This window comes from Roseateles amylovorans, assembly GCF_025398155.2.
Classification (GTDB): Bacteria; Pseudomonadota; Gammaproteobacteria; order Burkholderiales; family Burkholderiaceae_C; genus Roseateles; species Roseateles amylovorans.
In genome coordinates this window covers 57,672-112,500 of the sequence record NZ_CP104562.2, presented here as the reverse complement: position 1 = coordinate 112,500, position 54,829 = coordinate 57,672, and the positions used below count along the sequence as shown (strand labels likewise).

Genomic DNA, 54,829 nt, shown 5'->3' with positions numbered 1-54,829 from the left:
CTGAAGATCAGCGTCGCCCACTGCGGATCCCCCCCGGCGAAGATCCCATAGCCCTGGTCCAGTTCGCCTTCCAACTGCTTGAGCGGCAGGCTCAGCGCCTCGGAATCCTCCAGCACGGTCGCGTCTTCCATTGCATCCAGCGCAAAGCGACGCAGCCCGTTGCTCGCATGGCACCACGCGTCCAGGTACCAGGTGTTGCGATAGTGCACCAAGCGCTGGGGCGACACCACCCGCTCACTGACCGAGCCGCCGCCCTGCCCCCGTTTGCGATAGCGCAGCTGCAATCGCTGCCGTTTCACCACCGCACTGCCCACGGTCTCGAAATGCTCGGACGCCACTCGCCGCCGCGCGGTGGAGATCAGCTTGATGCGGCGCGTCATCTCCTGGGCCTGTGTCTCATCCCCACCGAGCAGGCCGATCAGCTTGTCCAACATCGGCTGTAGATGCCGATTGAGCAGGCCGTTCTCGTCCAGGCTCGCCATCAGCTGATGCATCGTCAACAGCGCATGCAGCTCCTTTTCGCTGAACCAGACACCCGGCAATTCATGCGTCTGTCCTCGCCACTGCTGGCCGAAGCGATAGCCGTTCTCCGCCGCGTCGTATTCGATCGGCGCATCCATCCGCTCCCGCAGGTACTGGAGATCCCGCTTGAGCGTGGCAGGCGACACCTCGAGCGCTTCTCGCAGGGCAGCAAAGCTGACGCACACACGGCTGCGAATCAGCATCTCGATCTTGTAGAAGCGTTCGGTACGGTCCATGGGGAAAGACTTTCCTGACGTTGAGCATCGGCGAACTGCTCACACCCTCGAGCCCTCGCACCCACTGCTGACAAATTCTGACGATTGACCTGAAGCGATCTTTTAATGGCTCATTCTATGAGCCACCTGGCGCAGAGACTGGGCTCCAACCTGAACCACCGCCCGAATCACCTGTCTTCAAGGAGAGTCTCATGGTTGCCGTGATCCATCGCACTGCCGACGACATCAATGTCCAGCAACTCGCCCTGCCCATGGCGACGGACACCACGGCCGACCTCGAGGCCCTCAGCCCGGCCCGGGACCCATTGAGCGCCCTGATCTCGGACGAAGCGTCCACCGCCACCTCCAGCCATGAGCACGTCGGCTTCGAACTCGGCTGGGACTATGCCCATCACGGCCAGACCCCACCCGTGGAGCAGCTCTTCCGTCAATCGCCGCTGCAGCAAGGCTGGCAGTTGGGACGCGCCACCTTCAGCAGCCGCACGCTCAAGTCGCATCGACATACCCAGCTGTGGCTGTCCCTGCGCCTGCATGCCTGGCTGCGCGGCCGGCATTTCGAGACCCTGCTCGTCACCCCCAACTACCTGCAGCAGTTGGACACCACCCACTGCCCGATCAGCCGACTCCCGCTGACCGAAGAAGCCCAGCATCCCCAACAAGCTTCGATCGACCGGCTGCGTGACGATGCTGGCTACGCCGCCGGCAACCTCGCCTTGATGAGCCGCGCCGCCAACCAGGCCAAGGCAGACCGCACCTGGCAACAGGCCTGGGCGATGGCGCAGAGCCTGCGTCAAGGTCCGATGGTGCAGGCCGGCGGACTTGGGGCGGAGGCCTGGGAGCGCATGGCCCTGCTGATGAGCTATGTCACCGAACTGCCCCATGAACTCGCCGCGCAGTTGCCGATGCTGGTGCTGCCCTCCAACCGGCTGCGCTTGTTCAATCCGATCCAGGCGTTGCAGGCGCTGGTCACCCGTCAGTTGGCAACCCCCGGCTGGAGCCAGCGCCTGACGCGGCTCGAGGCCTTGCTGGATACGCAGCAACGCACTGATTTCTCGCGCTTTGTGCTGGCCCTGGTGCCGCGCGTGCTGCGCAGCCAGTCGCTGACCGATCCAATGGCCATCCGCTGGGCGCTGGAAGATGCCTGGCGTGATCCGCTGCTGCAAAAGCGCTGGACCCGCTTCGCCCTGCAGCTCACGCCACAACAAGCCGAACAACTGGTTCAACGCGCCGCAAGCAAGCGACTGAGCAATGTGCGCGTGCAACAGCACGGCGCAGCAGCCACCGACGGTTGGGCGCTGGATCGACAAGGCTTCCGCGCCGCTGCTTGACGCTGAGCCCATCAGCGGCTGCCTGATGCAACCCGCGCTTCTGAGGTAGACAGCCTGCGGAACGGTCGACGTATCGACCGATCGACCGATCGACCGATCGACCTATCAACAATTGGCGGCTGAGCAGCCGCACCCACAGCTCAGCCGTCTGGATGACCGCGCCGGGGGCGCTGCAGCGTCAGGTCTTGCCCCATCGCGGATTGCGCCACCGATGCGCTCAGATCAGCTCGGCAATCCGGGGGTGCTTTTCTCCAGCTGACCGCCTTGGTCCTGCAAGGCCACGTGATAGCCCCGCTCGGTGAACCATCGAGCCCAGTGTTGGGCCAAGGTCTTCTCCGGCAACCAGGGGCCGGTGCGGTCGACGTGGACGCGATTGCCGCGGCGTTCATAGAACACCACGCGCCACATGTTGGTTGGAATGCGATCTTGAAAGCTGGCCATAGCGAGCCGTCAATCTAGCAAAGCACGACCTCTCGCTGGGAGGGGGACAACGCTTGGATCCATGCGGAAAGATCGCTGATCGCGCAGAGTTGCCGAGCCGCAGGATGGCGGCGCCGTGCGGCCCACGCACGCAAGGCCTCGCGATCGCTGAGCAAGCGCTGCGCCCCACCTTGAAGCGCCAGGTCGACCAGCGCAGCGAGCGCCTCCGGCAAGCCGCCAAAGCGCCCACCAGACGTTTTCGCAGGCGCTACGGGCTTGAGCTTCACCACGTCCGCATACGGCAGGAAGTCGGCCAGCAGCTCTTGCTGATCCGCGGGCGTCAAACCCAAGTCGGGGTAGGCCATCGCGCGCATCAAGAGCGTCACGCTCTCGGCGCTCACCAGCGGGCGGATGATTCCCGCCTGCCACGCTCGTCGCAAGCGCTGCGCCTGCAAGTCCGACGCTAGCAATCCGCGCAACAACCACGCAGGGTCCACGACCACACGTTCCGCGCTGTCAAGCCGCTGTTTCATTCGATCAGCGCGCTCGTCGCTTGGTGGCGGCACTTGCCTTGGGCTGCTGCATCGACGTCGACATCGCGACGTCCGACGCCCCCGCCGACACCACCGAATCATCGATGGATGCCGCTGCCGTCTTCGACACCTTGCGATCCTTGGTCCTGGCGGCCTTCGGCGCCGGCGGAACGGCCGGTTTCGCGGCCAGTTTCGCGGCCTTCGACCCGCGCTTCGTCCCCGCCGCCTTGACGCCCCCTCTGCCCGCCTTCACAGGCGCGGTTGCCATCTCGCTGGCTGCGGCGACCTTCGACGTCCTCTTGACCGCGGCAGTCGATGCAGCCGCTGACGCCACGGTGCTTCCCAGCGCCCCGCTCGCCACCGTCGCTTTGCCAGACCGCTTGGCCGCCGTGGCACGGACGCGCCGATCGCCGGCCTGCTGGGCCCAGTTCAAGGCGTCGTCCAACAGACCCTCATCGAGCTCAAGTTCAGCGAGCTTGGCCCGAACCGCATCACCGCGCTGGATGCGCACCGGGGTCAGCACCACCTGGCCGGCTTGCAGTTTCACTTCGAAGTACTGCACCGGGCCGAGTTGATCGGTCACGCTCTTCGGAAGCGTCAATTGATTCTTGGAGGTGAGCTTGGCCAGCACGATGAGTGAGTCAGGGGCCACAGCGCCTCATCCGATCGACCGTGCCGCCACACCAAAGCGTTGCGACAGCTGCCGGCTCGTTGAGCACCCGGGCACCTGGATCCGTGAAACAAGGAATCCTTGTCAGCGCGACAAGGCGAAAAGAAGGCCGCCCGAAAGCGGCCGTCGCGGCAGATTCTTGGTGCGGTCGTGGTGAATTCGATCGGTTCACCGCATCCGCATACGAAGCAACCTCTGGCCCATCACGCGACCGCGCAATGAGCCGTCACCCGCGATCAAACCAGCGAACGCTGCAGGCGCAGTTGCTCAAGCGCCTTGCCTTCGACATCCACCGCCTTGACGGTGTCGTTTTCGGCGCGGAAGCCTGCGATCTCGAAGAAGCGCAGGGCGCGCTTGTTGTTCTTGTAGGTCCACAGCGTGACCCGGGTGCAACCCTCTTCATGAAGGCCTTCCTGAGCCGCCTCGACCAGCGCCTGGCCGACGCCCTTGTCCCAGTGGGACGGCGACGCGTACATGGCCCAGATCTCGCCCGTGGTCGACGGTGTGCCGCGATCACGGGAACGGTCGAAACCGACGAAGCCCATCACTTCGTTGTCCAGATGGGCCACAAGCACTTGCGGCTCGCACATGTTGATGGCTTCGCGCCAGTACGCTTGCCGCTGAGCAATCGACAGCCCGTTGAGGGCGGTGTCGGGCCAGAATTCCTTGTAAGCGTCTTGCGCCGCGGCAACCTGGATCTGGGCAATGGCCTTGGCATCACGCAACGTGGCCGGGCGAACCTGAATACTCGACATACCTGAGAACAAACGCAAAACGGGAAAGGGCAAGATTGTCCCAGCCAATGCGGCCGATCGGACATCTTGACAGCAATTGATTTGCTGACCTGATTTCGCGGCAACGCCGGAGATCAGGTCAGCCGATCAGACGAGTGATTCCTGCAGATGACGACGCATATCTCGGGCGTAGCCCGTCGCCGCCTTCTGCCACAAGGGTTTGGCCACCGCCTGCAGACGCAGCAGCAGTTCATGTTCGACGCTCAGTTCCGCCAACGGATCGGCCAGTTCAAGGCCGATGTCGCGTTGCATGCGCTGGACCAGTTGAGCGGTTGTCAGCGCATCGGCGAGCGCACGGTGGGCCCGACCATTGTCGGGCAGTTGGTGATATCGCGCCAGTGTGCCGAGTTTGCAATTGGGGGATTCAGGGTAAAGACGACGGGCCAACTTGACCGTACATGCGAATTCCGGCGCGAAACGGCTGTGACGCGTCATCGTCCCGTCGCCCTCCTCCACCCGTGCCAGCTCGGCGATCCAGAAGCCGCGATCGAAGGCCGCGTTGTGCGCCACAAAGCCGCAGCCGGCGGTGAACTCGGCCACTTCGCGCATGACGCGCGCCGCATCTGGTGCGTCCTCCAGCATCTCGTTGCTGATGCCGGTCAGCCGCTCGATCATCGGCGGCACCCAGGCGCCGCTGCGCATCAGGCTCTGATACTGCCCGACGATCTGACCGTCACGCAGCAGCACAGCAGCGATTTCCGTCGCCCGGCCGCCGCCCTGTGGCGAGTGCCCGGTGGTTTCGAAGTCGATGACGGCGATGGTGCGTTTCATGCGGAGCGAGGCGGCTTGAGGCGACTGGAAGCGACTGGAGACTGAGCGAAAGAGAGCCGGGTCATCCGCCATCCGGTCAGCCCTCACCCAGGAACGGAGGTTCAGCTTGTCCGACAGGCGTCGATGGCAATCGACGATGACGTGAATCTGTCCGATTCAGCTGGCGGCGCGGGTCTCCGGGTACTTCTGGGCGTTCATCAGCAACTTGCGTTCCACAGCCGCCGCCACATCCACACCGCTTCGGTCGGCGATCTGCATCAGGTACATCAGCACGTCTGCGATCTCTTCGCCCAGGTGTTGCTGCGTCGGTGCGTCCAGCGCCTGGGATTGTTCGGGGGTCTGCCACTGGAAGATTTCGACCAGCTCGGCGGCCTCCACGACCAGCGCCATGGCCAGATTCTTCGGCGTGAGGAAGGGCTCCCAGTCGCGGGCTTGAGCGAAATCCCGCAGGCGGCGTTGCAGATCGGCGATGTCCATGGGTCCGCAGTGTGCAGTTGCGAGCGGCTCGGCTCAAGCGCCGTGTGCACACCGGCCGTGTGGCAACAACGTCTTCAGGAAATTTCCCCGCTCTCTTTTCAACATAGGTTTTAAAGATATCTCTTTAGTTGTCTTAGTAGAGGGAGCCACTTTCTGTGGACAACCTCAAAAAACCGTTGAAAAACAGCGCTTTAGATCACCTCAAACACTGTGCGCGAAGGCCTTGTTTGCACTTGCATGACATGACAACAAGCTGGCGGAAACCCAATCCGCTGTGGACAACCACCCGGTTGTGAAAAACTTGTCCACAGCCTTGTTGGCTTTACAGCGGGATCGCTTTCAGTCTATGCCGACCACCTTGTGCATCTGGATCGACAAGCGCCACTGCGGATGGGCCATGCAATAGGCGACGGCGGCCTTGGTGTTCTGCTTCTGCAGGACCGAATCCATCGGCTGCAGGAAGAAGTTGTCGAAGGCCAGACCTGCGAATCGTTCGGGTGGAGCCAAGGGCTGCGGATAGACCAGCTTGAGCTCATGCCCACGGGTCAGCACCAGTTCTGCATCCGCCTTGGGGCTGACGCAGATCCAGTCCAGTCCTTCCGGCGCGGGCTGGGTGCCGTTGGTCTCCACCGCCACCTCGAAACCACGCGCATGCAGGGCCTCGATCAACGGCGCATCCAGTTGCAGCAGCGGCTCACCGCCGGTGCAGACCACGTAAGGCCTGCCCGGCTGCCCTGACGGCCATTTCGCGGCGATGGCGTCGGCCAGCGCCAGGGCGGTCGGGAACTTGCCGCCGCCCTGGCCATCGGTGCCGACGAAATCGGTATCGCAGAAATTGCAGACGGCCGCGCCGCGGTCCTGCTCCCGACCGCTCCAGAGGTTGCAGCCGGCGAATCGACAGAACACGGCCGCGCGGCCGGCCTGAGCGCCTTCGCCTTGCAGCGTGTAGAACATTTCCTTGACGGCGTAGCTCATACCGGGATCAGCTCCTCGAAGGGCCCTTGGCTGACGATCACCCCGCTGCCGCGGGTCTCGTACAGGTCCACCCGCTCCAGCGGCTTGAGCTGCGTCTGCGCTTCGCGAAGCACCCAGGCGGCCAGGCTGGCCGTGTCGGCGTCTTCCAGGCCGGGCAGTTCGTGCAGCGGGTGGTGGTCGAGCGACTTGAAGATCGGATCGAACAGCCGCTTCACATCGCCGAAGTCCATCGCCCAGCCGTAGACCTCGTCCAGCAGCGCGCTCAGATGCAGCCGAAGGGTGAAGGTATGGCCATGGATGCCGGCCAGCGGGTGCCCGTTCGGTGCCCGTTTGAGCTTCACCGCACTGTCGAGGGTGAACTCCTTCCAGATCCGATAGCGCTCGCCGTCGAAATTGGCGCCGCTGGATCCGGTCTCGTAGACCGTCACCCAGCTCAGCTCCGGCAGCTGCGGTTTGATCCGTTCCCATAACCAGGACGAGATCACCTCGCTGGTGGGATTGGACAGTCCCTCGATCTCATTGAGGCATTGGTAGTTCAGCTGCGCGTGATAAGGCGCCCAGATCGCGTCCAGATGGTCGTAGTCGATGCTCAGGTCACGCTCGCCCAGGTCCTGGTTGGCATGCAGGATGAGTTCAAACCCATGTCCATGCATCCGGCCGCACTTGTGCCCCATGGGCACGTTGGGCAGCTGATGGGCGGCCTGGAAGCGGTATCGGCGCCAGACGTGGGCTTGACCGTTCGCATCCAGGTCGACCCCGGCGTTGGCGGTGCTGTGGATGCCGACCTGGGTGATCCCCGGCACACCAAACTCGTTCTCCAGCCGCTGCCGGATCCAGCGCGCGATGTTTTCATCGGTCGGCTGAGCAATGTGCGCGTTCAGCAGGGCGTGGTCCAACGGGGCAATACAGCGCTCCAGACACTCCCGAAGGGCATGCACCTCGGAGCCGGGGAACGGCGACCACCCGTCCGGCAGCTGTGCGCGAACCGTGGCCAGATAACTGTGGCCATGCAGGCCGCGACTTCGGTGCCCGACCGGCAGCGCATCGATCTGGCAAGCCGATTCGAACGCCGCCGAGGCGGTGAACAAATGAGAGGGGGAAGAAGACATCCCGAGAGTGTGACATGTCCGCTTTTTCTTATTCCTTGTCTTAAATATCTCCTTGGTCGTATTAATAGGTGTTTGGCCACTTCTGTGGAAAAGCCCCGAAACGCCTTTGCTTTCAATCACTTGCGTGCCGTCAAACCATGTGGGTGGACAGGCTTGGATCGCGGGACTCGCAGACAACAACTTTCAGAACACGCGCCGTGCTGTGGACAAGCAGGCGGTTGTCCCGGATCCGTCCACAGGGTTGTGAAACCAACTTCTGGTTACCGCGCTGCCCTCCACTGATGGCACTCGGGACCGGGAGGATCGACTCAGTCAGAGGCCGTAGCGACAGCCCAAGCGCTGTGGTGCGTCATGAACCCTATAGCACTGGGTGCTATAGTTCTGAGATCGATGGACGATGAAGCGCGTACTCAAGACACGAACTTTCGCCCGCTGGGCGAAAGACCTGCTCGACGACTGTTAGCTTTGCGTTGCTGCAAGAGAGATTGAAGAGGGCCGCTTTGAGGCCGATCTAGGGGCCGGTCTCTGCAAGAAGCGGATTGCCGTTGCAGGGCGCGGCAAACGCGGCGGGACTCGGGCGTTGGTGGCCAAGAGGCATGCTGAAGCCATCATCTTTCTGGTCGGGCGCACCAAGAATGAGCCAGGCACCGATTTCACCAAGCCGGTCGTGGATGCCGCGAAGGCACTCGCACTGTGGTTCGAAGGTCAGACTCTGGTGCGCCTGGAAGGGCCGATGCGAATGGGCGAACTGATGGAGATCTGCCATGAGCAGCAACGATCCTGAAGAAGCACGCATGCTGAAGGAGCTGCTGGAGACGGCCAGCAGCCTCAACGGCTACGGTGTGCTGTGCAAGACCACGCTGTCCCAGGTCAAGGCCCTGTGTGAGCCTCCGCCGCCCTATTCACCGCAACAGGTCGTGGCCATCCGAACGCGAATTGCCCGGATGAGCCAATCGGTGTTTGCGGCGATGCTGAATGTCAGCGTGTCGACGGTGCAGAAGTGGGAGTCTCCCACTGCGGGGAAGCCGCCTCATGGGGCCGCTGTCCGGCTGCTGCAGATTCTCGAGTCCCGCGGGATCGAAGCCCTGATCGTCTAGGAAACCCCTTGGCGATGGGATCGCTCACGCCTTGGGCGCGATGTTCTGGCACACCGGCAATGAAAAAGCCCCGCGATTGCGGGGCTTTCCGGTCTTGATCGGCGCCATCATCCCATCGGCTGCCTTCAGCGCTTGTCCGGCCAGATGCTCTCCAGCAATTGCGCCAACCGTGCGCCGCCCTTGACCAACTGAAGACGGATCTGTTCGGTGCTGCGGGCGTCATAGCCGGCCGGCGGTGTCGCGAGCCAGCGCGGTCCGCGCAGGCTTTGCTGACGCGGACCGAACGTCATCCCGTCGAAGGATTCACGGGCTTGCAGCAGCGATTCGCTGGCCCAGTCCATCACCCAGCTGTCCGGGTTGCCGCCAGATGGGGGCAGCTTGCGCGCCAGGTCAGGCAGGGCCGCCAGTTGCTCGGCGCTCAACCGGTTGGGCAGACCGTCCCAGTAGCTGTGCAGATTGCCCCCGGGCGTGCCGTCCGGTCGTGGCAGGGTGATGGCATTGCCGCCGACCGTGTGGGTCTGGGCATCCGGCCCCTTTTCATCGGGATCGTAGGGCTTGCCATCCGCGTCCAGATAGAGCGAACCCACGTGCAGCGGTTGATGCATGTCACCCAGCGCATGAACGATCAGGGCGAGGGCTTCTCGTTCATTGAAGTCCATCGGTGCGGGGGCCTTCTGCCCCTTCAGCACCTGGATGGCGGCCAGCAGCGCCGGCACCAGGTCATGGTCGCTGGTCCCGATCGCACCAGCCACATACCGACCCCGCTGGATCGCCACATTGGCGTAGTGATACTGCTTGTGGCAGTTCTCATCACCGGGCTTCGGATGGCATTGCTCGTTGTTGCGCCTGACGTAGTCCCGCATCCGGGCTTCCTCGTCCGCGTTGTTCTCGAACACCGCGCATTCCGGAAAGCGGCCGGTGACGGCGTACTTGAAGTCATTGTTGACGTCGATGCCCTTCACGCAGTCGTCCCAGACCGCTATGTCGCGCAGCGACACCGTGCCCAGAATCCGTCGGACCTCCGTTTCGGCCCGATGACCTTTGATGAGCTGGGCCGCGATCTCGCCGACCGTGTTGTGACCCACTGCGCCGAAGCCGAAGGCCTGACCGCAGCAAGCAGCAAGAAGCGTGAGTGCGGCCGCGCCGCGGGCAAGAGAACTGAACATGGACCGGGTGCCCGAGCGGGCGGCTTGTCTGTCGATGGGCCTGACAGCACCAGGCCGCAGGGATGCCGGGAATTGTGCATGCGCGCACATGACAGCCATTGAGGGGCATTCCCGGGATCCTTGCGCTTTACGGCGGCTTTACCAACCGCTCAACGCGCAGCTCGCACAGGGCGGCCGCCAGAGCCATTCGCCCAACGATGGATCTCAGGACCACCTCCATGCCGCGGTGCGCCGCCTTATGCAGTCCTCGCATGAAGATGGTCACAAGGCTTCGTTCGGCGACGAAGCCGAGCTGCCTAAGCTGGGGGCCATCTACCAGGGAGGACTCCCATGAGCATCAGCGCGATCAATGTCCGCAACCAGTTCCGCGGCACCATCAAAGAGATCATCGAAGGCCCCGTGGTCTCCGAGGTCGACGTCCAGACCGCGGCCGGTCTGGTGGTGACCTCGGTGATCACCACCCGCTCGGTCAAGGAATTGAACCTGACGGTGGGCAAGGAAGTGGTCGCCCTGGTCAAGTCGACCGAGGTGTCCATCGCCACGCTCTGAGCCTGAGGAGAACGTCATGGCCCAAGCCCTGCATGCCGCACCGACCGCATCGACGGTTTCTCGCACCGCCCGTCCCGGCGGCGATGCACCCCGGCTGCTGATCATCCCGGGGCTGCATGACAGCGGGCCGGCCCACTGGCAGACCTGGCTCGAACAGCAGTACCGCGACGCTCACCGGGTGCGGCAACGCGATTTCAGCCATCCCGACCTCGACCGTTGGGCCGACCGCATCCAGGCGCGCCTGGACCATGCGGGCGAGGGCGAATGGATCGCCGTGGCCCACAGCTTCGGCTGCCTGGCATTGACCCACCATCTGCAACAGCATCCGGATTCCCCGGTGCGCGAGGTGTTGCTGGTGGCCCCCGCGGAACCGGAGAAGTTCGGCTTGTCCGAGCGCCTGCCGCATCAGCGACTGGGCCGACCCAGCAGCCTCATCGCCAGCCAGAACGACCCCTGGATGAGCGCCGCCAGCGCCCTGCGCTGGGCCACCCGCTGGGGCAGCAGCTACAGCAACCTGGGGCTGGTGGGCCACATCAACTCGGAATCCGGTTTCGGCCCCTTTCCGCTGGCCAAGCGATGGGTGGAGGCCGCCCGTGCCCGCGCGGCCCGGGCTCGCCGCCCGGAGCGCGCGAGCATCCTGGAATGGTCCTTTTCCATCTGAGCGACCCCGCTTGAGCTCGACCGACGCCACCGGCGTCACACCACCCTTCCCCCTTTCTCTCGATTGGAGATCTCATGGCCACGTTGCGTCTGGGCGACCTCGCGCCCGACTTTGAACAGGATTCCACCGAAGGTCGGATCCACTTCCACCAATGGCTGGGCGACAGCTGGGGCGTGCTCTTCTCGCACCCTGCGGACTTCACCCCGGTGTGCACCACGGAACTGGGCACCACGGCCAAGCTCAAGCAGGAGTTTGAGCGCCGCAATGTGAAGGTGATCGCACTGTCGGTGGATTCCCTGGCGTCGCATCACCGCTGGATCGCGGACATCAACGACACCCAAGGCACTGAAGTCAACTTTCCGATCCTGGCGGATGCCGATCGCAAGGTGGCCGAGCTCTACGACCTCATCCATCCCAATGCGAGCGCCACCGCCACGGTGAGGTCGGTCTTCGTCATCGATCCGGCCAAGAAGATCCGTCTGACGATCACCTATCCCGCCTCCACCGGCCGCAACTTCGACGAACTGCTGCGCGTCATCGATTCCCTGCAACTGACCGAATACCAGAGCGTGGCCACGCCGGCGAACTGGAAGGAAGGCGACGATGTGGTCATCGTGCCCTCCCTGCAAGACCCGGAGCTCCTGCGCAAGAAGTTCCCCAAGGGATGGGAAGCAGTGCGCCCCTACCTTCGCTACACCTCGCTGCCCAAGCGAGCGGAGTGATGGACTGATCCACGCAGGGCCTGGCTGAACAACCGCTCGGCCGGCCATCAGGCTGGAAGGCGACCACACTGCTGGGGCCTGAAGCCCGGCCGTGTTGTTGTCTGCGGAAGGATTTCATCGGCAAACCTGAGCGTGAGCATCTTCAAATTTCCTTTGAAAGATGTTCCGCCCCCAACGGCTTCATTGAAAACCAGACGCGCACCAGACTGCAGTTCATCTGTTCTCACTGCAAAGCGTGCCCATCATGTCGACTCGTTCCGCGGCCTCATCCCGCCACCCCGAAACCCCCGCCTTCGGCGCCTGCGCCCACACCGGAAGTCCCCAAGCGCATCCACGTGTCGCTTCCCGACTGACATCGCTTTCCGCGCTGCGTCGATTCGCACTCGCGACGGTGATCGCGATGGGCGGCGCCTCGTCCGCATTCGCCATCGAACCCGGTGCGCTGGAAGTCGTGGCCGAGTTGCCGATCCGCCCCGGCAACGTTGCCCCAGCGCCGAAGGGCCGTCTCTTCGCGACGGTGCATCCGCTGGGCGCGCCAACGGATGTGCAACTGATCGAGATCTCCGGTCGCGACAGCTACAAGCCCTGGCCCAGCGCGGCCCTGCAACGCGGTACCGGCACGGCCAACGACGATCAGATCGACACCCCGTTGGGCATCACCATCGACAGCCGCCAGCGCCTCTGGATCACCGACATGGGCCTGAACCTCGGCAAGACCCGCCTGTGGGCCTTCGACATCGCCAGCGGACGCACGGTGCATCGCATCGAACTGCCGGCGGAGGTGGCGCCCAAGGGGAGCTTCGTCCAGGATCTCGCCGTCGATGCCAATGAGGGTTGGGTTTACCTGGCCGATATTGCCAATCCCGGCCTGATCGCGGTCGAGATCGCCACCGGACAGGCCCGCCGCTTCGGCGGTCACCCGTCACTGCAGGCAGAGCCGGATGCCACCATGGTCATTGGTGGCAAGGCGATCCAGTTCCAGGGCGCGCCGGCCAAGGTGGCGGTGAATCCGATCACATTGTCGGCCGACCGCCGCACGGTTTTCTTCGGCGCGATGAATGGCAAGACTTGGTACTCGGTCCCGGCGCGTCTGCTGCGCACCGGCGTGAGCGACGAACAGACGGCAGCGGCCGTGCGACGCGTGGGCCCGAAGCCGGTGTCCGATGGCGCCACCACCAGCCGCACGGGCAGTCACTTCTTCACCAACCTCAACGAAAGCGGTATCGACCGCCTGGGAGCCGATGGCAAGCTCACGCCGGTTGTTCGCGACGCGCGTCTGGACTGGCCGGACAGCGTGCACTTCGGCGGCGACGCCTGGCTCTACATCTCGGTGAACCAGCTCTACAAGACGCCCGCCTTCACCGGCGGCGCTGACGAGGGACGGCCGCCCTACCGCGTGATGCGGGTCTGGACCGGACCCGCCACGAAGTGAGGGCGCGCGCGAGGGGCCGCTCAGGTCGGTGCCGGCCCCCGCACTTCCGGAAACCGCAAGGTCGTCAGGGTGTCTCCTGACGGACATGCCATGGGGATATGGTGGACCATGCCGCGTGCCGACCCATAGCGCCGGCATGGCCCGGCAGGACCGTTCGGTCCTGGGCCCCACCTCGGGAGTCACCATGACCCATACCGTTCGATTTCACCGGGTGCTCAAGGCACCGCCGGAGCGCGTCTATCGCGCGTTCACCACCGCGCAGGCGATGTGCAAATGGCTGCCGCCGCATGGGTTCACCGGTGAGATGCATCAGATGGAGGTGCGCGTGGGCGGCGAATGGCGGATGTCGTTCACCAACTTGTCGACGCAGGCGGTGCACTCGTTCGGTGGCCAGTACCTGGAGCTCGAATTCGGACGTTTCCTGCGCTACAGCAGCCGCTTCGACGATCCCAATCTCCGCGGAGAAATGATCACCACCGTCCAGCTGCGATCCGTTTTCTGCGGCACCGAGATGGAAGTCACCCAGGAAGGCATTCCCGAGTTGATCCCGCCCGAGGCCTGCCATCTGGGCTGGCAAGAGTCGCTGCTGCTGCTGACCCAACTGGTCGAGCCCGATATTCCGAACGGTTGATCCTGTTCGCGACCGATCGCACGTCGTCAGGAACTGTCAGGGTCTGCCCATTTTTTGACGAGCGGCGGCGCCCTCTCGACCCCTTGTCCCGTCGCGATGAAACGCATCTGACGCACGTTGCGGAGTTTCTGGGAGCGGTGCTCGTACTTGGTGGGTCGACGCGGTTCCCGGCGATAACCCCGTCAGGAGTTGTCAGCTTCCGCGCATTTTTCCGAAGCACCTGGCGTCGTTGAATGACGCTGGGTGCCGCCCGATCGTGGCCTCAAACCCCGTTTTCGCCACTGTCTTTGAGAGCTTCCGGATCCCCTCATTTCTGCGTCGATTCATTCGTCAGGAGCTGTCAGTGTCCGGGCATTTTTCCGGGCCGATTTCTCCGGAACCTGCGAGCCCGTCAGTGGCTCGGAGATGGCCTGCTGAAGCTCCGCGTGCCTTGCGTGTCCGAAGCCCATCGACGGCGTCAGTAGCTGTCAGGCTCTGCCCATTTTTTGACGGCGATTTTGGGCTCGAAAACCCGAATTTTGGGGACCATGCGGCGGTCTGGCCGGGCGCGCATCGACGTTGGAACCAGACGCCGCCCAATGGCAACAAGGAGAGGTCGATTTCCGCAGTCCAGTGAACCTGGATTCAAGGTTCTCCGAAAGTAAGGAAACAAGGAATGATGGCCCATCAAACCAACGCAGCCCTCACACGAATCGACGGTGCGATTCGCCTGAGGCATGCGATCCCGCGGACCGCGGCAGAACGCTTCATTGGGACCGCGGTCCGTACCCTTGCATGCGAGTCGCGGGCGGAAAGGGCGCAGCGGGCGACGAGGGGGAAGCAGACGAAGCGGACAAAGGGGGCGGCGAGCCAGCGCACCACACAGAAGCCGCCGGCTTGTGAGGGACATCCGCAGCCTCTAGCATCGCGGCCATGCGTTCTCTGATTCTTTTCAGCTCTCTGGCCTTGCAGGCCGCCCTGGCCTGGGCTCAGGTTCCCGCTGCCGCATCGCCGGCCGCGCCGGTCTCCGATCGTTCCAGGACCGACGAGGTCGAGGTCCGGCTGATCAGCGCGTCGTCGCGCGTGCAGCCCGGTCAGACCGTGCTGCTGGCGCTGGAGCAGCGCATCGCGCCGCATTGGCATACCTACTGGCGCAACCCGGGCGATTCCGGTCAGCCCACCAGCATCGAATGGACGCTGCCCGCTGGCGCGCAAGCCGGGCAGATCCTCTGGCCCGCACCGCGCCGTTTCGATGTCGGTCCCATCACCAACTACGGCTACGAAGACCAGGCGCTTCTACTGACGGAACTGAAACTCCCGCAAGACCTGCCCCTGGATCGACCGGTGACCTTGAAGGCCGACGCGACCTGGCTGGTCTGCCGCGAAGAGTGCATTCCCCAGCAGGCCACGCTGATGCTTCAATTGCCGGTGGCCGCTCAGTCGGCTGCGGGTGACCAGTCGGCGCGACTGAACGAGGCACGGGCCCGGTTGCCGAAGCCGGCACCGTTCCAGGTGCAAAGCCGCCTGGATGGCACCGAGCTGCAACTGACCTGGCCTGCTCAGACTTCCGAGCGCGGCAAGGCGACCACCGAAGCCCTCTTCATGCCCCAGGACTGGGGCCGCATCCAGCATGCCGCCAAGGCGGTGCTGGATCGACAGGGCGATGAATGGCGCCTCCGCATGCCGGTGGGCGAGCAACCGGCCAAGGTGGGGGACACGCTGGAGGGCCTGTTGCTGGTGGACGGACAAGCCTGGCAGGTGAGCAGTCCGCTGGGCGGCAGTGCCGCACCCAAGGCCGACGGGGCGACCGGTGCGAATGCGGGCGTCGTCGCCGATCCGGCGCTCGGCGGTGCGGACAACCTGAGCCTGTGGACCGCCCTTCTGCTTGCGCTCGCCGGCGGTCTGGTGCTCAACCTGATGCCCTGTGTGTTCCCGGTGCTGGCCATCAAGGCCTTGGGTTTCCTGCATGGCCATGCCGGTGAACATCGCCGTCAAGGTCTGGCGTACACCGCGGGGGTGCTGGTGGCGTTCGCGGCCCTGGCGGGTGTGCTGATCGCGGTGCGCAGTGCGGGCGGCAGCGTCGGTTGGGGCTTCCAGTTCCATTCCCCGCTGTTTGTGATGCTGCTGGCCTGGCTCATGTTCCTGATGGGGCTGTCGCTGGCGGGTGCGCTTCAGATCGGCGCCGGATTGGCCGGGGTCGGGCAAGGGCTGGCCAGCCGACCGGGTCTGACGGGCAGTTTCTTCACCGGCGTGCTGGCCACGGTCGTCGCCACGCCGTGCACCGCGCCGTTCATGGGCGCGGCCATGGCCTACGCACTGGCCCAGCCCCCGCTGCCCTTGCTGGCGGTGTTCCTGGCCCTGGGTCTGGGCCTGGCGCTGCCTTATCTGGCCTTGGCGTGGTGGCCCTCGCTGCAGCGCATGATGCCGCGGCCTGGCGCCTGGATGGACGTACTGAAGCAGGGCCTGGCCTTCCCCATGTTCGGCGCGGCAATCTGGCTGGTCTGGGTGCTGGCGCAGCAAGCGGGCCCGCAAGGCGTGTTGCTGGCGCTGGTGGGCATGGGTCTGATGGCGCTGGCCGCGTGGCTGCGCACCATCAGCCGCTTTGCCGGTCCGCGTGGGCGCTGGACAGGCGCACTCACCGCCGCAGCCTCGGTCGCCGCCGCGCTTGCCTTGTTGCCGCTGCTCAGCTCGGAGTCGACCGATTCCGTCGGTGCCCAGGCCAAGGCCGGCGCGGACTACGAACCGTATTCCCCGGAACGCCTCACCGAGTTGCGGGCGCAGGGCAAGCCGGTGTTCGTCAACCTCACTGCGTCCTGGTGCATCACCTGCCTGGTCAATGAAAAGGTCGCGTTGTCGACGCCCGAGGTGCGACAGGCCTTTCAGAACACCGGCGTGACCTATCTGAAGGGCGACTGGACGCGCCAGGATCCGCGCATCACCGAGCTGCTTTCACGCCATGGACGCAGCGGCGTGCCGCTGTATCTGTACTACCCGGCGGGAACTGGCGACAACGCGCAAGTCCTGCCGCAGATCCTCACGCCCGGCATCGTCACCTCGGCGCTGCAGGGCAACGCCACCTGAGCCAGGGACCCACGTGGTCGCTTGATGCTCGGGTCCACTCATCGTCAGGTCCTCTGATCATTTGAAGGAGAGTTCCCATGAACCCCACCTCGCTGTTCTCCGTTGTGTCCCGCCGCACCGTGCTGATGGGCGCGCTGCTGGCTGCTGCCGTGGGCCAGGCACATGCTCAGGCTCAGATCGATCAACCCGCGCCGGCCTTCAACGCCACGACGGCAGACGGCCGCACGCTCTCCCTGGAGAGCCTGCGCGGCAAGACGGTGGTGCTGGAATGGACCAATCACGACTGCCCCTACGTCAAGAAGCATTACGGCAGCGGCAACATTCCGGCGCAGCAGAAGGAGGCGGTCGCCAAGGGCGTGGTGTGGCTGCAGGTGATCTCGTCGGCGCCGGGCCAGCAGGGTTTCGTCGACGGCCCGACGGCGATCAAGCTCAATGAGCAGCGCGGCTCGGCGCCCAGCGGCACCCTGCTGGATCCCAGCGGCCAGATCGGCAAGCTCTATGGCGCGCAGACCTCGCCCCATCTCTACATCATCAATCCGCAAGGGGTGCTGGTCTACAAGGGCGGCATCGACAGCATCGCCACGGCCAAGCCTGAGGACATCGCCAAGGCCGAGCCCTATGTGAAGGTCGCGCTCGGTGAACTGGCCGCAGGCAAGAAGGTGTCGCAAGCCAACACCCGTCCCTACGGCTGCTCCATCAAGTACGCGAGCTGAGCCTGAGCAGGTGCGGCGCTGGATCCTGTCCGGCGCCCCGACCGTTCGACGCCTTGATGCCTTGATGCGATCTACCTCGGGTGGACCACAGTGTCCTGCCCGTGGCGGGGCTCATGGCTCGATTTTTGAAGGCTTGGCCCGTTCGCGGTAGAAGGCGTCGAACTGGGCGGCGTAGTGAGCCTGGGTCTCCGGCGTGACCCAGCGCATCAGTCCACGACGCAAGGAAGCCGCCGCCTCGGGTCGCCCCAGCGCCCGATCGAGCCCCCGGATGGCTTCCAGCCCCCAGGCGGTCCGGGGGCAGGCAATCCCGGCCATCACCAAGTCGCTGGCGCCGTGAATCGGCGCGCTCACCAGGCCCTTGGGGTCGCCTGCCATCACCAGGGCCATGTCGTAGTCGATCGAGTAGTCCGCACGATCGAGGCTGAGCATCTGCAGCACGCGTCCGCCGAAATCGCGCGGCGCATAGAAGGTCACCGCCGCATTCGCAGGCCGGTGCGCCAGCAGCTCGTCCAGGGCGGTGCCGTAGCTGCGGCCATCGATCAGCGCGCCGCGCAACTGCGGATTCGCGAGCAGCTGCGGCAACTGGACCTCGCCGGATGCCAGCCTCGGCAGGCGAGCGACTTGATCCCGACGCACGATCAACTGCGGCGGCGGCGTCAGCTGGGTGTTGATGAAATAGGCCACCTTCTCCCGGTCGGGCGTGCGGACCACATTGGCGCGGCAGACCTGCTGACCGTTCTCGATCATCTGCCAGCTGCGCTTGGTGTTGGCGATCAGGATGTCGTGCTTGACCTGGGGCCAGTGCTTGCTGATGAGCCGGATCATGGCGCCGGTGACGCCGGTCGGGTCGGAGACCCCCGGCATGCCGGTGTTGTCCGAGGTGAGCCAAGTGATGCGCTCCACTGCCGGTCCGGCCGCCAGTGCCGCCGTGGGTGACACCACCGTCGCGGCCAGGATGACCGCCAAGGCCTGCACGGCGGCGCGCATGGACACCGCAATCGCCGCGCCCGGGGGGCGTCCGGCCAGAGACGGTGGAGGCGCCAGGAATTGGTGCGGGCGGGCAAGACTCATCACGTCCGCAGCATAACGGTGTCGGATGGCCGACCGCACTGCGCGGCGCGCGCCCTCTGGGGGGTGTCGCAATCCATCCACGCACGGTCGTTCGATTCCGCAGGACAGATGGATGCCCGTCAAACCCAAAAAAAAGAACCCCGCCGGCGTGGGCGCCAGGGCGGGGCTGCTCGCACAGAGCAAACGGTCGTGGTGTCCTTAACCTTGCGGGTGCGCGGATCGACCGACCGAGGAGACAAACGGGTCAGGTGGGGAGAGCGGATCGCTGATCAGCGGGCGGCGCTGATCTGATCGAATACGCCGCCATCGTCGAAATGGGTCTTTTGGGCATTGCGCCAGCCGCCGAAGAGCTCGTCGATGGTGAACAGCTTCACCGGCGCGAACTGCTTGGCAAACTGCGCCGCCACCTTGGTATCGCGCGGCCGGTAGTAGTTCTTCGCTGCAATGGTCTGGCCTTCGGGCGAATAGAGATATTCCAGGTAGGCCTGGGCCACCTTGCGGGTGCCCTTCTTGTCGACGTTCTTGTCGACCACCGACACCGGCGGCTCGGCCAGGATGGACAGGCTGGGGGTGACGATCTCGAACTTGTTCGGACCGAGTTCCTTGACCGCCAGGTAGGCCTCGTTCTCCCAGGCGATCAGCACATCGCCGATGCCGCGTTCCACGAAGGTGGTGGTTGAACCGCGGGCGCCGGAGTCCAGTACCTTGGTGTTGGCATAGATGCGCTTGACGAAGGCCTTGGCCGACTCGGCATTGCCGCCCGGCTGCTTCAGGGCATAGCCCCAGGCCGCCAGGTAGTTCCAACGGGCGCCGCCGGACGTCTTGGGGTTGGGCGTGATCACGTCCACGCCGCTGCGGGCCAGATCCGGCCAGTCGTTGATGTGCTTGGGATTGCCCTTGCGGACCAGGAACACGATGGTCGAGGTGTAGGGCGAGGCATTGCTGGGCAGGCGCTTTTGCCAGTCTGCGGGCACCAGCTTGCCGTGGTCGTACAGCGCGTCGATGTCGTAGGCCAATGCCAGGGTGACGATGTCGGCATCCAGGCCGTCGATCACCGAGCGGGCCTGCTTGCCCGAACCGCCGTGGGAGTTCTTGATGGTGACGGTCTCCCCCGTCTTGGCCTTCCACGATTTGGCGAAGGCGGCATTGAAGTCCTGGTACAGCTCGCGCGTCGGGTCGTAGGAGACGTTCAGCAGCGTGGTCTGGGCCTGGGCCCACGTGGCCCCGCCCAGGAGGGTGGCGGCAGCAAGCAGCGAGAGGGTGCGGCGGAGAGCGTTCACTGGGTCTTCTCTGGGCAGTGTTGGGGGTGCCCCCAATGTAGGCAATCCCTACCGGAAAGTGAACCAACAAGATCTGCTTTGCTTTGCATGAAAAAGGGACCGCTCCCTGAGGAGTCTGTCCCTTCCCTTGGATGTCGGGCGTCGGCGCTGCCGCTGCCGCCGCCGGCTGGCGGCGCCCTGGCAGCCCGATCAGCCGCCGAATCGATGCGTCACTTCGATCCAGGCCTGCCGGCCGTACGGCAGGTAGTAGCCCACCGGATAGAACGGCCAGGTCGCGCTCGGGTCGCGCCGCACCTTGTCGAACAGGTTGTTGACCGTCAGGCCGACGCTTGTGCGGCGGTCCACCTGCCACGCGGTGCTGGCATTGACGTTCCAGTACGGTCCCAGCCAGCCTTCGCGGTCTTCCCGGGCGATCTTGCCGTTGCGCTGCGCGGCCAGCGCGTGCGTCCAGGCGCCGACCTGCCAGGTCAGACCGGCATTGAACTTGTTCGGCCAGTCGCCGAAGTCCGGCGTGCCCACCATGTTGTTGTTGCTGTCGCCGGCGAACTGCTGATAGCGATAGCTCCGCACCTCGGTGTATTTGGCGTTCAGCACGAAGCGGCCCCAATCCTGCGTCGCCCAGCTGTAACGCGCGCCGATGTCGAAGCCCCAGGTGGATTCCTTGGAGGCATTGATCGGATTGACCAGGATTTCCGCCACCTCGCCCGGACGCACCAGCGCATCGGCCGGATTGCGGCGCACGCGGCCGATTGCATCCTGGCAGCTCGGCGAGTTGATGTCCTTGATGCCGGTCCGGCAGTCGGCCTCGTCACGCAGCACGCGGTCCGCACTCAGATCGGTGACCAGGTCGCGGATGGCAATCTTCCACAGGTCCAGCGAGGCATCGAAGGACTGCGACGGTTGCCACACCGCGCCCAGGCCCCAGGAACGACCGCGCTCCGCCTTCAGATCCTTCGAGCCGTTGCGCGAGAAGTTGAAGCCTGGTGAGAGGTCGGTGAACTCGCAGGTGTCGATCGGCTGGCCGGCCTGCGCGCAGCGGTAATAGTCGGTCGAGGACGAGTAATAGCCCCGCGTCTGCTGCGAGAAGATGTAGTTCATGTCCGGCGCCCGGAAGCTGGTGGCATGCTGCGCACGCAGCAGCAGCGACGACAGCGGACGGAACTCCAGCCCCGCGTTGTAGGTGGTGCTGGCATCGTTGCGGCCGGCAAAGTGATAGCGGTCATGCCGCGCCGCCAGGGTTGCGGTGAGCTGGCGGGTGATCGGTGCATTCAGCTCGCCGCCGAGTGCCAGACGATCGCGGGTGCCGCGGATCGAGGCCGATTCGGTGGTGTTGTAGAACACGCCCTGGCCCAGTCGCGGATCGGTCAGGTTGGCAAAGCCCTGCTTGCCCGCCTCCGCGACCAATGCCGCACGCAGCGGACCGCCGGGCAGCGTCAGCCAGTTCCCGCTGGCACTGGCGCTGAGCTGTTGGTTCCAGCTGCTGTTGCGACCCTTGCTCGCGCCGATGATGCTGTCGTACTCGGCGGTGGTCAGCGGACGGAACAGACGCTGCGGATCAGCCGCATAGACGGCCACGCCGTCGGCGTCCACACCTTGCTTCGGCCCGAGCAGCAGGGTGTCCACACCCGCGAGCAGGCGCGGCGTGGTGGTGCGGTTGAGGTAGTAGGCGCTGGTGGCGGCGACCTCGTAGGTCCAGGTCGGCGACAGCTCGCCCCGTGCGCCGACGGCGACGTTGTGGGTGGCATCTTGCCAGCGACGGTTGAAGCGGTCGGCCCCGCCGATCTCCTCCGGCGACAGGCGACGCGTCCAGGTCTCCAGCAGGCCGGTGGTGCTGTTGCGGAAATAGCCCTTGCCGGCCGCTTCCGAGGTCCAGCTCGGACCCCGGGTGTTGTTCTCGGTACGGGCCCAGCCGAACTGGCCTTCCACGAACAACTCCAGCCCGCTGTGAACCGTGTAGGTCAGCGAGCCGGCGGCCTGGGCGCTGCGGTTGCCGGTCTGGGTGGTCCAGAAGCTCGGCGACGCGCGGCCGCTGCCGCAGTACACCCCGGTGCGGGAGCTGACGGCCTTCACCGATCCGTCGAACAGCGGCTGGACCGCCTCGCAGGCGGCGCCCGGATCGAGGTAGCGCCCGGTGGCGGCATTGCGTCGGCCGAACACCACCGAGGGTGCCGCGCCGTTGACCGAGCTGTCGGACATGAAGTCGCGCTGACGGCTCCAGATCGGCTCGCGCCCGCTGAACTCCACGCCCAGCACGCCCTGCCACGCTCCGGACTCGAAGCCGCCGGTGATCTGCGCGCGGGCGTTCTCGCCGCCACCGCGCTCGGTGCCACCGGCGCGCAGATTGACGGTCACGCCCTCCACTTTGCGCTTGAGCACGATGTTGACCACGCCGGCGATTGCATCGGAGCCATAGACCGAGGAGGCGCCCCCGCTGAGCACCTCGATCCGATCGATCAAGGCCGACGGGATGTTGGCAATGTTCACGAAGTTGGTCGAGCCGTTGTAGGGACTCGGGTAGTCCGCCACCCGGCGTCCGTTCACCAGCACCAGCGTGTGGTTGGGACCGAGGCCACGCAGGCTGATTGCATTGGCGGCCGGGGTGAAGGTGTTGCCGAAGTCCTCTCCCTGGGTGAAGCCGGTGTTCTCCGTCAGGCCGTTGAGCGCATCGGAGACATTCCGATAGCCCAGGCGATCGAGGTCTTCCGACCGGATGATGGTGACCGGACTGGGACCTTCATTCTGGATGCGGGAAATCCGCGAACCGGTCACGACCACCGCAGGCAGTGCGGTGTCGCTGGTCGACGGCGCAGCGGGCGCTGGAGTGGGTGAGGAGGTGGGCGCGGAGGCGGAGGGGGCCGGGGCGGCGAGTTCAGCGGCGCGGGCCGCGGACAGGGGCCAGCCGGTGGCCAGGGCCGCGGCCAATGCGGCGGCCCAACCGGTCGCTTGAGCGACCTCGACGTGCAGCTTCAAGAGCGTTTCCTTGGTGAGGTGACGAACCGGGACCGACCGTCGTGGTGGGGACGTCGGATCCGGAATCACCGGTCGCCGGATGAGCGCTCAGCGACGCGGTGAGGCCGCACTCTAGGAATCCGTGTCGTCGCGGTGAACCAATCGTTTCTGCTTTGCATTGCACCGGCGACGCAATGCGTCGGAAGGCCGATGCCATCGGCGTTCCGGGCGATCGATCCACGCGTTGTGGTGTGGATACCGCAGTCAGGAGAGGGTCGGCCGCGGGGTCGAGATGTGCCTGATGGGCGCCGCCGCGCGCCCTCCTTGCACCCGCCGTGCTCGGTCGGCGTGGCAATTGAAGGCGAAGGCGATGAGTCCCGGCGCGCCGTCAGTCCGAAAGACCTGACCCCAGCCGCGCCTGCTCGACGATGGCGCGATGAAGCGGTGGCGCGAAGGTCTCGACGAAGTCATAGACATAGTCGCGCAGGTACGCGTCACGGCGCATCGCCAGGCGGGTCAGGTTGTCGGCGAACAGATGACGGGCATCGATCGCACGCAGCAGTCGGTCGCGCTCTTCGTCATAGGCGATCGCCGCGACGATGCCCACGCCCAGGCCCAGCTCGACATAGGTCTTGATCACGTCCGCATCCATGGCCACCAGCACCACGTTCAGGTCGATGCCGGCGCGCGAGAACGCCTCATCGATGTGGGAGCGGCCGGTGTAGCCGGTCTCGTAGGTGATGATGGGGAACTCCGCCAGCCGCTCCAGCGTCAGTGGCCGGCCCTCGGCGGCTTCGGCCGCAAGCGGGTGATCCGGCGGCACCAGCACGGTGTGGGTCCAGCGGTAGCAGGGCAGCGTCAGCAACTCGGGATGCAGCGCCAGCGCTTCGGTGGCGATGCCGATGTCCGCTTCGCCGTCGATCAGCAGCCGGGCCACCTGCTGCGGCGTGCCCTGCTGGAACTGCAGGCTGACATCGGGATGGGTGTTGCGGAAATCGCGCACCGCGGGCGGCAAGGCGTAGCGCGCCTGGCTGTGGGTGGCGGCAATGCGCAGGTGGCCGCGGTCGGCGCGGGCGAAGTCCTCGCCGGCGCGGCGCAGGTTCTCCGCTTCGCGCAGCAGCCGCTCGACGATGGGCATCACATTGCGACCCGGCTCGGTCAGCCCGGTGAGCCGCTTGCCGGCGCGGATGAAGATGTCGATGCCGAGTTCGTCTTCCAGTTCGCGGATCTGACGGCTGACGCCGGGCTGCGAGGTGTGCAGCGCCTGCGCCACCTCGGTGAGATTGAAGCCGCGGCGCTGAGCTTCGCGGACGGAACGCAATTGCTGGAAGTTCATCGGTCGCTATCGTGGTGGACGGTCATGGGGCTGATGCGAATTCATTATTCGAATCCGGCCCGGACCTGTCCTCCAACAAATATCGATAAGCATTTCTGCGTTTCTCGCATGTGCTGATGCGCCATGCGGCTGAAGGCAGATGGCGCCGACGCGCCTGCCCGGCGATTCAGCCGTCGAGTTCCATCGCGTCGCGAACGACGTCCTCGGTCAGCGTGTCGACGCATTCCTGCAGGAAGCGATAGGCGAAGCCCCGCAGATAGTGGCCGCGCTTGAGCGCGATGCGGGTGGTGTTGGCCGGGAAGAGGTGGCTCGCATCCAACAGGGAGAGTCCGGGATCACGTGCCGGCTCGAAGGCCATCGCCGCGATGATCCCCACGCCCAGACCCACCTGCACGTAGGTCTTGATGACGTCGGCATCGAGTGCGGACATCACGATGTCGGGCGCCAGGCCCGCCGCGGCGAAGCTCGCATCGATGCGCGCGCGGCCGGTGTAGCCCTCGTGATAGGTGATCAGCGGCTGTTCGGCCAGGGTTTCCAGCGTGAGCGGACGGCCTTCCAGTGCATGGCCTTTCGGCACCACCACCGAGTGGTGCCAGGCATAGAAGGGGAAGGTGACGAACGCATCGTCCTTGCCCAGCGCTTCGGTGGCGATGCCGATGTCCGCCTCGCCCGATTGCAGCAGTGAGACGATCTCCGCCGGGCTGCCCTGATGCAGCACCAGATGGACCCGCGGATAGGCCGCCTTGAAGCGCGCCACGATCTGCGGCAGCGCATAACGCGCCTGGGTGTGCGTTGTGGCGATGGTGAGCTGGCCGCGGTCGGCGCCGGAGAACTGCTCGGCCAGGCGTTTGATGTTGCGCACGTCCTGAAGCATGCGGTCGACGACGACCGCCAGCTCCTTGCCTGGCTCGGTGAGTCCCAGCAGACGTTTGCCACGGCGCTGGAAGAGCTCGACGCCGAGCTCGTCTTCCAGGTCCTTGATGTGCTTGCTGACACCGGACTGCGAGGTGAACAGCGCCGCTGCCACGTCGGTCAGGTTGAAGTTCTGTTGCACCGCCTCGCGGACGATGCGCAATTGCTGAAGATTCATTGGCCCCCCTACCGGCTGCGCCGGCCCCCCGAGGGGGCGAGCCGGGGACTGGCGGAGCCAGATCGCCCGTGCTCCGCTGGACGGGTCGCCTGGCCAGGCCAGGGCTCCTCGGTGCACGGGAAGAGCGCGCGCGGTCGACGCTGTATCTGGCGCTGTATCAGGTGATTGAGCTGTGAGGCCGCAGACACGGTTCGGCTCATGCCGCCTGGGTGGCGAAGAGGCTCAGGCGCGAGGCCTGGAGTCGCACTTGCTGGCCACTGGCCAGCTGCAGCGCTTCGGCCTGTTCGCGGCTCACTTCGGCTTCCAGGTGCTCGCCCTGAGGGCCGCGGAGTTCGATGCGGGCCGCCGCGCCGAAGCTCAGCACCCGCTCGACGGTCGCCGGCAAACCGGGCGCGTCCTGACTGAGCACGATGCGCAGCTCATGCGGACGCGCATAGGCCTGCACCAGTCCCTGCGGTTGCGCGGCACCGGCCAGGTCTTGCGCCAGCGTCTGTTCGCCGACGCGCACCACGCCGCCTTCGGAGCGTCCCTCGAAGCGGTTGACCGCGCCCAGGAAGCCATAGACGAAGGGCGTTGCCGGGCGTTCGTAGACCTCGGTGGGCGAACCCACCTGCTCGACGCGACCGTGGTCCATCAGCACCACCCGGTCGGCCACTTCCAGCGCTTCTTCCTGGTCGTGGGTCACAAAGACGCTGGTGATGTGCAGCTCGTCATGCAGCCGTCGCAGCCAGCGGCGCAATTCCTTGCGGACCTTGGCATCCAGCGCACCGAACGGTTCGTCCAGCAGCAGCACCCGCGGCTCCACCGCCAGCGCACGGGCCAGCGCAATGCGCTGACGCTGGCCGCCGGAGAGCTGCGGCGGATAGCGGTCGGCCAGCCAGTCCAGTTGCACCAGCTGCAGCAGCTCATGCACCTTGCGCTTGATCTCGGCTTCGGGCGGGCGGTGCTTGCGCGGCTTGACCCGCAGGCCGAAGGCCACGTTGTCGAACACCGTCATGTGGCGGAACAGCGCGTAATGCTGGAAGACGAAGCCGACCTCCCGCTCACGCACATGGGTGTCGGAGGCATCGGTGCCGTCCAGCAGCACCTGGCCGCGATCCGCCGTTTCCAGGCCGGCGATGATGCGCAGCAGGGTGGTCTTGCCGCAGCCCGAGGGGCCCAGCAGCGCGGTCAGTTCGCCGGTGGGAAAGTCCAGGCTGACATCCCCCAGCGCGGTGAAGGCGCCGAAGGACTTGTGGATGTTGCGGACTTGGATGCTCATGCTTGTTCCTTCATCACCGGGCGGACGAGGGGTCCACCGCGACGTCTTCAGTTCGTGGGTGCCGCGCGCTGGGCCTGCCATTCGACCAACTGCTTCAATCCCAGCGTGACCAGGGCCAGCAGGGCCAGCAGCGACGCGACCGCAAAGGCCGCCGCGAACTGGTACTCGTTGTAGAGGATCTCGACCTGCAGCGGCAGCGTGTTGGTCTGTCCGCGGATGTGGCCCGACACCACCGACACCGCGCCGAACTCGCCGAAGGCGCGGGCATTGCACAGGATCACCCCGTACAGCAGGCCCCACTTGATGTTGGGCAACGTCACATGCCAGAAGGTGCGCCAGCCGCTGGCGCCCAGCACGGTGGCAGCCTCTTCCTCATCACGGCCCTGGGCCTGCATCAGCGGGATCAGCTCGCGGGCCACGAATGGGAAGGTCACGAACACGGTGGCCAGCACAATGCCGGGCACGGCGAAGATGATCTTGACATCGTGCTCCTGCAGCCAGGGACCGAACCAGCCCTGCGCCCCGAAGATCAGCACATAGATCAGACCGGCCACCACGGGCGACACCGAGAACGGCAGGTCGATCAGGGTGATCAGCAACTGCTTGCCGCGGAAGTCATGCTTGGTGATGGCCCAGGCCGCCGACACGCCGAACACCACATTCAACGGCACCGAGATCACGGCGGCGGTCAAGGTCAGCTGGATGGCGGAGATGGCATCGGGTTCGACCAGCGCGGCCAGGTAGGTGTCCCAGCCTTTGCGCAACGCTTCACTGAAGACCGCCACCAGTGGCAGCACCAGGAACAGCGCGAAGAAGCCGAGTCCCAGCGTGAGCAGGGTCCAGCGCACCCAGCGACGCTCCGCGGTGGCCGGGTTGCCTTGGTAATGGCCGGCGCTTCGCGCGCGGCCCAGGGTTGCAGCAGATCCAGCCATGTCAGTCACTCGCTCCGGAAAGCGCAGGGGCGGCGTCGAAAGTCGACGTCGAAAGGAAATCCGTCGGACCTGGCGATGCGGTGAGCGGCCCCGATGGGTGGAGAGCGGCGTGAGCGGCCCTGACAGCGGTCGCGATGCGGGGGCTGGGTGCGGCGCAGTTCATTTCCGACCATCCATGCCGTTGCGGCGAGCGCTCCAGGCTTGCAGGCCGTTGACGCCGAGCAGCAGCAGGAACGAGAACACCAGCATCACCACGGCGATCGCGGTGGCGCCGACATAGTCGTACTGCTCCAGCTTGGTGATGATCATCAGCGGGGTGATCTCGCTGACCATCGGCATGTTGCCGGCGATGAAGATCACCGAACCGTACTCGCCCACGGCACGGGCAAAGGCCAGCGCGAAGCCGGTCAGCAGCGCCGGGGTCAGCATCGGCAGCACCACCAGGCGGAAGGCCTGCCAGCGGTGCGCGCCGAGCGAGGCCGCCGCCTCTTCGAGTTCGGTGTCCAGGTCCTCCAGCACCGGCTGCACCGTGCGCACCACAAACGGCAGGCCGATGAAGATCAGCGCCACCAGCACGCCCAGTGGCTTGAAGGCCACCTTGATGCCCAGCGGCTCCAGCCAACTGCCCATCCATCCGTTGGGCGCGTACAGCGCCGTCAGCGCGATGCCGGCGACGGCGGTGGGCAGGGCGAAGGGCAGGTCGATCAGCGCATCCACCAGCTTCTTGCCGAAGAAGTCATAGCGCACCAGGGACCAGGCCAGGATGAAACCGAACACGACGTTGATCGCCGCGGCCAGCAGCGCCGCGCCGAAGCTCAGGCGGTACGAGGCCAGCACCCGGGGCGAGGTGGCGGCCGCCCAGAAAGCGTCGAACCCGTGGCTCGCGGATTTCAGGAACACCGCGCACAGTGGGATCAGCACCAGCAGCGACAGATAGAACAGGGTGAAGCCCAGCGTCGGGGCGAAGCCAGGCAGCACTCGGCGGCGTTTGCGGGCGGGCGTCGGCGTGGCCGAGGCCGGGAGCACGGCGGTGTTCATGCGTGATTCGATCCGATGCGGGGGATCAGCGCTTCAGGCCGGCCATGATCTGGTCGTATTGGCCACCATCGGCGAAGTGGGTCTTGCTGACCTTGCTCCAGCCGCCGAGCGTCTGGTCAACGCTGAACAGCTTAATCGGCGCGAAGCGCTGCACATGTCGCTTGAACACGGCCGGATCACGCGGCCTGAAGTTGTTCTTGGCGATGATTTCCTGGGCCTCGGGCGTCCACAGGAAGTCCAGATAGCCCTTGGCCAGGGCGGCGCTGCCCTTCTTGGCAACCACCTTGTCCACCACGGCGACCGGCGCATCCGCCTCGATCGAGATGCTGGGATAGACCACCTCGAACTGGCCCTTGCCGAACTCGTTCTCGATCAGCTCGGCCTCGGATTCGAAGGTCAGCAGCACATCGCCGATGCCGCGCTGGGTGAAGGTGGTGGTGGCACCGCGGCCGCCGCCGTCCAGCACCGGCACATTGCCAAGGATCTTGGTCAGCAGGTCCTTGGCCTGAGCGTCGGAGCCGCCCTTGGCAATCACGCTGCCCCAGGCGGCCAGGTAGCCGTAACGGCCGTTGCCGGTCACCTTGGGATTGGGAATGATCACCTGCACACCGGCGCGCGCCAGGTCATTCCAGTCCTTGATCTGCTTGGGATTGCCCTTGCGCACCAGGAACAGCATGGTCGAGCTGTAGGGCGCGGCGCCATTGGGGAACTTGCTGCGCCAGTCGGCGCCGGTGAGGCCCTTCTCGGCCAGGGCGTCGACGTCGGTGGCCTGGTTCATCGTCACCACGTCCGCCTCCAGGCCGCCGATGACGGAACCGATCTGCTTGGACGATCCGCCGTGAGACTGGTTGACCGTCACCGTCTGGCCGGTCTTGGCCTTCCAGTGGGTCACGAAGGCCGGATTCACCTGCTTGTACAGCTCGCGGGCGACGTCATAGGAGACATTCAGCAGCGTGGTCGGTTCTTGCGCCTGCGCAGTCTGCAGGGATTGCGAGGCCAGCAGCGGCACGGCGGCCGCCCACATCAGCGCATGCCGACGGGTGAGTCCCTCGAGGCGTGGGAAGCGGGTCTTGCGTGGGTGATCGGTCATGGCGAACAGGCGAGAACAGGCGACAGTCTTGTCGGGCTGTGTAGCTTGCCAACAAGTCCTTATTCGCGGAACGATTGTTTAAGTATTTGCTTATCCCGAATAAGGAATATGCAGGCGTGGAAAGACGCCAGGACCGTGACTGTTTCCGCCTGAAGCGCCTCCCCCAAGACCCCGAGGGCGGCACCAGTCACGACCTGGGCTTTCACCATGCCTTCCCGGCGGCAGAGTCGGCTGCCGTCGGCGGGGGCGACATGGGCGCGCCCCGTGAACGGAAGTCTGATCGGCGCCCTGCGCGAGCGCCAATGCGATATCGGCGCATGGATGTAGCGGAACTAAATAAACGGCGGCGCTGCGGCGGTGCGGCTCGGTGGACCCGCCGACCCGCCGACCCGCATGCCTGTGGGCCTGTGGGCCTGTGGGCCCGCGGGTCTGTCAAACCGGTGCGGGAATGTGTTTTGCCAATTTGTCCCGCCGCCGATGTGTGCAGCTCGGCGTGCCGGTTCTGTGGTCAATTCCTTCTGAGCTAGGCTGAGCGCCATGCCCGCCATTACCCTGAGGCAATGGCTGTTGCTAAGCGGTCCCGCGGCCGCCGGACTTCTGGAGAAAGCCTGTCCATGCTCCGTCCTCCCCTCCCCGCCAACGAAGCCGAGCGCCTGCAGACCTTGCGGGAGATGCTCATCCTGGATACACCGCCGGAGGCGCGCTTCGATCGCATCGTCCAATTCGCCGCCGAGGAGTTCGGCGTGCCGATTGCGCTGTTGAGTCTGATCGATGAGAACCGCCAGTGGTTCAAGGCGCGTTTCGGCCTGGCGGTGTGTGAGACCAGCCGGGATGTCTCGTTCTGCGGGCATGCGATCCATGCGCCGCAGGTGATGGTGGTGCCTGACGCCACCGAGGATCCGCGCTTTGCCGACAATCCGATGGTCGTCGGCCCGCCGCACATCCGCTTTTATGCCGGCGCGCCGCTGGAGCCCCGTCCCGGGGTGCGCATCGGCACCTTGTGCCTGATCGATCGGCGCCGTCGCACGCTGGACGACACCGACCTGGCCATCCTGATGAGCCTGCGGGACTTGGCACTGGCCGAGTTCCTGGGCCAGTCGACGGAGGCGGGCTGATGCCGCATCGACAGTTCCTGGTCGTCGATGGGCATTCGCTGTTTCGGCGCACCGTCGCCATGGTGGCGCGGGAGCTGCAGCTCGCCGACGTGCACGAATGCAGCAGCCATGAGGCCGCCCAGCGTCTGCTGGAACACCGACCCATGGATGGCTTGCTGCTCGACATCGGCGAAGGACTGGAGGCGCTCGCGCTGGTGCAGAGCGTGCGCGCCGGCGCCCTGCGCTGCAGCGCCCGCATGCCGATCGCCTTGACTGCCGAGGCCTGCGACCTGGCGACCGCGCAGCTCTACAAGGAGCTGGAGATCCGCCGCATCATGCTCAAGCCCTTCAAGGTGAAGACGGCGCTGGAGGTGATCCGGGACCTGGCCCAGGCCGCCCCGCCGTCAGCGCCGGGGAGCGCGACCGGGCCCTCGCCTTCGGCGTCCCCTGTGGCGGCGAAAGGAACAGGGCCGAATCCGCCGCCATGAATTCGCCCCCCACGAGGGCGGTCAGGCTCACTCCACCCAGTGCTGGGTCAGCCACGGGGTGGGCCGCACATAACGGGTCATGTGCTTCCACCGGTTGCGCATGCCGGAGGAGAAGGTGGCGCGGAAGTGCGCCCACGGGGTTTCGAACGCCGGCTCCTTCTGCGTCCACCGCCCCACCAGCACATCGCTGGGGTTCGGACCGCCGGGGAAGGTCACGATGCGCGAACCCTTGGGCAGCTTCGCCGGCCTGAAGTAGCGCAGCGGGAACGGCGGCAGACAGTGCAGGCGGAAATGCCGCGTCCACAGGTGCGGCCAGAACTTGATGCCGCCCGGCACCGACGCGGTCACGAAATGCTGCTCGAAGCCGTGCTTGTCCGCCACACCCTGCGGATCGGCGCGGAAGTTGCGGATGATGTGCGGGTAACGGCCCACCGGGAAGCGGAAGACCGAGGTCTGTCCCAGCTTCTGCATCGGCTTGGCCCAGTTGCGCGCCAGCACCACATCGTCCGGCTCTCCGTAGGAGAAATAGCCGTCGATGTTGTCGACGATCACCGAATCCAGATCGATGAACAACACCGGGCCGGACAGGCCGGTGGTGGCGCCCAGGTCCTCGCTCCACAGCACCAGCTTGCGCCACTTGCCCATGGATTTGCGGGGCCATTCGCAGCCCAGCTCCGGCAGGTCATAGGCATCCACCTCGGGCCGCAGACCGACCTTGTCGTCGGTCAGGCACACCAGGCGGAAGTCGCCGGTGACATGCCGGCGGACCATGCCGTACAGGCGATTCACGTATTCGGGGCCGTATGCCGTCCCCCATTTCACGCAGATGATTTGTTTCATCGTGCGACTACTCCCTTTGACAGCAAGAGGCTGTCGTACTACTGCTCACTGTAGGGATCCTCGCTTTCTTGTGTGGGTCTAGGGGTAAAGATAGGTTGCTGTGTCTCTGTATTCGCACTATGCACCGGGGCTCTCCGCCAGATTTGCCTTGAAACAGGGACAGGACCGGCCTGGAGACGTCCTCGTTCCGTGCGATCCGCGGATGCGTCGCGCCGCATTCGTTATGCGCGAACCGAGCGACGACATGCGGCCTTATTCGTTCTCGCTGGGGTCGGTGGTCCCTAGAGTGCGACCGCATGACTGCCCTCGCCCCCCGCCTGCCCTTGTCCAGCGCCGATTCCAACGCCGATTCCAACGCCGATGTGCGGCGCGCTGCTCCGGTCGCTCCAGCCCAGTTCGCCGGCTTTGAGATCCGCCCGCTGGATGCGCCACTGGGCGCCGAGGTGCTGGGCCTGGATCTGAACCGCCCGCTGTCCGACGTGGATTTCGCCCGTCTCCATCGGGCTCACCTGGACCACCATCTGCTGGTGTTCAGGGACCAGCGCATCACGCCCGAACAGCATGTCGCCTTCAGCCGCCGATGGGGGCCGCTGGAAATCCATGTGCTGCGCAACTTCCAGCTGCCAGGTCATCCGGAGATCCTGCAGGTGTCCAACCTGCGCGATGCCGACGGCCAGCCGCTCGGCCTGGGCGACGCGGGCCTGTTCTGGCATTCCGACCTCTCCTACAAGGAAGCGCCCAGTCTGGGCTCTCTGCTGCACGCCCAGGAGCTGCCGTCCGAAGGCGGCGACACGCTGTTTGCCAACCAGCACTTGTCCTATGACCAGTTGCCGCTGGCCTTGCGCCGGGCGGTGGAAGGCCGTTCGGCCGAGCACAGTTACCTGGCTCGTTATGAGGAGCTTCGTGCCCGCAACCCTTGGCGGCCGAAGCTCACGCCCGAGCAGATCGCCGAGGTCAAGCCGGCTGTCCATCCGGTGGTGCAGGTGCATGCGGAGAACGGCCGGCCTGCGCTGTTCGTCAGCGAGCACTTCACCACCCGGATCGTGGGCCTGCCCGAGTCCGAAAGCCGGGACCTGCTGACCCAGCTCTTCGACCACAGCACCCGGCCGCGGCTGGTCTATCGCCATCGCTGGCAGCCGCATGACCTGATCTTCTGGGACAACCGGTCGCTGATGCACCTGGCCACCGGCTGTCCGGACCACCTGCGCCGACATCTGCATCGCACCACGGTGAAGGGCTCGGTGCCAGTTTCCCAAGGACTGACATGACACCTCTTTTGCGCGCCGCATCAGCGGGCCTGCTGGCCGCCGTGATGGCCACCACGGCCTTGCCAGCCCGGGCCGAAGGCCAATTGCGCATCGCCGAGCAGTTCGGCATCGTCTATCTGCTGCTCAATGTGGCGCAGGACCAGAAGCTGATCGAGAAGCACGGCAAGGCCGAGGGCGTCGACATCAAGGTGCAGAGCGTGCAGCTCTCCGGCGGGCCGGCGATCAACGAGGCGCTGCTGTCGGGCAGCATCGACATCGCCGGCGCGGGTGTCGGTCCGCTGCTGACGCTCTGGGATCGCACCAAGGGCCGGCAGAACGTGCGGGGCATTGCCTCGCTGGGCAACTTCCCGTACTACCTGACGAGCAGCAATCCCGCCGTCAAGACGATCGCGGATTTCACTGACCAGGACCGGATCGCGCTGCCGGCGGTGGGCGTGTCGGTGCAGGCCCGCATCCTGCAACTGGCCTCTGCCAAGCGATGGGGTGATGCCCAGTTCAACCGGCTGGACAAGCTCCAGGTGGCGCTGCCGCATCCGGAGGCCACCGCCGCGCTGATCAAGGGCGGCACCGAGATCAATGCGCACTTCGGCAATCCGCCCTTCCAGGAGCAAGGCCTGGCGGGCAATCCCCATGTGCATGTGGTGCTGAACAGTTACGAGGTGCTGGGCGGGCCGGCGTCGGCCACGGTGCTCTATACGACCGAGAAATTCCGCAACGAGAATCCGAAGACCTACAAGGCCTTCATCGCGGCGCTGGTCGAAGCGGCCGACTTCATCACCCGGAATCCGGAGCGCGCCGCCGACATCTATTTGCGCAATGAGGGCTCGAAGGCCTCGCGCGAGCTGCTGCTCAAGGTCATCAAGAATCCGGAGGTCCAGTTCAAGGTGGCGCCCCAGAACACCTTGGCACTGGCCGAATTCATGCACCGGGTCGGCGCGATCAAGAACAAGCCGACCTCGGTGAAGGATTACTTCTTCGACGATCCGCACAACGCGAGCGGGAGCTGAGCATGAGCGCTCGCCTGGATCGCGTCGACCTGCCCGGCCCATCGGATGACCGTGAGGTGGACACAGGGGCAGCGTGCCCTGCAACCTCACCCCTGCCTGTGCGCGCAGTGTCTGCCGTTTCTCCTACCCCGGCGGGGCGGACCGATGACGATCCGACGGTCCCGCCGCGCCCCGGTGCCGAGGAGGCCCTGCTTCGGGTCCAGGGACTGAGCCTGGACTACCGCAGTGAGCGCGGCGTGGTGCGGGCGACCCATCGGGTGGACTTCGATGTCTTTCCCTCCGAGCGCTTTGTGCTGTTGGGTGCCTCGGGCTGTGGCAAGTCCTCGCTGCTCAAGGCGGTTGGCGGATTTGTGGCGCCGAGTGAGGGACGGATCTTGATCGATGGCCGTCCGGTGCAAGGTCCCGGACCCGATCGCATCGCGGTGTTCCAGGAGTTCGACCAGTTGCCGCCCTGGAAGACGGTGCTGGAGAACGTGGCCTTCCCCCTGATCGCGTCCCGCACCGCCAGCAAGGCGCAGGCGCGTGAGCGCGCACGCGATTGGCTTTCCCGCGTCGGGCTGTCGGACTTTGCCTCCGCCTATCCGCACCAGCTCTCGGGCGGCATGAAGCAGCGGGTGGCGATTGCGCGGGCGCTGGCGATGCAGCCGCGCATTCTGCTGATGGACGAGCCATTCGCCGCGCTGGACGCCCTGACCCGCCGGCGCATGCAGGACGAACTGCTGGCGTTGTGGGAGCAGGAGCGCTTCACGCTGCTGTTCGTGACCCATGCCATCGACGAGGCGCTGACCGTCGGGCACCGCATCCTGCTGCTGTCTCCGCATCCTGGGCGGGTGCGGGCGGAACTGAATGCGCAAGGCCTGACGCCGTCGCAGCGCCTGGCGCAATCCGAACGCATCGAGCGATTGCTGTTCGAGGCTGAACCGCCGTCCGGCAGGTCGACCGAGGGCGATGTCGGTGCCGGTGCCGATGGCGGTGTGGCCGCGTGTCTCGACTGCGGTCTCTCGACGTCCGCCCCGGCTCACGCCACCCCGCGCGGAGCCCACGCATGAGCATCACCCGACTGCCGACCGCATCGCCGGGCTGGGCGGCCACCGCTGACCGTCCGTCTGACGTGGTCACCCGGCCTGCGCCAGGGTGGCCCTCGGAGCGCGCACCCGCCCCACCGCCGCCACGACCTGAGCGTGAATATTCGCCAGCGCCTTATCGTGCCGAACGGCTGCCAGCGGCGTCACGCTGGCGCCGGCTGGTGGACGCCAGCGCCTGGCGACAGGCCGCGCTGTTGGTGATCCTGGCCGCGCTGTGGGAGGCCGCCGCCCGAGCCGCGGACAACGACCTGTTGCTGCCTACCTTCACGGCGGCAGCGAAGGCGCTGGCCTCCGGCCTGGCCGGCGGTGAGCTGCTGGTGCGTGCGGGCCTGTCATTGAAGCTGCTGCTTCAGGGCTACCTGTTGGGCGTGGTGCTGGCGCTGGGGCTGACGGGCCTGGCCACCTCCTCGCGATGGGGCCGGGACCTGCTGGCCAGCCTGACCGCGATGTTCAACCCCTTGCCGGCGATCGCGCTGTTGCCGCTGGCGCTGCTGTGGTTCGGCCTGGGCGCGAAGAGCCTGATCTTCGTGCTGATCCATGCGGTGCTGTGGCCCTTGGCGCTGGCGGCCTCGGCGGGATTCGCGTCAGTCCCCGAGACGCTGCGCATGGCGGGCCGCAACTATGGGCTGAATGGGCCGCGGTTTGTGTGGCAGATCCTGCTGCCGGCGGCATTGCCTTCCATCCTCTCCGGTCTGCGGGTGGGCTGGGCCTTTGCGTGGCGCACCCTGATCGCGGCGGAGCTGTTCTTCGGCGCGTCCTCCGGACAGGGCGGGCTGGGCTGGTACATCTTCCAGAACCGCAATGAGCTGATGACCGATCATGTCTTCGCCGGTCTTGCGATGGTCATCCTGATCGGATGGTTGGCCGAGCGGCTGGTGTTCAGCACGGTGGAGCGGCTCACTGTCCGGCGCTGGGGGATGCAGCGCTGAGGGGTGCCAGGGCCGTGGCTCAATGCACGCTTGGCATGGCGATCTGGAACTGCTCTGCAAGCAGGGTCAACCGCTTGTCCAGCGACCACAGCACCGCGCCTGGCGTCTTGAGGGTGGAGGCCAGGACCACCATGTCCACCAGTCCGCAGCCCTTGCCGTAGAGCTTCTCCTGCTCGACCAGTCTGAGGACCTCCTCCATCGCCACCGCACGGCTGAGCCCGAGACGACGGAGCATACTCAGCGACGCCGTCCTGGGGGACCGTGGCGTGCCGCAGGCCAGCTCCCCAATAATCATCGGGTGCGCAAGCACGACGTCGGCGTCCAGCAGATGCAGCAAGCGGTCATTGCCGGCGCGGAAAAAGTCGATCCATACCGAGGTGTCCACCACGATGTTCATGATTCGTCTGGCGCCTCTCTTCGGCGAGGAATGTCTGGCATGTCCGGCGCGGTGCCGCCCAGTGCGGCCAGACGCCGGCCGGCCTCGACCCGGATGAAGGTTCTCAGTGCCGTGGTTACGAGTTCGTCGACCGGCATGGGCCGGCCGACCACTTCGAGGGCCTCCCGGTACAGCGCTTCGTCAATCATGATGGTCATCTCCATGGCGCGGGCTCCTCAGATCCAGACGATTCTGTCTGAGTGGCTACCGAGCGCGCCGAGTTGTCAGGCCCATAGATTGACCTCGATGGCTGCGGTCGTCATTGACCTGTATCCGCAGTGATTCAGGTGTTCACCACTGACATCTGCGAACCGATGACGGCGAACCGTCACACGCGCGAACGGCGCTCCATGCCCTGGGCCCACTGCGACAGCCCGAAGCACATCACGAAGTAGCACAAGGCCAGCGTGCCATACACCGCGACCGGTTGCACCAGCACCTGCGCATTGACCTGACCGGCAATGAACGAGAGCTCCGACAGGCCGATGATGGTGCCCAAGGACGTGGCCTTGATCGTGGAGGCAAACTGGTTGACCAGCGAGGGCAGCATGTGGCGCAGGGCCTGCGGCAGCAGCACCAGCCGCAAGGCCTGACCCCGGCTCATCCCCAGCGCACGCGCCGCCTGCCATTGCCCATCGGGCAGGGATTGCAATCCGGCCCGCACGATCTCCGCCAGGTAGGCGGCGTCGAAGATCACCAAGGCCGCCAGCATGGTGTTGAACTGGTCGGTCTTGTGACCGGTGACCGCAGGCAGGAAGAAATAGGCCCAGAACACCACCATCAGCAACGGCGTGCCCCGCACCCCGTATACCAGCGCGGTCACCGGCCGACGCACCAGCGCCCTGGGGCTGACCCGCGCCACGCCGAGCAGCACGCCCAGCGGCAGCGCCAGCAGCAGGCCGGAGCCGGCCAGCAGCACCGTCAGCGCCAAGCCGCCCAGAGGTCCGTTGGGATACTGGCCGATCAGCACGTAGAGCCAGTAGGTGTCGATCATTTCAAGCACGCTCATGACGGTCACCTCATCGCGCTGCTGGTCGGGCCGGATAGCGCCGCTGGTACAGCACCCCGGCGGCGGTGATCAGCAGCGACACGCCCAGGTAGGTCGCCGTGGCCAATGCAAAGGTCTCGAAACCGCGAAAGCTCGCCGTCTCGACCCGCTGCGCCTGATACATCAGCTCGGCCGCACCGACCACGGTGGCAATGCTGGTGTTCTTCCAGAGGTTGAGGGTCTGTGAGATCAAGGGCGGTACGGTGGCCCGTAGCGCCTGCGGCAGCACGATCCACCGCATCGCATCGCGGTGGCGAAGCCCGAGCGCCCGGGCGGCCAGCCATTGACCCTGCGGCACCGAACGCAGGCCGGAGCGCACGTCTTCGGCCATGTAGGCCGCGGTGTAGGTCACCAGCGCGGCCAGGGCTGCGACGGCTTCGATGTGGCCCGCATAGAGCCAGGCCTTCAGCCCATCCGGCAGCAGTTCCGGCACGGCGAAATACCAGAACAGCATGTGTGCCAGCAACGGCACATTGCGCACGGCCTCCACATAGCCCCAAGCCACGGCACGCAGCGGCGCGAAGGGGGCGAGTCGCGCCAGCGCGATCAGGGTGCCCAGCGGCAAGGCCAGGCACAGCGCGAACAGGGTCAGTAGCAGCGACAGCCGCACCCCCGCGAGCAGCCAATCCAGAAACTGTCCGTGCAGCAGCGGCGAGAAATCGAGAAGGGGCATGGGGTTGGCCATGGGGTGGCGTTGGGGACGGTGATGGCGATGGCGATGGCGATAGCGATAGCGATAGGGTCGGCAGATCGCTGCCCACAAAGGAACGCCCCGGCCGAAGCCGGGGCGTGCTTGCATCGGATGTCAAAGTGATCGGTTCATCGCTGGGTCGTGTTCAGCCCTCCACCTGGTCGCTGTCGATCTTGAAGCTGCGCGTCTGGAACTTCAGGCGCGTCTGCGGTCCGTACCATTTCTGGAACAGCTGTTCCGCCGCGCCGCTCTTCTCCAGCTCACGCAGCGTGCCGTCAACCTGCGCCTTGAGCTTGGTTTCGCCTTTTCGCAGGCCCAGTGCCAAGGGTTCGACGCTCAGGTTGGTCGGCAGGATTTCATACTGTGCGGCAGCGGGGCCCAGCTTGGCGAACTGGTCCAGCAGCGACACCTCGTCGTTCACGAAGGCCACGCCCTTGCCTTGCTGCAACGCCTGGAAGGCCAGCGGGCCGGTGTCGAAGGTGACGACGTCGACGGTCGACACCGCTTTGCGGATGTTGGGTTCCTGGGTGCCGCCCTTCACGGTCACCACCTTCTTGCCGCCAAGCTGGCTCAGCGACTTGATCCCGCTCTCCTTCTTGACCAGCACCTTCTGTCCGGTGACGAAGGTGGTGAGCGAAAAATCGATCACCGCCTCACGTTCCTTGTTGTGGGTCAGGCTGGCGGCCAGCAGGTCCACATGCCCCTGCTGCAGTTCGGGAATGCGGGCGGCGACGGCCAATTGCTTGAGCCGCAGCTTGACTCCCAGCTTGTCCGCGATCGCCTTGGCCAAGTCGACCTCATAACCGACGATCTCCCGGGTTTTCGGATCGATGAAGCTGTTGGGCTCGTCGGTGCCAAGCACGCCCACCACCAGCTCCCCCTTCTTGCGGATGTCGTCCAGTTGGTCGGCATGGGCAATGCCCATCAGCGAAGCGGACGTGGCGATGATGAGCAGGGCGCGACGGGTCAGGGTCATGGCGGCAGGTCCTTGTAGGAGAGAAACGAGTCAGGATGGGCGCCAGCTTAGGCAGCGCGGCGGCGGACACGAACGAAGCGATGGGCATATGCATGCGCGGGATCCGCACATCCCCGCCGCGGCGTCGGACATCGGGCATGCGGCCTGCTCGCCCCTTCGCCGAAGCCGACACTGGTCACCGTGCACCCGGTTGTGGTGCTGCGCTGTGGCCCGGCTTATGAGATCCGCAGATAAGCTGTTGCGTGAACCGCGCTTGCCCTCGCCGCCCGCCACGGATAGCCTGCGCGGTTTGCCCGCGCCCGACCTACCCGGACGAGCGCGGCGCCGATCCCCATCCCATCAGGATAAAAAGGAGCGCCCATGCGTGCCACGGAGACCTCTTCCACCGCCACGGCGGCTGTCCACTCGACACCGCCTCGACCCGATCGCCCCGCCGTGCTGGACCTGATCGGCAACACGCCGCTGGTGCCCGTCCACCGGCTCGACACCGGCCCCTGCCAACTCTTCCTGAAGCTGGAATCGCAGAACCCCGGCGGATCGATCAAGGATCGCATCGGGCTGTCCATGATCGAGGCCGCCGAGCGTGACGGCCTGCTGCAACCCGGCGGCACCGTGGTCGAGGCCACCGCCGGCAACACCGGCCTGGGTCTGGCGCTCGTGGCGCGAGCCAAGGGCTACCGGGTGGCGTTGGTGGTGCCGGACAAGATGTCCGCGGAAAAGGTGCTGCAGCTCAAGGCGCTCGGCGCCGAGGTGCACATCACCCGGTCCGATGTGGGCAAGGGCCATCCCGACTACTACCAGGACCGCGCGGCGAAATTGGTGCTCGACATCCCCGGTGCCTGGTATGCCGACCAGTTCAACAATCCCAACAATCCGCTGGCCCACGAGACCACCACCGGTCCCGAGATCTGGCAGCAGGTCGGCCACCGGATCGATGCGATGGTGTGCGGCGTGGGCTCTGGCGGCACCCTGACCGGTCTGTCGCGGTTCTTCTCGAAGGTGAGGCCGGGCATGGACATGGTGCTGGCCGATCCGGCCGGATCCATCCTCAAGGACTATGTCGAGACCGGTACTTACGGCGAGGCCGGCTCCTGGGCGGTCGAAGGCATCGGCGAGGACTTCGTCCCGCCCATCGCCGACCTGAGCGGGGTGCGCCACGCCTACACCATCACCGATGAAGAAAGCTTCGCCACCGCGCGGGCGCTCTACAAGGCCGAGGGCATCCTCGCCGGCTCGTCCACCGGCACGCTGCTGGCGGCCGCGCTGAAGTACTGCCGGGCGCAGACCACGCCCAAGCGGGTCGTCACCTTTGTCTGCGACACCGGCACCCGTTATCTGTCCAAGGTCTACAACGATCCCTGGATGTTCGACCAGGGCCTGCTCAAGCGCGCGAGCCAGGGTGACCTGCGCGACCTGATCGCGCGGCGGACCGAGGACGGTGCGGTGGTCAGCGTGAGCCCGGAAGACACGCTCGCGACCGCCTTCTCCCGCATGCGCCAGGCCGAGGTCTCGCAACTGCCGGTGCTGCGCGAGGGCCGCCTGGTGGGCCTGCTGGACGAGTCGGATCTGCTGGCCCAGATGCACATGGATGCGCGTCACTTCAAGGACCGCGTCGACAGCGCCATGAGCCATGATGTGCAGACGTTGCCGCCGAATGCGCCGCTGTCCGACCTGATCGCGCAACTGCGCAAGGGCCTGGTGGCCGTGATTGCCGACGATCGCGGCTTCTACGGCCTCGTCACTCGATTCGACCTGTTGAACCACCTGCGAAAGGGCTTGTCATGAGCCAGTCTCCCAAGAACGATACCGCCGGCGCTGCGCACGGCCACGACGACGCCTCGCTGCGTTTCGATACCCGCGCCATCCATGGCGGCCAGCATCCCGATCCGCTGACTGGTGCGGTCATGCCGCCGATCTATGCGACCAGCACCTACCGGCAGCAGAGCCCCGGCGTGCACCAGGGCTATGAATACGGCCGCACCCACAACCCGACCCGCCAGGCCTACGAGCGGGCCATCGCCAGCCTGGAGAGCGGCGTGCAGGGCTATGCGTTCTCCTCCGGCCTGGCAGCGATGGCCACCGTGCTGGACACGCTGGATGCCGGATCGCACATCGTCGCCGGCGACGACCTGTATGGCGGCAGCTATCGCCTGTTCGAGCGGGTGCGCAAGCGCAGCGCCGGGCTGCAGGTCACCTATGTGGACAGCAGTGATCCGGAGAATGTGCGAGCTGCCCTGCGTCCCGAGACCAAGATGATCTGGATCGAGACGCCCAGCAATCCCTTGCTCAAGCTCACCGACCTGGCGGCCGTCGCCCGGATCGCGCGGGCGCATGGGGCGCTCGCCATTGCCGATAACACCTTCGCCAGCCCCTGGGCGCAACGTCCGCTGGAGCTGGGCTTTGATGCGGTGATGCACTCCGCCACCAAGTACCTCAACGGTCACAGTGATGTGATTTCGGGCGTGGTGGTGGTGGGCGGCGAGGCGCGCCAGGCGGCGCTGCGTGAGCAGCTTGAGTTCCTGCACAACGCCATTGGCTCGATCGCGGGACCCTTCGACAGCTTCCTCGCGCTGCGCGGACTGAAGACGCTGGCCTTGCGCATGGCCCGCCATAACGAGAGCGCGCTGACATTGGCGCGCTGGCTGGAGGGCCAACCCAAGGTCCGGCGGGTTCACTATCCCGGGCTGGAAAGCCATCCCCAGCAGGCCCTCGCCAAGCAGCAGATGCGCGGCGGTGGCGGCATGATCAGCGTCCAGCTGGACACCGACCTGGCTGGCGCGCGACGGTTCCTCGAACGGGTGCAGATCTTCTCGCTGGCGGAGAGCCTGGGCGGCGTGGAGAGCCTGATCTCGCTGCCCGCGCTGATGACGCATGCGTCCATCCCGCTCGAAACCCGTGAGCGGCTCGGCATCACCGATTCGTTGGTGCGCATCTCTGCCGGCATCGAGGATGTCGAGGACCTGCGCGCCGACCTGCAGGCGGGCCTGGACGCGGTCTGAGGTTGTTGTGAACCGATGACGGGCACGGCGCTCCGGGAGGACCGCCGTGCCCCGACGCTGCCCGCCTCCGCCCTCCGCCCTCCGCCCTCCGATGGCGGAGAGCCGTCCGCCTCGTTTTGCGACATGGACGGGCGCGGCTGAGGCATCCTCTGCAGCGTTCCGTGCCGCCGGTGTCAGCGCGCCTCGCGCCAGCCCAGCAGTCGGGCGGGCAGGAACAGCACCGCTTTCAGCAGCGCGAAGACAGCCTCCACGCTGAGCCCGATCAGCCGGAACGGCAGCGTGATCAGCCACACCAGCGGCCATAGCACCAGTGCGAGCAGCGCCAGCGGCCAGCACAGCACGAACAGCAGCAGCCAGAACATCAGGCCGACGAATCCCATGGTGTTGCTTCCTTCCTTCTGAGCGTTGTGACGCGCACCGTTCCCGGGCCGTGAAGCCCCGCTACCTGCAGGGTGGACGCCCCCCCCGCTACCGGTGTGGCGGGCGGGGGAACGCCTTGTCCGAGCGCAACGCCCTGCCGGCGGGGCCCGGTAGGCCCCCGGGATGAGCCCGGCCCGGCGTTGCAGAAACAGACTCTACGGAACAGCGCGCCTTCCCCACCCCGCTGAGCGACGAACTGAAGCAGGCGGTCCCCAGACTGCGCCATCGAGCGACTGCCTGAATCGGGGAGTGCGCCCACAAGTGCTCAGCAATCCCATCCGTTTTTCGGGTGATTGGGCTGTCAATACTTCTAATAAAACGAAGTTGAGTATCATCCAGGTTCGTTTTTTCGTGAGGCTCTCATGACTGCGCTGAACTACCGCCACCTGCACTATTTCTGGGTCGTCGCCAAAGAAGGCGGCTTTGCCCGCGCGGCTGATCGGCTGGGCATGGCGGTCCAGACCATCAGCGCCCAGGTGCGCGAGCTCGAGCGTTCGCTGGGCCATCAACTGCTCAAGCCGGAAGGTCGGGGGCTGGTGCTGACCGAGGCCGGCCAGGCCGCCTTTGCCCGCGCCGAGGAGATCTTCCAGATCGGCCAACTGGTCCCGCACGAGGTGCATGAAGCCGCCACCCAACGGGTGGTGCGGCTCTCGGTCGGCCTGTCTGACGGGCTGTCCAAACTGGCGGCCCATGCCTTGCTGGCACCGGTGCTGGAAACCCCGCATCTGCGCCTCGTCTGCCATGAAGGCGAGGTGGATCAGCTGCTGGGCGAGTTGGCGCTGCATCATCTGGATTTAGTACTCACTGACCAGCCAGCCCCCGTCAATCCGACACTCCGCATCACCAGCCAGCTGCTGGCCAGCACGTCGGTGGACTGGTGGGGACCGGTGGAACTGATCGAGCGGGCCCGCCGCGCGCCGGGCAAGTCCTTCCCCTACAACCTGGAGACGCTGCCGGTCCTGCTGCCCACTCGGCATGCCTCGCTGCGCGCCGGCCTGGAGCGCTGGTTCGAACAGCATCACATCCGCCCGCATGTGGTGGGCGAGTTCGAGGACAGCGCCCTGATGAGCGTGTTTGCGGCCCGTGGCCTGGGCGTGTTTCCGGTCAGCCGACTGGGCGCGGATGACCTCTCCATGATGAGTGGCCTGCATCTGCTGGGCCAGACGGAGGTGGTGGAAGACGTCCACGGCATCTATTCGCGACGGGGACAGAACCATCCCTTGGTGGCGACGCTGCTGGCGCACCGACGGGGGCTGACGGGCGCGGCCCTCACGCCGGCATCCGTGGTCGACGATCCCGCCGAGGTTGAAATCGATTCGTAAAAACAAGCGGTTAATTGAGTTAATAGCTGGTTTTTTAGAAGTCGTATTGCCGGTAAGTTCGGCTTCCATGCGCGCGATGATGTGATGGCACTGAGGTCATCGTCTCCGCGCCCTGTTCCACCGTCTCAAGGAGTTCAGTCATGAGCGACTACCAACGACCCTCGGCGTCCCCCACGACCTGGACGCCTGTGACCGCCTCGGGCGGCGCGTCCGTCTTCTCCCAGCGTGCCGACGTGGCACGGGTGCTGCGCAACACCTATGCGCTGCTGGCCATGACGCTGCTGTTCAGCGGCGCGGTGGCGGCGGCAGCGGTGGCCTACCGCCTGCCCGCGCCGGGCATGATCCTGACGCTGATCGGCTACTTCGGCCTGCTGTTTGCGATCCACAAGACCCAGAACAGCGGGGCGGCGGTGCCGCTGGTGTTCGCCCTGACCGGCTTCATGGGCTACACGCTCGGCCCCTTGCTGAGTGCCATCCTGAACCTGCCGGGCGGCGCCAACACCATCGCGCTGGCGCTGGGCACCACCGGCGGCACCTTCCTCGTCCTGTCGGCCTATGTGCTGGCCACGAAGAAGGACTTCAGCTTCATGGGCGGATTCCTGTTCGCCGGCATGATCATCGCGATCCTGGCGTCGCTGGCCAACCTGTTCTTCCAGCTGCCGTTGCTGTCGATGGTGGTCTCGGGTGTGGTGGCGCTGCTGTCGGTGGGCATGATCCTGTTCCACACCAGCTCGATCGTGAACGGTGGTGAGCGCAACTATGTGATGGCGACGGTCAGCCTGTTCGTGTCGCTGTTCAACCTGTTCACCAGCCTGCTGAGCATCTTCGGCTTCGCTGGCAGCAGCGACGACTGATGACCACCTTCCTGTGGGCGGTGACCGGCGTGCTGGCCCTGCTGTGGAGCGGCCTGGCCTGGGCCACGGCTGCGGTGGTGCGATGGACGGTGGAGGCACTCTCCACCGGTCGCGTCACCGAGCTGGGCCAAACGGCGGTCAGCTTCAAGTTGCCGGTCTGGTTGGAGCCCTTCGTTGATACCGGGCTGGTGACGATGGTGCAGGGCCTGACCCAATGGCTGCTGGAGATGGCCGGCTCCGGCGCGCCGCTGGCGGGCTCGCTGATCGGCTGGCTGGTGCCGCTGGTCTGGGGCACCTGGGGCATCGGCCTGCTGGTGCTGCTGGTGATCGCAGGCGTACTGCATGTGTTGATCAAGCGACTGCCCAAGACCGGCATGGTCGCCGCCTGAGAGGTCCCAGAGCCCTCCCGCCGACTGGGCCCCGGGTCGCGTCAGGTCCGACGCATCGACTTGGGTGTCTGTCCGAAGGACAGCGCCCCGGGGACCTACTCGGTCCCTGCCACGCCGCGGCTTCGTCCGCGGCGTTGTTCTTTCAGCCGTCGACCGGCGCCACCTCGCCGTCCCCATGCGGGGCCGCCCGGAACTCCGGCAACTGCTCGACCGCCTGCGCATAGGCCACCAAGGTCGGCAACCGGGACAGCTCCGGCAGCCGCTCCGGCACGCTCTGGCGAACAAACGTCCACGCCACGCCGATGCTCACGCCGGCCAGCCCGATCGTGTCGCGCTGCGCGGACAGCGGCGCCTTCTTCAGCTCCGCCTCCAGTTCCAACAAGGCAGTGCCCAACTGCGTCGTCACCCGAGCCAGCCAGGGTTCGTGCTGCTTGTCCTCGGGTCGCAAAGCCTGCTCATAGACCGCCTGTACGCTCTTGTCGCAGACGGCCAGCGCCAGTCCGATCAATCGCAGCGCGCGTCGCAGGTTGGGATCGCTGGGCGGGAGCAGCAGGCGCCCCGGCGACAGGGACTGCGCATACTGCAGGATCAGCGTCGAATCCATCAGCACCGTGCCGTCGTCACAGACCAGCGTCGGGGCCTTGACCACCGGATTGATCTGGCTGAATGCATCGAAGGTCCGGAACACCGACAGCGATCGGTGCTCAAAGCGCAGGCCCAGGAGCAGCATCGCGATCGCGGTGCGGCGGACGTAGGGGGAATCAAGCATGCCGATGAGCTGCATGGCGGGACCTCTGTCGGGTGAAAGGTGACGGGGAAGGCGAGGACAGTCGTCGTCCGCCGCCGGTCTCACTGAGGATCGTCGAACGGATACCTGACCCTGGCCATGGCGCGGATGCGGTCCATCCAGCCCAGCACCGCCAGGGTCTCGTCATGGGGAATGATCGGGCTTTCGATCTCGCCCGCGCGCACGCAGCGCATCGCTTCACGGATCTCGTTCTCGAAGCCGTTGATCTCGAACGGGCGCTCCAGGGTTTCGGCAGGACCTCGCGCCGGTTGCAGCACCGCCTGGGTGGCCTGCCAGAAGGTCTTCGGCAGCACGATGCTGCCAGTCTCGCCCATCACTTGCAGGGTGTTGGGGGCGGCGGTGTCGATGCCGCAGATGAACTGCGACACCAGGCCCCCGCCGAAATCCATCGACACCGACAGCCGGCTGTCCACCCCCGTCGGCGCCAGCACCGCGCTCAACTGGAGGTCCTGCAGCGGCGGCACCTGGCCATAGGCTTGCTGCAGCACCCAGCGGGTCGCGGTGAGGTTGTAGATGCCGACATCGAGCAAGGCGCCGCCGGCCAGCGCCGGGTTGAACAGGCGGCCATCGGGGTCATACGGGGCGGGGAAGCAGAAGCTCGACTGCAATCCGCGCAAGGCCCCGATGCGGCCCTCGCGCAGCCATACGGCCAGATCACGGTACAGCGGCAGGAAGCGGGTCCAGACCGCCTCCATCAGGAAGATCCGCCGCTCCCGGGCCACGTCCACCAGCCGCTGCCCCATCGCCTGATTGGGCACCAGCGACTTCTCGCACAGCACCGGCTTGCCGGCCTGCAGAGCGGCCAGCGCGTACTCGAAATGCTGTCCATGCGGCGTGGCGATGTAGACCCCGTCCACCGCCGGATCATTCATCACCGCGGCCGGATCGGTGTGCGCCTGCACCGCGGTGTCGCCGGGCTGGGACCAGCGATCGGCGAACTGCTGGGTGCGGTGGGCATCGCGGCCGCAGACCGCATGCAGCCGGCAGCCGTCGAGACGGGTGACCGCCTCGGCGAATCGATGGGCGATCGAGCCGGGCCCGATCAGCGCCCATTGGAAGGTGCGCAAGGGGCGCGCGGCGTCGCTGGCCGCAGCGGCCACGGAGCCGATGTGGGACATGGGAAGAAACCTCGCAGATGGCGCGCGGGACCGAGGGGTCCGGCAATGCGTGCCGATGCTAATGCGTCCCGCCGCCGATGGCCGCTCCGCGCGTCGAGACCCGACCGCCGGCAGCGTGCGTCTCAGGGTTACCCCGAGGTCCGTCGACGAGACAGTGAGGCGGCGCGCACGGGGGGCGCTTTCCAGGCCGGTGAGGGGCGGACCGCGCCCATGCCGTTCGGCAATCCGACGCCGATGGGCTAGGCTCGCGGCCTTGTCCCCCAGACTGCCCCGCTCCGGCGGGCCGCTTCCCATGAGGATTCCCTTCGTCCTGGCCGCCACCCTGGCCCTTGCTGCGCCGGTGCTGGCGCAGACCACCGCCGCCACCGCGGCCTCGGCCCCGGTGCCCGCCACCGCCAATGCGCTGCTGACACCCAGCCCGCTGCCGCTGCGCTATCCCCCGTTCGACAAGATCCGCGACGCCGACATCGGTCCGGCGCTGGACCAGGGCATGACGGAGCAACTGGCGGAAGTGGCCACGATTGCCGACAACCCCGAGCCGGCAACCTTCGAGAACACCATCGTCGCGCTGGAGCGCGGCGGAAGCACCCTGGGTCGCGCCAGCACGCTGCTCTTCAGCCTGCTGGGTGCGGACGCCAATCCCGCGCGGCTGAAGCTGCAGGCCGACTACGCCACGCGGCTGTCGGCCCATCGGGATGCGATCTCGCTCAATCCGAAGCTGTTTGCCCGCATCGAGTCGCTCTACCAGCGCCGGGCCAGCCTGAATCTGGGTGCCCAGGAGCAGCGCCTGGTCGAGCGCTACTACAACAACCTGATCCGCGCCGGCGCCAAGCTGGACGAGGCCGGCAAATCCCGCATGAAGGCGATCAACGCCGAACTGGCCGGACTGGGCGCCCGCTTCAACCAGAACGTGCTGTCCGAGGTCAATGATTCCGCCGTGGTGGTGGACTCGGTGGAGGCGCTCGCCGGTCTGAGCGAGGAGCAGATCTCCGCCGCCGCCGCGGCCGCCAAGGCGCGTGGCCTGGAGGGCAAGTACGTCATCGCCCTGCTCAACACCACCGGCCAGCCGGCCCTGACGCAGTTGGAGAACCGGGCCCTGCGCGAGCGGATCTACACCACCTCGATCGCACGCGGCAGCCGCGGCAATGCCTTCGACAACACCGCCCTGGTGTCGCGCGTGGTGACCTTGCGCGCCGAACGCGCCCGGCTGCTGGGCTTCGCCACCCATGCCGACTTCGTGCTGAAGGACGAGACCGCTCAGACCCCGCAGGCCGTCAACGCGATGCTGCGCCAGCTGGCGCCTGCTGCAGTGGCCTCGGCACGTCGCGAAGGCGCCGAGCTGCAGGCGATGGTCGACAAGGAGCAGGCCGCCAAGGGCCAGCCGAGCTTCCAGGTCGCGGCCTGGGACTGGAGCTTCTACAGCGAGAAGGTGCGCGCGGCGAAGTACGGCTTTGACGAGTCCCAGCTCAAGCCCTACTTCGAGATGAAGAACGTGCTGGAGAACGGCGTGTTCTATGCCGCCGGCCAGCTGTACGGCCTGCGCTTCAAGGAGCGCCACGACCTGCCCGTCTACCACCCCGACGTGCTGGTCTACGACGTCTTCAATGCCGACGGCTCGCAGCTGGCGATCTTCATCGCCGACATGTACGCCCGTCCGTCCAAGCGCGGTGGTGCGTGGATGAATGCGTATGTCGACCAGAGCGGTCTGATGGACCAGAAGCCGGTCGTGGCCAATCACCTCAACATTCCCAAGCCGGCGGATGGCAAGCCCACGCTGCTGACCTGGGACGAGGTGAACACCATGTTCCATGAGTTCGGCCATGCGCTGCACGGCATGTTCTCGAACGTGCGTTATCCCAGCATGGCCGGCACCCGCGTGCCGCGCGACTTTGTCGAATATCCGTCGCAGGTCAACGAGATGTGGGCCGACTGGCCCAGCATCCTGGCCAACTATGCCAAGCACTACAAGACCGGCGAGCCGATGCCCCGCGCGCTGCTGGACAAGGTGCTGGCGGCCAAGCAGTTCAACCAGGGCTTTGCCACCACCGAGTACCTCAGCGCGGCGATGCTGGACCAGCGCTGGCACCAACTGGCGCTGGAGCAGATTCCGGCCGCCGACCGGGTGATGGCCTTTGAGAGCCAGGTCCTGCGCGAGGAAGGTTATGACTACGCCGCCGTGCCGCCGCGTTATCGCACGCCTTACTTCAGCCACATCATGGGCGGCTACGCGGCAGGCTATTACGCCTATGTGTGGTCCGAGGTGCTGGACGCCAACACGGTGCAGTGGTTCAAGGCCAACGGCGGGCTCAAGCGCGAGCTGGGCGATGCCTTCCGCGCCAAGCTGCTGTCCCAAGGCGGCAGCCAGGATGCCATCACGCTGTTCCGCAGCCTGGTCGGCCACGAGCCGCAGATCCAGCCGCTGCTGCAGCGTCGCGGCTTGGTGCTCGACACCGACAAGAAGCCATCCAAGGGCGCGTCCAGCGCCGCGGGCAAGCCATCGGCCACCGCTGCGTCCAAAGATGCGGCCAAGGACCGTGTGAAGAGCGCCGAGAAGGCGGCGACAAAGTAAGGTCGAGTGCGCGATTGCGCAGGCTCAACCAGGCGTCCTGCGGGACGCCTTTTTCATGGATTCCCGCCGCCGCCGCCGAAGGATTCCGGAGTGCCGCCGCTCTGGTCCTTCAACAGCCGCTGCATGAGGGCAAAGAAGCGGTCGTAGAACTGGCCGGCGGGGATGGTTTCCGAGGCGACCTTCACCAGCGATTCGGAGGTCGACGACAAGGGGACCGAGATCGAGCCGATCGCGCTCACCCCCAGGCTGGTGGAGTTGGTGCTCCGCTTGACGGTGTAGCGGTCCTGCAGCGCCGACACATAGGCGGTCGCCAACTTGCCGCCGCCGGCCTCAGGCACGCAGACGATGTTGAAGCTGATCTCCACATGCACTTCGCCTTCCGGCTGGAAGCGCTTGCTGCCAGTGATGGACGCTGGCTGGGCGAGGTTGATCACATAGCCCTGGCTCAACAGGGCCCGGCGCGCCGCTTCGCAGGTGTCTTCAACATTGGCGTCGAACAGCCGGGAGAAGGTCTCATCCGCCTGGAAACGCTCATTCTGATAGACCGAGTTCTTGCGGGCGCCCGCGCCGTCGCCCCCAAAGCCGCTACAGCCGGCGACCAGCGCCACGGCGCAGGCCACGCAGGTGCGCCGCAGCCAGCGCATAGGGCGCGCGGATCGCTCATGTCCGGCGGCTCGGACAGGGGGAACGGAGGGGATCGTGGATGGAGTGGGGATGGGGCGCTGGATCATCATCGTCATCGGACCTGGACGGCCCACAGCGCATTATCCCCACTGGCCTGCCCGTCCGGCCGTCTGCTGGCTGTCGGCTTTGCTGCCGCGCTGTAAAGAAGAAGCAGCGTCGCGCGCCGGGTGGGCGCTGACCCTCAGTGCGCGCGTTCCAGCATCTGGGCCGACAGGATGGTCTGCCATTCGCCGTGGACCCGCACCAGCAGTCGATGCGCATGGCCCGGGCAGCGGTGCCAGTGTTCCTGCGCGGCGGCCAGCAGGGCCGGCCAGTAAGGATGATCGCCCTGGCAGCGGCTGCGCGGGATCACCAGGGCCACCTCGTGCGACGTCAACGTGCCATCGGCCACGGCGTAGTCCAGGCGGGCGCAGACCACCACGGTCAGCGGCGTCGACAGCAGCAACTCCGCATCCACACAACGAGAGGTCTTGAATCCCGGCGCGGCCGGTGCCGCCGCAAACGACATGCCTGCCTGCGCGCAAGCGTGGGGGGTCGGGATCGAAAGCGGGGGAGTGGCGCTGCCCAACGTCGCGCTCATGATGTTCTTGTCCATGGCCTGAATCGTAGGCAGCACCCGTGGCGGGGCCTGTCGGGGTCCGGCGCGAGCAGATGTAGGACGCAGCCGCACAGCCGTTTGTCCTACAAGCGGTCGCGGACGCTGACTACAGGCCGCCATGTTCGGCATGCGTAAAGTGAGTTCCAGCGCGTCAAACGGGACGCAAGGAGCCGACAGATGAGCCACGCCGATCATTTCCAGTCTTACGCCACCCTCACCGCGAGCAGCGATTGCCAGGTCCTTTGGACCGCCCTCGATGACAGCGATCCGGTGCTGGGACTGGAAGCGGCATTGCCCTATCTGCTGGACCACGCCCCCGTGACGTTTGCCGAACCGGCCCCTGCCGTCGTGTCGAATCCCCGCCACGCCGCGTGAGCCAGTGTCTGTCATCGACAAGGAGATCAACATGATGATTCGAGCCACCGTTCTCGCCCTGGCCACTGCTGTGGGCGCCCTGACCTTGTTGCCCGGCTGCGCGGTCACCCGCGGACAGTCGTCGGTCGGCGAGTATGTCGACGATGCCGGCATCACCACCGCGGTGAAGGCCAAGTTCGTCGAAGCCAAGACGGTCGACGCGTCGTCCATCAGCGTGGAAACGCTGCAGGGCGAGGTGATGCTGTCGGGCTTTGCCAAGAGCGCCACGGAAAAGAGCATGGCCGAGCGCATCGCCCGCGATGTGAAGGGCGTGAAGCGCGTCAAGAACGAGATCGCCATCCGTAACTGATGCCGCGACCCTGATCCCGGCGGATGGGTGAATGCCCATCGCCGGACAGCGCGAACAGTCCGCGTGCTTCGGTGCGCTGACCGTTCGCGCGCCCCCATTTCTGGTGCCCGCCGCGTTCGGCCCCGTGCCGGCTTCGCGTCGATGTCGCCTCGATTCCCGCAGGTTGTGCGCATCGTCCACCGTGCCACGTTGACCGATCCCCTGGACCGGCCTGACTGAGCTGGTGACCTGGCGCCCGCATCGCTTCAGCCCCCGAGCCCCCCTTCGCCATGGACGTCCACCCCGACACCGCTGCGCTCACCTGCTTTCTGGTCGAGGACAACGCCGTGATCCGGGAGAACCTGGTCGCGACGCTCGAAGAGATGGTCGATCTGCGTGTGCTCGGCCATGCGGTGGACGAAGGCAGCGCGATCCGTTGGCTGTCGTCCGAGCCGGATCGCCGCTGCGATCTCCTGATCATCGACATCTTCCTGCAGCAGGGCACCGGGCTGAATGTGCTTCGCGCCGCCAGTCAGGAGTTGCCCGGCGCGCACCGCGTGGTGCTGAGCAACTACGCCACGCCGGACATGCGGCAGCGCTGCATGGCGCTGGGCGCGCACAAGGTGTTCGACAAATCCGAGGAGCTGGAGGACCTGCTGGCCTACTGCCGCACGTTGGCGGACGGACGCGATCCGGACGGCGACGGCCATGCCGTGCCCGTCGCTTGACGCGGGGACGGCAGGCGCAGGCGCCTGCGGCCGCCCGCTCACGGCCTCACTCGATCAGGCCGTTCTTCAACGCGTAGTAGGTGAGTTCGCTGTTGGTGTTGAGACTGAGCTTTTCCAGCACCCGGGAACGGTAGGTGCTGACGGTCTTCACGCTCAGCGACATGCCGTCGGCGATGTGGCCGACGGTCTCGCCGCGGGCCAGTCGCAGGAAGACCTGCAGTTCGCGCTCGGACAGCGTGTCGTGAGCGGCCTGATCGGGGGAAGCCCCCAGCCCTTCGGCCAGCAGTTCGGCCACGGCGGGCGTGATGTACTTGCGGCCGCGGAACACGGTGCGGATGGCCGTGGCGATCTCTTCGGGATCGCATTCCTTGTTCAGATAGCCGCTCGCGCCCTGGCGCAGCAAGGTGGTGGCGTAGTGGGTTTCGGGAAAGCCGCTGAGGATCAGCACCGGCAGTTCCGGCTTGCGCGCCTTGATGGCCGCCAGCGTTTCCACCCCGCTCTGGTCCGGCAGGGAGAGGTCCATCAACATGACGTCGACTTCGCCCGCGCGCAGCAGGTCCAGCGCTTCACGGCCGGAGCTGGCTTCGCCGGTGACGCGCAAATCGACCTGTTCGGAAAGAAATTGCCGTAAACCGGCACGGACAATTGCGTGGTCATCAACGATGGCGATTCGGATCATGGTGGCGATTTCTAGTGAGCGTATCGCTCAAGGGAGTGTAGAGGATGAGTCTGAAAGAGACTGTCGCCAATATCGGAAGCAAGACCTGGGCCTTGCCGCTCGGATTGTTTGTCGCGCTGTTGATGGTGCTCATCAGTGAGCTCGCCTATTTCGGCGCGATCTCGCAGATGGATCGCTTGGCCACGCTTAACCGCGCCCGGGTGGAACTGGTCCGGCTGACGGCGCGGGTGACCGATGCCGAGTCCGGCCAGCGCGGCTACCTCATCACTGGTCGACCCGAATACCTGGATCCCTACCGCTTCGCGGCGGAAGACGCGTCCAAGGGCCTGGATGCGCTGCAGCGCATGTACTCGCAGGTGGACGCGCCGGATGCGGAGCGCCGCAGCAAGGAGATCGCGGCCGCCGTCAGCGCCAAGCTGAGCGAGCTGCAGGAGGTGCTCAAGCTTCACCAGGACGGCCGGGTCCAGGCGGCCCAGACGCTCATGATGACCGACATCGGCCGCGACCAGATGGAGCTGATCCGGCGGCGTTCGGCCGAGCTGCTGGCCGACGAGAACAACCGCATCGCCCTCGGCACGGCGCAGGTCTACGACACGCTGATGCTCAATCGCATTGGCGTGGCGGCGATGACGCTGATCAGCCTGCTTGTCTTCGGCCTGTTCCTGCGCAAGAGCCGCGCAATGGATGAGCAGCGCGAGCGCCAGCAGCAGGACATGCGTGCGGAGCGGGACCTGCTGGAAGTGGAGGTCGGCCGGCGCACCGCCGAACTCACCCAGCTGGCCCGACATCTGCAGACGGCCCGCGAGGACGAGCGGGCCCGCCTGGCGCGCGACCTGCACGACGAGCTCGGCGCCCTGCTCACCGCGGCCAAGCTGGATGTGGCGCGGCTGCGGCCCAAGCTGCAGGCGGGCGCACCGGAGCTGATGCAACGGCTCACCCACCTGACCGAAACGCTCAACAGCGGCATTGCGCTGAAGCGCCGGATCATCGAGGACCTGCGTCCGTCCACCTTGGATCAACTGGGTCTGGTGGCGGCGCTGGAAATCCTCTGCCGGGAAAGCGCGGAGCGTCTGGGCGTGCCGATCGACCTGGAGCTGGAAGAGGGCGTGCAGCTCCCGCGCAGCGCGCAGCTCACCGCCTTCCGCCTGGTGCAGGAGGCGCTCACCAACATGTCCAAATATGC

Annotated in this window: 56 protein-coding genes and 1 pseudogene (2 of these 57 only partly in view); 26 read left to right on the top strand and 31 right to left on the bottom strand. The window is 66.0% G+C overall.

The annotated features are described in order from the left end of the window. A protein-coding gene (locus tag N4261_RS00490; RefSeq protein WP_261758250.1) for a helix-turn-helix transcriptional regulator crosses the window boundary here: on the bottom strand, positions 1-758 show its 5' portion. The gene continues 226 nt to the left of window position 1, outside the view; only the first 758 of its 984 coding nucleotides appear in the window; it begins with the start codon at positions 756-758; its stop codon lies off the left edge, out of view. A 191-nt stretch (positions 759-949) separates the two neighbouring features. On the opposite strand from N4261_RS00490, the gene N4261_RS00485 reads away from it, so the two are divergent. Continuing rightward, positions 950-2,086, top strand: a complete 1,137-nt coding sequence (locus N4261_RS00485) for a hypothetical protein (protein WP_261758249.1) — start codon at positions 950-952, stop codon at positions 2,084-2,086. Between the two features lie 222 nt (positions 2,087-2,308). Here N4261_RS00485 and N4261_RS00480 read toward each other — a convergent pair whose 3' ends face one another. From N4261_RS00480 to N4261_RS00445, 8 genes are all read right to left on the bottom strand, one after another. Further along, positions 2,309-2,527: a hypothetical protein gene (locus N4261_RS00480; RefSeq protein ID WP_261758248.1), complete on the bottom strand. Its 219-nt coding sequence runs from the start codon at positions 2,525-2,527 to the stop codon at positions 2,309-2,311. A gap of 14 nt (positions 2,528-2,541) precedes the next feature. Then, positions 2,542-2,871 carry a hypothetical protein gene (locus N4261_RS00475; protein ID WP_261758247.1) on the bottom strand — a complete coding sequence of 110 codons (330 nt, stop codon included), beginning with the start codon at positions 2,869-2,871 and terminating at the stop codon, positions 2,542-2,544. Positions 2,872-3,043: 172 nt separating this feature from the next. Next, entirely contained in the window at positions 3,044-3,670 is a 627-nt protein-coding gene (locus N4261_RS00470) for an AbrB/MazE/SpoVT family DNA-binding domain-containing protein (protein ID WP_261758246.1), read from the bottom strand. Between the two features lie 275 nt (positions 3,671-3,945). Next, entirely contained in the window at positions 3,946-4,464 is a 519-nt protein-coding gene (locus tag N4261_RS00465) for a GNAT family N-acetyltransferase (protein ID WP_261758245.1), read from the bottom strand. A gap of 126 nt (positions 4,465-4,590) precedes the next feature. Further along, positions 4,591-5,274, bottom strand: a complete 684-nt coding sequence (locus N4261_RS00460) for a 3'-5' exonuclease (protein ID WP_261758244.1) — start codon at positions 5,272-5,274, stop codon at positions 4,591-4,593. A gap of 156 nt (positions 5,275-5,430) precedes the next feature. Then, positions 5,431-5,751 carry a nucleotide pyrophosphohydrolase gene (locus N4261_RS00455; protein ID WP_261758243.1) on the bottom strand — a complete coding sequence of 107 codons (321 nt, stop codon included), beginning with the start codon at positions 5,749-5,751 and terminating at the stop codon, positions 5,431-5,433. 339 nt (positions 5,752-6,090) lie between these two features. Further along, positions 6,091-6,726 carry a 7-carboxy-7-deazaguanine synthase gene (gene queE, locus N4261_RS00450; RefSeq protein ID WP_261758242.1) on the bottom strand — a complete coding sequence of 212 codons (636 nt, stop codon included), beginning with the start codon at positions 6,724-6,726 and terminating at the stop codon, positions 6,091-6,093. Beyond that, the gene (locus N4261_RS00445; protein WP_261758241.1) at positions 6,723-7,835 is read right to left on the bottom strand and encodes a 6-carboxytetrahydropterin synthase; all 1,113 of its coding nucleotides are present in this window, start codon (positions 7,833-7,835) and stop codon (positions 6,723-6,725) included. The genes queE and N4261_RS00445 overlap by 4 nt, the downstream gene beginning before the upstream one ends. A 475-nt stretch (positions 7,836-8,310) precedes the next feature. Between N4261_RS00445 and N4261_RS00440 the strand changes: the two are divergent. Further along, positions 8,311-8,619 (top strand): annotated as a pseudogene (locus N4261_RS00440) (type II toxin-antitoxin system RelE/ParE family toxin); the annotation flags it as partial. Then, positions 8,600-8,932 carry a helix-turn-helix domain-containing protein gene (locus N4261_RS00435; RefSeq protein WP_261758240.1) on the top strand — a complete coding sequence of 111 codons (333 nt, stop codon included), beginning with the start codon at positions 8,600-8,602 and terminating at the stop codon, positions 8,930-8,932. The pseudogene N4261_RS00440 and the gene N4261_RS00435, both read left to right, overlap by 20 nt. Before the next feature lie 125 nt (positions 8,933-9,057). Here the strand turns inward: N4261_RS00435 and N4261_RS00430 are convergent, their stop codons facing one another. Further along, positions 9,058-10,098 (bottom strand): S1/P1 nuclease, encoded by a 1,041-nt coding sequence (locus N4261_RS00430; protein ID WP_261758239.1) that lies wholly within the window; start codon positions 10,096-10,098, stop codon positions 9,058-9,060. Positions 10,099-10,428: 330 nt separating this feature from the next. On the opposite strand from N4261_RS00430, the gene N4261_RS00425 reads away from it, so the two are divergent. The 7 genes from N4261_RS00425 (at position 10,429) to N4261_RS00395 (ending at position 17,866) form a co-directional block, all read left to right on the top strand. After that, positions 10,429-10,647, top strand: a complete 219-nt coding sequence (locus tag N4261_RS00425) for a TOBE domain-containing protein (RefSeq protein ID WP_261758238.1) — start codon at positions 10,429-10,431, stop codon at positions 10,645-10,647. 16 nt (positions 10,648-10,663) lie between these two features. After that, positions 10,664-11,308: an RBBP9/YdeN family alpha/beta hydrolase gene (locus N4261_RS00420; RefSeq protein ID WP_261758237.1), complete on the top strand. Its 645-nt coding sequence runs from the start codon at positions 10,664-10,666 to the stop codon at positions 11,306-11,308. Positions 11,309-11,382: 74 nt separating this feature from the next. Then, the gene (locus N4261_RS00415) at positions 11,383-12,030 is read left to right on the top strand and encodes a peroxiredoxin (protein WP_261758236.1); all 648 of its coding nucleotides are present in this window, start codon (positions 11,383-11,385) and stop codon (positions 12,028-12,030) included. Positions 12,031-12,274: 244 nt separating this feature from the next. Beyond that, positions 12,275-13,462 (top strand): major royal jelly family protein, encoded by a 1,188-nt coding sequence (locus tag N4261_RS00410; RefSeq protein WP_261758235.1) that lies wholly within the window; start codon positions 12,275-12,277, stop codon positions 13,460-13,462. A gap of 184 nt (positions 13,463-13,646) precedes the next feature. Further along, entirely contained in the window at positions 13,647-14,093 is a 447-nt protein-coding gene (locus tag N4261_RS00405) for an SRPBCC family protein (RefSeq protein WP_261758233.1), read from the top strand. Positions 14,094-15,005: 912 nt separating this feature from the next. Further along, positions 15,006-17,153, top strand: coding sequence for a protein-disulfide reductase DsbD family protein (locus N4261_RS00400; protein ID WP_261758232.1), 2,148 nt, complete (start codon positions 15,006-15,008; stop codon positions 17,151-17,153). A gap of 77 nt (positions 17,154-17,230) precedes the next feature. Continuing rightward, positions 17,231-17,866: a redoxin domain-containing protein gene (locus tag N4261_RS00395; RefSeq protein ID WP_261758231.1), complete on the top strand. Its 636-nt coding sequence runs from the start codon at positions 17,231-17,233 to the stop codon at positions 17,864-17,866. A gap of 111 nt (positions 17,867-17,977) precedes the next feature. Here the strand turns inward: N4261_RS00395 and N4261_RS00390 are convergent, their stop codons facing one another. The 9 genes from N4261_RS00390 to N4261_RS00350 form a co-directional block, all read right to left on the bottom strand. Then, the gene (locus N4261_RS00390; protein ID WP_261758230.1) at positions 17,978-18,937 is read right to left on the bottom strand and encodes a TIGR02285 family protein; all 960 of its coding nucleotides are present in this window, start codon (positions 18,935-18,937) and stop codon (positions 17,978-17,980) included. Positions 18,938-19,206: 269 nt separating this feature from the next. After that, positions 19,207-20,217 carry a sulfate ABC transporter substrate-binding protein gene (locus N4261_RS00385; protein ID WP_261758229.1) on the bottom strand — a complete coding sequence of 337 codons (1,011 nt, stop codon included), beginning with the start codon at positions 20,215-20,217 and terminating at the stop codon, positions 19,207-19,209. Positions 20,218-20,406: 189 nt separating this feature from the next. Then, positions 20,407-23,187, bottom strand: a complete 2,781-nt coding sequence (locus tag N4261_RS00380; RefSeq protein WP_261758228.1) for a TonB-dependent receptor plug domain-containing protein — start codon at positions 23,185-23,187, stop codon at positions 20,407-20,409. Positions 23,188-23,554: 367 nt separating this feature from the next. Then, a complete protein-coding gene (locus N4261_RS00375) occupies positions 23,555-24,502 on the bottom strand; it encodes a CysB family HTH-type transcriptional regulator (RefSeq protein ID WP_261758227.1) in 948 nt (315 codons plus the stop codon). A gap of 166 nt (positions 24,503-24,668) precedes the next feature. Next, the gene (locus tag N4261_RS00370) at positions 24,669-25,592 is read right to left on the bottom strand and encodes a CysB family HTH-type transcriptional regulator (protein WP_261758226.1); all 924 of its coding nucleotides are present in this window, start codon (positions 25,590-25,592) and stop codon (positions 24,669-24,671) included. A gap of 196 nt (positions 25,593-25,788) precedes the next feature. Continuing rightward, on the bottom strand, positions 25,789-26,853 hold the full coding sequence (locus tag N4261_RS00365; RefSeq protein ID WP_261758225.1) for a sulfate/molybdate ABC transporter ATP-binding protein: 1,065 nt from the start codon (positions 26,851-26,853) through the stop codon (positions 25,789-25,791). A gap of 47 nt (positions 26,854-26,900) precedes the next feature. Beyond that, positions 26,901-27,785: a sulfate ABC transporter permease subunit CysW gene (cysW, locus tag N4261_RS00360; RefSeq protein ID WP_261758224.1), complete on the bottom strand. Its 885-nt coding sequence runs from the start codon at positions 27,783-27,785 to the stop codon at positions 26,901-26,903. Between the two features lie 159 nt (positions 27,786-27,944). Next, entirely contained in the window at positions 27,945-28,823 is an 879-nt protein-coding gene (gene cysT / locus N4261_RS00355) for a sulfate ABC transporter permease subunit CysT (protein WP_261758222.1), read from the bottom strand. A gap of 25 nt (positions 28,824-28,848) precedes the next feature. Next, entirely contained in the window at positions 28,849-29,847 is a 999-nt protein-coding gene (locus tag N4261_RS00350; protein WP_261760856.1) for a sulfate ABC transporter substrate-binding protein, read from the bottom strand. Between the two features lie 680 nt (positions 29,848-30,527). On the opposite strand from N4261_RS00350, the gene N4261_RS00345 reads away from it, so the two are divergent. Beyond that, a complete protein-coding gene (locus tag N4261_RS00345) occupies positions 30,528-31,028 on the top strand; it encodes a GAF domain-containing protein (RefSeq protein WP_261758221.1) in 501 nt (166 codons plus the stop codon). Then, entirely contained in the window at positions 31,028-31,495 is a 468-nt protein-coding gene (locus N4261_RS00340; protein ID WP_261758220.1) for a helix-turn-helix domain-containing protein, read from the top strand. The genes N4261_RS00345 and N4261_RS00340 overlap by 1 nt, the downstream gene beginning before the upstream one ends. A 27-nt stretch (positions 31,496-31,522) precedes the next feature. On the opposite strand, the gene N4261_RS00335 is transcribed toward N4261_RS00340, so the two are convergent. Further along, positions 31,523-32,335, bottom strand: a complete 813-nt coding sequence (locus N4261_RS00335) for a glycosyl transferase (protein ID WP_261758218.1) — start codon at positions 32,333-32,335, stop codon at positions 31,523-31,525. Between the two features lie 296 nt (positions 32,336-32,631). Here N4261_RS00335 and N4261_RS00330 point away from each other — a divergent pair, with 296 nt between their 5' ends. The 4 genes from N4261_RS00330 to N4261_RS00315 are packed head-to-tail and all read left to right on the top strand — an operon-like array spanning position 32,632 to position 36,624. Beyond that, positions 32,632-33,603 carry a TauD/TfdA dioxygenase family protein gene (locus N4261_RS00330; RefSeq protein ID WP_261758217.1) on the top strand — a complete coding sequence of 324 codons (972 nt, stop codon included), beginning with the start codon at positions 32,632-32,634 and terminating at the stop codon, positions 33,601-33,603. A 44-nt stretch (positions 33,604-33,647) separates the two neighbouring features. Next, positions 33,648-34,610: an ABC transporter substrate-binding protein gene (locus N4261_RS00325; protein WP_261760855.1), complete on the top strand. Its 963-nt coding sequence runs from the start codon at positions 33,648-33,650 to the stop codon at positions 34,608-34,610. Between the two features lie 2 nt (positions 34,611-34,612). Continuing rightward, positions 34,613-35,659 carry an ABC transporter ATP-binding protein gene (locus N4261_RS00320; RefSeq protein ID WP_354005389.1) on the top strand — a complete coding sequence of 349 codons (1,047 nt, stop codon included), beginning with the start codon at positions 34,613-34,615 and terminating at the stop codon, positions 35,657-35,659. Beyond that, positions 35,656-36,624, top strand: a complete 969-nt coding sequence (locus N4261_RS00315) for an ABC transporter permease (RefSeq protein WP_261758215.1) — start codon at positions 35,656-35,658, stop codon at positions 36,622-36,624. Before N4261_RS00320 ends, N4261_RS00315 begins: the two co-directional genes overlap by 4 nt. Positions 36,625-36,643: 19 nt before the next feature. Here N4261_RS00315 and N4261_RS00310 read toward each other — a convergent pair whose 3' ends face one another. From N4261_RS00310 to N4261_RS00290, 5 genes are all read right to left on the bottom strand, one after another. Continuing rightward, positions 36,644-37,021 carry a type II toxin-antitoxin system VapC family toxin gene (locus N4261_RS00310; RefSeq protein ID WP_261758214.1) on the bottom strand — a complete coding sequence of 126 codons (378 nt, stop codon included), beginning with the start codon at positions 37,019-37,021 and terminating at the stop codon, positions 36,644-36,646. Next, positions 37,018-37,224, bottom strand: coding sequence for a type II toxin-antitoxin system VapB family antitoxin (locus N4261_RS00305; RefSeq protein WP_261758213.1), 207 nt, complete (start codon positions 37,222-37,224; stop codon positions 37,018-37,020). The genes N4261_RS00310 and N4261_RS00305 overlap by 4 nt, the downstream gene beginning before the upstream one ends. A 164-nt stretch (positions 37,225-37,388) precedes the next feature. Then, positions 37,389-38,069, bottom strand: coding sequence for an amino acid ABC transporter permease (locus N4261_RS00300; protein ID WP_261758212.1), 681 nt, complete (start codon positions 38,067-38,069; stop codon positions 37,389-37,391). Between the two features lie 10 nt (positions 38,070-38,079). After that, positions 38,080-38,781 carry an amino acid ABC transporter permease gene (locus tag N4261_RS00295; protein WP_261758211.1) on the bottom strand — a complete coding sequence of 234 codons (702 nt, stop codon included), beginning with the start codon at positions 38,779-38,781 and terminating at the stop codon, positions 38,080-38,082. A gap of 163 nt (positions 38,782-38,944) precedes the next feature. Next, on the bottom strand, positions 38,945-39,775 hold the full coding sequence (locus N4261_RS00290) for an ABC transporter substrate-binding protein (protein WP_261758210.1): 831 nt from the start codon (positions 39,773-39,775) through the stop codon (positions 38,945-38,947). A 360-nt stretch (positions 39,776-40,135) separates the two neighbouring features. Between N4261_RS00290 and N4261_RS00285 the strand changes: the two genes are divergently transcribed. Both N4261_RS00285 and N4261_RS00280 read left to right on the top strand, forming a co-directional pair. Further along, positions 40,136-41,560: a pyridoxal-phosphate dependent enzyme gene (locus tag N4261_RS00285; protein ID WP_494338141.1), complete on the top strand. Its 1,425-nt coding sequence runs from the start codon at positions 40,136-40,138 to the stop codon at positions 41,558-41,560. Continuing rightward, entirely contained in the window at positions 41,557-42,774 is a 1,218-nt protein-coding gene (locus tag N4261_RS00280) for a trans-sulfuration enzyme family protein (protein WP_261758209.1), read from the top strand. Before N4261_RS00285 ends, N4261_RS00280 begins: the two co-directional genes overlap by 4 nt. Positions 42,775-42,947: 173 nt before the next feature. On the opposite strand, the gene N4261_RS00275 is transcribed toward N4261_RS00280, so the two are convergent. Continuing rightward, positions 42,948-43,154 (bottom strand): hypothetical protein, encoded by a 207-nt coding sequence (locus tag N4261_RS00275; protein ID WP_261758208.1) that lies wholly within the window; start codon positions 43,152-43,154, stop codon positions 42,948-42,950. Between the two features lie 402 nt (positions 43,155-43,556). Between N4261_RS00275 and N4261_RS00270 the strand changes: the two genes are divergently transcribed. The 3 genes from N4261_RS00270 to N4261_RS00260 all read left to right on the top strand — a co-directional run bounded on the left by N4261_RS00270 (position 43,557) and on the right by N4261_RS00260 (position 45,759). Continuing rightward, a complete protein-coding gene (locus N4261_RS00270) occupies positions 43,557-44,516 on the top strand; it encodes a LysR family transcriptional regulator (RefSeq protein ID WP_261758207.1) in 960 nt (319 codons plus the stop codon). Between the two features lie 140 nt (positions 44,517-44,656). Further along, positions 44,657-45,370: a Bax inhibitor-1/YccA family protein gene (locus tag N4261_RS00265; protein ID WP_261758206.1), complete on the top strand. Its 714-nt coding sequence runs from the start codon at positions 44,657-44,659 to the stop codon at positions 45,368-45,370. After that, positions 45,370-45,759: a hypothetical protein gene (locus N4261_RS00260; RefSeq protein WP_261758205.1), complete on the top strand. Its 390-nt coding sequence runs from the start codon at positions 45,370-45,372 to the stop codon at positions 45,757-45,759. The genes N4261_RS00265 and N4261_RS00260 overlap by 1 nt, the downstream gene beginning before the upstream one ends. Positions 45,760-45,901: 142 nt before the next feature. Here N4261_RS00260 and N4261_RS00255 read toward each other — a convergent pair whose 3' ends face one another. Together N4261_RS00255 and N4261_RS00250 are read right to left on the bottom strand one after the other, a co-directional pair. Further along, positions 45,902-46,543, bottom strand: a complete 642-nt coding sequence (locus tag N4261_RS00255) for a glutathione S-transferase family protein (RefSeq protein ID WP_261758204.1) — start codon at positions 46,541-46,543, stop codon at positions 45,902-45,904. Positions 46,544-46,608: 65 nt separating this feature from the next. After that, positions 46,609-47,685, bottom strand: coding sequence for a Gfo/Idh/MocA family protein (locus N4261_RS00250; RefSeq protein ID WP_261758203.1), 1,077 nt, complete (start codon positions 47,683-47,685; stop codon positions 46,609-46,611). A gap of 292 nt (positions 47,686-47,977) precedes the next feature. Here N4261_RS00250 and N4261_RS00245 point away from each other — a divergent pair, with 292 nt between their 5' ends. After that, complete coding sequence (locus tag N4261_RS00245) at positions 47,978-50,254, top strand: M3 family metallopeptidase (protein WP_261758202.1); 2,277 nt, start codon at positions 47,978-47,980, stop codon at positions 50,252-50,254. Positions 50,255-50,307: 53 nt separating this feature from the next. Here the strand turns inward: N4261_RS00245 and N4261_RS00240 are convergent, their stop codons facing one another. Both N4261_RS00240 and N4261_RS00235 read right to left on the bottom strand, forming a co-directional pair. Next, a complete protein-coding gene (locus N4261_RS00240; protein WP_261758201.1) occupies positions 50,308-50,898 on the bottom strand; it encodes a DUF2242 domain-containing protein in 591 nt (196 codons plus the stop codon). 221 nt (positions 50,899-51,119) lie between these two features. Further along, on the bottom strand, positions 51,120-51,533 hold the full coding sequence (locus N4261_RS00235; RefSeq protein ID WP_261758200.1) for a hypothetical protein: 414 nt from the start codon (positions 51,531-51,533) through the stop codon (positions 51,120-51,122). 180 nt (positions 51,534-51,713) lie between these two features. Between N4261_RS00235 and N4261_RS00230 the strand changes: the two genes are divergently transcribed. From N4261_RS00230 to N4261_RS00220, 3 genes are all read left to right on the top strand, one after another. After that, entirely contained in the window at positions 51,714-51,911 is a 198-nt protein-coding gene (locus N4261_RS00230) for a hypothetical protein (RefSeq protein ID WP_261758199.1), read from the top strand. Positions 51,912-51,945: 34 nt separating this feature from the next. Beyond that, positions 51,946-52,260: a BON domain-containing protein gene (locus tag N4261_RS00225; RefSeq protein ID WP_261760853.1), complete on the top strand. Its 315-nt coding sequence runs from the start codon at positions 51,946-51,948 to the stop codon at positions 52,258-52,260. A 269-nt stretch (positions 52,261-52,529) separates the two neighbouring features. After that, positions 52,530-52,967, top strand: coding sequence for a response regulator (locus N4261_RS00220; protein ID WP_261758198.1), 438 nt, complete (start codon positions 52,530-52,532; stop codon positions 52,965-52,967). Between the two features lie 46 nt (positions 52,968-53,013). On the opposite strand, the gene N4261_RS00215 is transcribed toward N4261_RS00220, so the two are convergent. After that, positions 53,014-53,646, bottom strand: coding sequence for a response regulator (locus N4261_RS00215; protein WP_261758197.1), 633 nt, complete (start codon positions 53,644-53,646; stop codon positions 53,014-53,016). A 44-nt stretch (positions 53,647-53,690) separates the two neighbouring features. Between N4261_RS00215 and N4261_RS00210 the strand changes: the two genes are divergently transcribed. Further along, positions 53,691-54,829 carry the 5' portion of a CHASE3 domain-containing protein gene (locus N4261_RS00210; protein WP_261758196.1) on the top strand. The gene runs 259 nt beyond the window's last position, so 1,139 of the gene's 1,398 nt are visible here — the first part of the coding sequence; it begins with the start codon at positions 53,691-53,693; its stop codon lies off the right edge, out of view.

Bases quoted from the DNA above. Each gene is read 5' to 3' on its own strand.
- N4261_RS00475 (WP_261758247.1), bottom strand. From the start codon at position 2,871: ATGGCCTACCCCGACTTGGGTTTGACGCCCGCGGATCAGCAAGAGCTG.
- N4261_RS00460 (WP_261758244.1), bottom strand. From the start codon at position 5,274: ATGAAACGCACCATCGCCGTCATCGACTTCGAAACCACCGGGCACTCG.
- N4261_RS00410 (WP_261758235.1), top strand. From the start codon at position 12,275: ATGTCGACTCGTTCCGCGGCCTCATCCCGCCACCCCGAAACCCCCGCC.
- N4261_RS00400 (WP_261758232.1), top strand. From the start codon at position 15,006: ATGCGTTCTCTGATTCTTTTCAGCTCTCTGGCCTTGCAGGCCGCCCTG.
- N4261_RS00425 (WP_261758238.1), top strand. From the start codon at position 10,429: ATGAGCATCAGCGCGATCAATGTCCGCAACCAGTTCCGCGGCACCATC.
- N4261_RS00315 (WP_261758215.1), top strand. From the start codon at position 35,656: ATGAGCATCACCCGACTGCCGACCGCATCGCCGGGCTGGGCGGCCACC.
- N4261_RS00335 (WP_261758218.1), bottom strand. From the start codon at position 32,335: ATGAAACAAATCATCTGCGTGAAATGGGGGACGGCATACGGCCCCGAA.
- N4261_RS00270 (WP_261758207.1), top strand. From the start codon at position 43,557: ATGACTGCGCTGAACTACCGCCACCTGCACTATTTCTGGGTCGTCGCC.
- cysT (WP_261758222.1), bottom strand. From the start codon at position 28,823: ATGAACACCGCCGTGCTCCCGGCCTCGGCCACGCCGACGCCCGCCCGC.
- N4261_RS00430 (WP_261758239.1), bottom strand. From the start codon at position 10,098: ATGTTCAGTTCTCTTGCCCGCGGCGCGGCCGCACTCACGCTTCTTGCT.
- N4261_RS00465 (WP_261758245.1), bottom strand. From the start codon at position 4,464: ATGTCGAGTATTCAGGTTCGCCCGGCCACGTTGCGTGATGCCAAGGCC.
- N4261_RS00240 (WP_261758201.1), bottom strand. From the start codon at position 50,898: ATGCGCTGGCTGCGGCGCACCTGCGTGGCCTGCGCCGTGGCGCTGGTC.
- N4261_RS00250 (WP_261758203.1), bottom strand. From the start codon at position 47,685: ATGTCCCACATCGGCTCCGTGGCCGCTGCGGCCAGCGACGCCGCGCGC.
- N4261_RS00300 (WP_261758212.1), bottom strand. From the start codon at position 38,069: ATGAGCGTGCTTGAAATGATCGACACCTACTGGCTCTACGTGCTGATC.
- N4261_RS00285 (WP_494338141.1), top strand. From the start codon at position 40,136: ATGCGTGCCACGGAGACCTCTTCCACCGCCACGGCGGCTGTCCACTCG.
- N4261_RS00330 (WP_261758217.1), top strand. From the start codon at position 32,632: ATGACTGCCCTCGCCCCCCGCCTGCCCTTGTCCAGCGCCGATTCCAAC.
- cysW (WP_261758224.1), bottom strand. From the start codon at position 27,785: ATGGCTGGATCTGCTGCAACCCTGGGCCGCGCGCGAAGCGCCGGCCAT.
- N4261_RS00345 (WP_261758221.1), top strand. From the start codon at position 30,528: ATGCTCCGTCCTCCCCTCCCCGCCAACGAAGCCGAGCGCCTGCAGACC.
- N4261_RS00280 (WP_261758209.1), top strand. From the start codon at position 41,557: ATGAGCCAGTCTCCCAAGAACGATACCGCCGGCGCTGCGCACGGCCAC.
- N4261_RS00235 (WP_261758200.1), bottom strand. From the start codon at position 51,533: ATGGACAAGAACATCATGAGCGCGACGTTGGGCAGCGCCACTCCCCCG.
- N4261_RS00405 (WP_261758233.1), top strand. From the start codon at position 13,647: ATGACCCATACCGTTCGATTTCACCGGGTGCTCAAGGCACCGCCGGAG.
- N4261_RS00370 (WP_261758226.1), bottom strand. From the start codon at position 25,592: ATGAATCTTCAGCAATTGCGCATCGTCCGCGAGGCGGTGCAACAGAAC.
- N4261_RS00340 (WP_261758220.1), top strand. From the start codon at position 31,028: ATGCCGCATCGACAGTTCCTGGTCGTCGATGGGCATTCGCTGTTTCGG.
- N4261_RS00395 (WP_261758231.1), top strand. From the start codon at position 17,231: ATGAACCCCACCTCGCTGTTCTCCGTTGTGTCCCGCCGCACCGTGCTG.
- N4261_RS00480 (WP_261758248.1), bottom strand. From the start codon at position 2,527: ATGGCCAGCTTTCAAGATCGCATTCCAACCAACATGTGGCGCGTGGTG.
- N4261_RS00325 (WP_261760855.1), top strand. From the start codon at position 33,648: ATGGCCACCACGGCCTTGCCAGCCCGGGCCGAAGGCCAATTGCGCATC.
- N4261_RS00320 (WP_354005389.1), top strand. From the start codon at position 34,613: ATGAGCGCTCGCCTGGATCGCGTCGACCTGCCCGGCCCATCGGATGAC.
- N4261_RS00295 (WP_261758211.1), bottom strand. From the start codon at position 38,781: ATGCCCCTTCTCGATTTCTCGCCGCTGCTGCACGGACAGTTTCTGGAT.
- N4261_RS00485 (WP_261758249.1), top strand. From the start codon at position 950: ATGGTTGCCGTGATCCATCGCACTGCCGACGACATCAATGTCCAGCAA.
- N4261_RS00230 (WP_261758199.1), top strand. From the start codon at position 51,714: ATGAGCCACGCCGATCATTTCCAGTCTTACGCCACCCTCACCGCGAGC.
- N4261_RS00265 (WP_261758206.1), top strand. From the start codon at position 44,657: ATGAGCGACTACCAACGACCCTCGGCGTCCCCCACGACCTGGACGCCT.
- N4261_RS00445 (WP_261758241.1), bottom strand. From the start codon at position 7,835: ATGTCTTCTTCCCCCTCTCATTTGTTCACCGCCTCGGCGGCGTTCGAA.
- N4261_RS00420 (WP_261758237.1), top strand. From the start codon at position 10,664: ATGGCCCAAGCCCTGCATGCCGCACCGACCGCATCGACGGTTTCTCGC.
- N4261_RS00220 (WP_261758198.1), top strand. From the start codon at position 52,530: ATGGACGTCCACCCCGACACCGCTGCGCTCACCTGCTTTCTGGTCGAG.
- N4261_RS00365 (WP_261758225.1), bottom strand. From the start codon at position 26,853: ATGAGCATCCAAGTCCGCAACATCCACAAGTCCTTCGGCGCCTTCACC.
- N4261_RS00310 (WP_261758214.1), bottom strand. From the start codon at position 37,021: ATGAACATCGTGGTGGACACCTCGGTATGGATCGACTTTTTCCGCGCC.
- N4261_RS00305 (WP_261758213.1), bottom strand. From the start codon at position 37,224: ATGGAGATGACCATCATGATTGACGAAGCGCTGTACCGGGAGGCCCTC.
- N4261_RS00290 (WP_261758210.1), bottom strand. From the start codon at position 39,775: ATGACCCTGACCCGTCGCGCCCTGCTCATCATCGCCACGTCCGCTTCG.
- N4261_RS00350 (WP_261760856.1), bottom strand. From the start codon at position 29,847: ATGTGGGCGGCCGCCGTGCCGCTGCTGGCCTCGCAATCCCTGCAGACT.
- N4261_RS00435 (WP_261758240.1), top strand. From the start codon at position 8,600: ATGAGCAGCAACGATCCTGAAGAAGCACGCATGCTGAAGGAGCTGCTG.
- N4261_RS00275 (WP_261758208.1), bottom strand. From the start codon at position 43,154: ATGGGATTCGTCGGCCTGATGTTCTGGCTGCTGCTGTTCGTGCTGTGC.
- N4261_RS00255 (WP_261758204.1), bottom strand. From the start codon at position 46,543: ATGCAGCTCATCGGCATGCTTGATTCCCCCTACGTCCGCCGCACCGCG.
- N4261_RS00245 (WP_261758202.1), top strand. From the start codon at position 47,978: ATGAGGATTCCCTTCGTCCTGGCCGCCACCCTGGCCCTTGCTGCGCCG.
- N4261_RS00375 (WP_261758227.1), bottom strand. From the start codon at position 24,502: ATGAACTTCCAGCAATTGCGTTCCGTCCGCGAAGCTCAGCGCCGCGGC.
- N4261_RS00260 (WP_261758205.1), top strand. From the start codon at position 45,370: ATGACCACCTTCCTGTGGGCGGTGACCGGCGTGCTGGCCCTGCTGTGG.
- N4261_RS00455 (WP_261758243.1), bottom strand. From the start codon at position 5,751: ATGGACATCGCCGATCTGCAACGCCGCCTGCGGGATTTCGCTCAAGCC.
- N4261_RS00415 (WP_261758236.1), top strand. From the start codon at position 11,383: ATGGCCACGTTGCGTCTGGGCGACCTCGCGCCCGACTTTGAACAGGAT.
- N4261_RS00215 (WP_261758197.1), bottom strand. From the start codon at position 53,646: ATGATCCGAATCGCCATCGTTGATGACCACGCAATTGTCCGTGCCGGT.
- queE (WP_261758242.1), bottom strand. From the start codon at position 6,726: ATGAGCTACGCCGTCAAGGAAATGTTCTACACGCTGCAAGGCGAAGGC.
- N4261_RS00225 (WP_261760853.1), top strand. From the start codon at position 51,946: ATGATTCGAGCCACCGTTCTCGCCCTGGCCACTGCTGTGGGCGCCCTG.
- N4261_RS00390 (WP_261758230.1), bottom strand. From the start codon at position 18,937: ATGAGTCTTGCCCGCCCGCACCAATTCCTGGCGCCTCCACCGTCTCTG.